Consider the following 57,419-nt stretch of genomic DNA (forward strand, 5'->3'; position numbering starts at 1 on the left):
TGTGGGTGCGGACACGGTCGGCGTTGGAGCCGGAGCGCTGGACGAGGGCGCGGAGCATGGCGGGACTGGCGTCTACGGCGTCGATTTCGATGTAGGGGTTGAGGTCGAGCAGGTCTGCGGTGAAGCGGCCATCGCCGTCTCCGAGTACGAGGGCGCGGCGGGCCTGCATCAGCTCGGGCAGCCAGGCGCAGCGGGCCTGGTGGAGGAACGGGCCGAAGGTGAACAGCTCCATCCAGCGATAGGTTTTTGCGAGGCGGTCGAAATTGGGCGCTGGGCTGAGCATGGGGTTCAGCGCCGGGCTGGTTAGCTTCCGGCCGGAGACGATGGTGGTGGATGGCTGGCTGGTCATAGTTTGAGCATCAGGGCCGGGGTTAGCAGGAGAGGGCTGAGAAGAACCAGGTCGGCGGCCACGCGCAAGGACAGTGGGGAGAGCTTTTCCCGGTATCTATCTAGGATGAGAAATGCAAGCGATGAGATGGCTGCGGCGGTTAGCAGTGCGGACTGACGCGGTGCGGAGAAGATGGCCAGTGCGAGCATGGCGAGAACGAGGATGGCTGCGGGGAACTGGACACGGCGGCGGGAATGCGACTCCCATTCCGAGATGGCATAGAGGTTGAGTGCGGCTAGGGCGGCGTAGGCCAGCAGGGAGAGGAGCGGGAGCTTCAGGAACTGGGTGAGCGAGTGGCCTGCGCCGAGTTGCGAGCTGACGGGCAAGGCGCAGCCGAGGGTGAAGAGGGTTCCGACGATGATTGCGGAGCGGATTTCATGGCGTGTGGCTGACGGGGCCGGCTTGCGGTATGCGTGAACGCTGGTGAGCCAGAGTAGCGTGGCTGCCGCTACTACGGAGTCTGGCCGGATGGAGCGCGGCGGGAGCTGCAGGAAGACCAGCGCGGCTGCCGTGATGGCGGCTAGGGTGGCAAGCGGGAACAGGATGCGGCGGTGACGCCAGTGGAAGTGATGGCGATGGCGCAGGTCATGGTTGCTGCGCTTGCAGAAACTTGCACGGGCATCGAGCAGGCGGTCTGCGATGTAGATGGTCCAGACGATGAGGAAGAGCGCGGCGGCGGCCCAGAGCGGGAAGCGGACGTGGGCGGACCAGGTGAAGGCCCAGGCCCAGGTTACGGCGACCGTTGGCGCGTCGAGGCTGGCGAGGTGCCAGAGATGCAGCGGCGCGGTGAGGCCGCGTGGTGCGGAAGATGTTGCTGGCGGGTTGAGGAAAGTCGCCACGGATACAGGGTACAGCGAGGGAGCAGGGAATAGGGAATAGAAAACAAAAGCAAAAGCTTACGGCTTGTCCTCTTAATTTCCCGATATGGTCATTGCCGGGAAATTGGCGTTAGGCGTTGGACAGGGTTTTGGTGACCATGGAGCGGATTTTTTGGTTGACGTCGGCTACGGAGACGAAGAATGGCGTCCTGAGGCAGTGGAGGGTTAGCTGGCGGGTTTCAGGAGAGTAGTTCCAGGCTACTTCTATGCCCATTTGGGAGGCCGAGCCGGAGTTGCCGGTGATGGTGATGCCGGAGGCGTGCGCTTTTTTCTGGAGCTCGGAGAACTGTTCGGGGGTGACGTTTTCAAATATCTGCGGTGCGGTGGTGGCTGGCATTGGTTTCTCCCATTCCAGAATGACAGGGATCGAGGGAACAGGGAATAGGGAGTAGGGAATAGAAAACAAAGGCAAGGGCAATTGCGGATTCGTCACACCTTTTGATGGATGAAAGAGGATGCAGCTTAATTTTTTGGGGAGGGCTGGTGGTTTGGGTGTTTCCATCCTTGCGGCGGGAGAAGCCGCAAGGATGGGGCACCGGGTTTGTTCTCCCCTCCACCCGGAGGGGAGAACGTGTGTTGGTTAGAAGGAGTAACGCAGGCTGAACTGCATTTCCCGGTCTGACGAGTAGGTCTGGCCCTTGGTGGTGACTTCGCCAAAGGTGCCGCTGCCGGGGGTCTGGCCTGGGGTATCCCAGTTGGGGTGGTTGGTGAAGTTGAAGGCTTCCGCGCGGAAGGTCAACAGGTGGTTGTCGTGGCCGGGCACGATGTGGAAGGGCTTTTGCAGAGCGATGTTCCAGCTCTGGAAGCCGGGGCCGTGGAGTGCGTTACGGGTTCCACGCGGGGCCAGGGTGCCTGCTGCCGGTTCTGCGAAGAGGCTTGGGTCAAACCAACCCGCGGTTCCGAAGTGCTTGGAAAGCGTGGGCTGCTTGGTGAGAACCCAGAGCTGCGAGCCGGTTCCGGGGCCAACGCCGGCGTAGTCGTTGCCGTTGTTGATGGAGCTGAGAGGCTGACCGCTCTGCGCCTGGGTGACACCGGAGACCTGCCAGTCGCCGAGGCCGTTGCGGACAATCCAGTGGCTCGAATGGTTGGCGTAGGGAAGGTTCCAGACGTAATCGACGACGAGCACGTTGCGCATGTCGAAATCGGCTGGGCCGTAGTTGAGGTTCGGCGTGTAGAGGTTGGGCAACTCGTAGCCGCGGCCGGAGCCGAAGTCGAGCAGCTTGGACCAGGTATAGGCCACGTCGAAGAGGAAGTTGTTGGAGAGGCGGCGCTTCAGGTTGACCTGCAGCGCGTGGTAGATGGAGCTTCCCTGATTGGACTGCTCGACGATGGAGGAGAAGCCCTGGTAGGGGCGCAGCGCGTCGGGCTGAACGTCAGGGTTGGCCTGGACGGTGCCGGGCGTTAGCTGGTTGACGTTTTCAAGCTGCTGCAGATGGATTCCCTTGCGGCCTACATACGAGATGGTGAGGGCTGCGAACTTCTGGAACTCCTGCTCAACGCTTGCGCTCCATGCCCATGCTTCCGGGTTGGGGAAGTTGTAGGACTGCGAGGAGAGCTGCAACGGATACAACGCGGCGGTGGTGCCGCCGGGGTTGTCCGCGTGGCCGTTGGTTACGGATTCCGCAGCCTGGAAGGGCGCATTGCCGCCGAGCTGAACGGAATCGTTGATGCCGATGTGCTGCACGTAGCGACCGCCACCGATGCGGACGACCGTGGTGGGCGTGACCTGATCGGTGATGCCGAGACGCGGCTGGATGTTGGTGTAGGTGGTCGGCGAGTAGCTGGGGCTCAGGCCGTGGAAGAGGTTGTTGTAAGCACCGCCGAGGATGGCGTCCGGTACGTGTCCCTTGGCGGAGCTTGGGAAGCCGCTGCCGGGGATGACGACGCCGTCATACTGGTCGCCGCCGGTTTCCGTACCGTTGGTGGGATCAACAAGAGGCGCGGTAGCTGCGTCATAGTACTTCGGGTTAAACATGGACTGGTTGCGCCAGACGGCCCAGTATGGCTGGAAGATGCTGTAGCGTGCGCCGTACTCGATGACGAGGTGCGGCGTTGCGTGCCATGTGTCCTGCGCGAAGAACTCCGCCACGTTGCCGCGGAAGAGGGTGTAGGACTTCTGGCCGATTTCGCCGTAGCTGTCGAAGAGGCCGAGGGCCGCGTTGGCTACGCCCGCGCCGGTTGACGGCGTGCTGTTATGCAGAGCGGTGAAGATGAACTGGCCGTTCTGGTTGTTGGTTGCACCGGGCGTGTTGTTGCTGACGTCGATCTGGTCGAAGTTGTTTTCGCCGGTGTACTCCCAGAGCCCGCCGAAGACGAGGGTGTGGCGACCGATGATCTTGGTGAAGGTGTCGGCGACGGTTTCAACGATGCCGCCGGAGTGCGACGGGTAAGGTCCGCCGTCGAGGGTGGTGAAGTTCTGAATCTCGATGGTGGGAATCTTGTTGGGTGTCAGCTTCTCGTTGGCCGGAAAGAGGTACGGGAAGTTGATGCCGTACTTGGTGCGGTCGTAGAGTCCGCTGGACTGGTCGATGGAGATGGTGACGTGGTCTGTGGAGCCAGAGACCGTGAGGTCGTTGACCGCGGTGGGGCTGATGGTCCACGTGTAATGCAGAACGCCAACTTCATCGGGCCAGTTCCACACTTGCGGCGTGCGGTTGAAGTTACCGGAGAAAGGCGAGTTCTGGTAGAAGTTGTAGTGCAGGAACGAGAAGCGCAACTGGTGATTCTCCGCGGGGAGATAGTTCACCGTTACGGTGTCCTTGCGCTGGTTCTGCGGATAGGGGCCGGTGCCGAGCCAGTTGTAGCCCTGCGCATTCTCATTGGCCGCCGGATAGGCGTTGAGCAGCGCGAGGCCGTTGGGGCTGAGCGGAGCTCCGCAGGCGTTGAGGTCGTTGTTGGGGCAGACCTGACCGGTGTTGGGATTCTTGATGGTGACGGGGTCGCCCGTGAAGAGGTTGTTGGGTACGAGCAGGTCACTGAAGTTGCCCTGGCGCATAAGCGCGGTTGGCACGGTGCCTGTTTGCGTGGGTGACTGGCGATAGCGGACCCATTCCTGCCCGACGAGGAAGAACAGCTTGTTGCGCAGCGGTTCCCACACGTGGGGGATGGCGATGGGGCCGTTCACATTCCATCCGAACTGGTTGTAGCGGAAGGGCGTGGGGTGGCCGGAGACCAACGGGTTGGTGGACTGCTTGTTAATCCAGGTGTTGGCGTCAAAGAACGAGTTACGTACGTACTCGAAGGCTGCACCGTGGAAGTCGCGCGTACCGGTGCGCGGCACCTGCACGAGTACGCCGCCGGATGTTCCGCCGTATTGCGCGGGGTAGGCCGTGGCGAGAATCTGCATCTGCGCAATGCTGTCCACGTCAGCTACGCCGGTGGTGGTGCCGTTGCCGCGGGTACGGATCATGGGCGCGCCGTCGAGGGTGACAGCGATTTCGTCGTTACGGGAGCCGCTGATCTGCGGGCCGCCGAAGTCCGGCGCGAAGTTGAAGGAGGAGAGCGGCGCATTGCGCGTGACGCCGGGCTCGAGCTGTGAGAGATAGATGGGGTTACGTCCGTTGAGCTGGATGGACTGCACCTGCTCCTGCGTGACGACCTGGCCTACGGATGCGGATTCTGTCTGTAGCACGTTGGCGTTGGCTTCGACGGTAACGGTGGTGCTGACGTTGCCGACCTTGAGGGTGAAGCTTACCTGGCGACCGATGCTGGCGTCCACGATGACGCCGTTCTGGGTCTGGCCTTCAAAGCCCTGGGCGGTAACGGTGACGCTGTAGGTGGCTGGCTGGATGTTGGTGACGGTGTAAGCGCCGCCTGCATCCGTGGTGACGGTGAAAGTCTGGCCGGTGGCACGGTTGAGAACCGTGACCTGTGCGTTGGGAACTACGGCTCCGGAGTTGTCTGTGACTGTTCCGGAGATGGACGACGTGATGTTTTGCGCGTATGCAGAACTGGATACAGTGCCCGTGGTTGCCGATGTAAAAGCAAAGGCAGCGAACACGGCAATAGCAAAGTTACGCGGGAGTTTTTTTAGCCTGGTTGCGGAAATTGGCGGTGTGTTTGTGCGATTGAAAATATCAAAACCGCGCATGAGTTTAGCCTCCTCGTGACTACGTTTAATTTTTGGCGCGTGCTTTTTTACCACTGTTTACTTATCTGTGCCGCGCCTGGCTGATGGTAACGATTCCATCTTTGTGGTAACGATTCCATTGTTTGAGCAGAAACAACTACAAGTAGAGGAAAACAAGTGTGTCTATCAAGAAAACGAACCATTATGCGCAGTGAGCACAACGGTTGTCAAAGAAGGATGAACATAAGCGGGAATGGGTTGGTTTTTTAAGCCCCAACTGATCAAAAAAGAAATCGTTTCCGAAATCCGGCGCATTCACCAGCCTTTCATCTTTATGCGTCACCCTGGTTGGTAACTTCGTGCCAAGCATCCATGTGCCGCTTGCCCAACCGCGCCCGGAAAACTCCTTCTCCAGCCATGCCGCCGCGGTTTTGCTTTCGCGTGTGTTTGGGGCTGGTGCTGCTTTTGTGTGCGCGGCTGGGGGTTGCGCAGTTTCCCAGTACGACATCTACTCAGCAGCCGGGGGATGAGGCTCCTACAGAGGGCACGCCTACGGTTTTTCCACATCCCAGCGAAGGGCGGTTCTGGCTTTCCGGGCAGATGAACTTTATCTACCAGGCGAATCCGCCGTTTTCCGCGAAATACTCCGGGGATAACAGCTTCCGGTCGCGTTATGACAAGTCCACGGGGCGGATTTTGACGCTCTATGGCGGCGTGTTGCTGGGGCGCTCGACCGAGGTGCTGGTGGATGGCGAGGAGGCGGGTGGGCTGGGGCTTAGTTCGGCGGTTGGCATTGCCGGGTTTACGGATCTGGATGCGGTGCGCGACCCAACGCTGACGGGGACGCCGTATCTTGCGCGGGTGATGGTCCACCAAGTCTTTAGCCTGGGGCATGAGAAGACGGATTCGGACCGAGGGCCGCTTTCTACTTTTTCCAAGATGCCTAGTCGGCGGCTGGAAGTGCGCGTTGGGAAGTTTGGCATTACGGATTTCTTTGACACGAATGTGGCGGGGAGCGATACGCATTTGCAGTTTCTGAACTGGTCAGTGGACCAGAACGGCGCGTATGACTTTACCGCCGATGCGCGTGGGTATACGTGGGGCGCGATGGCGGAGTATCAAAGTCCAGCGTGGGGGCTGCGATTTGCGGAGGCGCTGGAGTCGGGGCCGAAGAATGGCGGGAAGCTTGTGTGGAATCTGCGGTGGGCGAGCACGTCGAATACGGAGTTTGAGCTGCATCGTGGAGTGATTCCGAAACATGCGGGTACGGTGCGCTTGCTGAGCTGGGTGAATCGCGCCAACATGGGGCTCTACGAGTATGCGATTGGGCAGTATCTTGCGGGGAAGACTTCTGCGCCGGATATCTCGGCGCATCCGCTGCAGGTGACTACGAAGTACGGCTTTGGCGTGAACCTGGAGCAGGGGCTTTCTTCTTCGGTTACGGCGTATGGGCGCTTTGGGTGGAATAACGGCAAGGCGGAGACGTGGTCGTTTACTGAGATTGACCAGACGTTTTCAACGGGCGCGGTGTTTCTGGGCAATTTGTGGAAGCGCAAGAATGACCGTGCGGGGATTGCGTTTTCTTCCAACAGCATCAGCAGTGCGCATGCGCGGTACCTTGCGCTTGGCGGGCTTGGGTCAGTGCTTGGAGACAGCCATTTGAAGTATGGGCGCGAGAATCTTGTTGAGAGTTACTACACGGCGCATCTGTGGCGCGGATTTTATGCGGGGCCGGATGCGCAGTATGTTGTGAATCCCGGATATAACCAGGCGCGCGGGCCGATTTTTGTGGGTTCGTTTCGTGTGCATGTGGAGCTGTGAGGTAACGGTATGAGAATCCGCCTGGTTCGGTACATCTTGGTTCGATACATGCTGATGTGGATGGTGGCGGGATGGTTTTCTTTTGCCGTTCATGGGCAGGGGCGCGCGCTGTATGTGGAGCCGTTTGAGGGCGGCGCGAATGTTGGCGCGCTGCATGACAGCGTTGTTCGCTATTTGAGTAAGAGCCATGGTTTTCGGGTTGTTGATTCCGCGGCTGCGGCGGATGCCATTGTGAAGGGCAAGGGGCAGCTTTGGGTGCGGGGATACATCAGCACGAATACGCGGACGCCTGCCAGTAATCGGCATGCGGTGTATGGCGGATATCTTTCGCTGCAGCTTATGGGGAAGGACGGGCAGCCGCTGTGGTCGTGGCTTGCTACTCCGGGAAGGCTGGCGTGGAAGAACGTTGTGGACGACCTAGCCGATCAGACGGTGAAGAAGCTGGTTGCCGCTGAGGCTGCGGGGGCTACGGCGGCTACGGGGCCGGCGACGGTGAGCTCGCTGGCGCAGACTACGCTGCATGGTGGCGGGGCTACGTTTCCAGCGCCGCTTTATCAGAAATGGTTTGAGGATTTTGAGGCGCTGCATCCGGGGGTGCATGTTCCGTATGCTCCGGTGGGGTCGCAGAATGGCGTGGATACGCTGCTTGCGGGCAAGCTGGATTTTGCGGGGTCGGATATTGCGCCGGAGGCTATCAGTGCGAATCCCGCGGCGGGACAATTGAGGCGCGTGGCCTCTGTGCTGGGAGCGGTGGTGGTTATCTACAACCTGAACGGCGGGCCGGTGGAGGATATTCACTTTACTCCGGAGGCGCTGGCGGATATTTACATGGGGCGCGTGCGGCGGTGGAATGACGCGGAGATTCGGCGGTCAAACCCGGGTGTGGATTTGCCGGATGCGGAGATTGTGGTGATTCACCGTTCGGATGGCAGCGGCACGACGTGGGCGTGGAGCCACTATCTTGCGAAGGTGAGCGCGGCGTGGAGTTCTGCGATGGGGAGCGGTGCGGTGCTGCGTTGGCCTGTAGGGACGGGTGTGGAAGGCAGCGAGGGCGTAGCCGATGCGGTGCAGAAGACGCCGAATTCGATTGGGTACGTGGAGCTGGCGTATGCGATTCAGCACCAGTTGAGTTTTGCGGGGATTCGCAATCGTGCGGGTGAGTATGTTCACGCGGATTTGGACAGCCTGACGGAAGCGGCTACGAGCGCGGGGGCTGCTGGCGGAGTTGCGGAGGATATCAGCGATTCGCCGGGGAAGAATGCTTATCCGATTGCGGCGTATACATGGCTGGTGTTGCCGACGGAGACGGCGGAAGCGGCTCGCAAGGCTGCGTTGATTGAGTTGTTGCGATGGGTGCTTGGGAATGGGCAGAAGGAGTGCTCGTCGCTTGGGTATGCGCCGCTGCCGCGGTCTGTGGTGGATTTGCAGTTGCAGAAGCTGGATGCTTTGCGGTGAGGTGGGAGCTGGCTGTGTGGGTATCCCACCCATGCGGCAGAAAGAAGCCGCATGGATGGGGCACGGTGCTTTTGTGGGATGCGGGCGAAGAACAAAAGCTGGTTCTTCGCTTGTCACTCCCGAACTGCGCCCGGCAAGGACGTCGCTTAGTCTGCGGCGGCTGCGGTTTTGGTGGACTTTTTGGTGGGCTTCTTAGGGGCTTCGGCTGCTGGTTCTGCGGTTGCGGCTTCGGCTTTGTGGTTGTGCGCGCTGGTGCAGGGCGGAGGGATGTCCTTCAGAGTGGCTTTGCCTTCGGCCAATTGCATGAGGAAGTCCTGCGCGGAGAAGCGTGGGGCGTCCTTGTACGCCTTCGAGGCGCGGATGTAGGCGCCGTCAGGCTGCTGGAGGCGCGCTTTGAGCGTGTCGGCTAGCAGGGCGGGCAGGATTTCCTGCTGGATGCGTGCCTTGGTGGCTTCTTCGCGAACGGGGAAGACGACTTCGCAGCGCTCGAAGAGGTTGCGGGGCATCCAGTCGGCAGAGCCGATGTAGATTTCGGCCTGGCTCGAATCGGGGCCGCCGTTGGCGAAGTAGAAGATGCGGGAGTGTTCGAGGAATCGGCCAACGATGGAGCGGACGCGGATATTTTCGCTGAGGCCCTTGACGCCGGGCTTGAGGATGGACATGCCGCGAACGATGAGGTCGATTTCTACGCCTGCCTGCGAGGCTTCATAGAGGGCTTCGATGACGCTTGGTTCAAGGAGCGCGTTCATCTTGGCGATGATGCGTGCGGGCCTGCCAGCCCTGGCGTGGTCGGCTTCGCGGCGGATGAGGCCGAGGAAGCTTTCCGCCATTGTCAGCGGGGCTACGAGCAGCGGGCGGTAGTCGTCGATTTCCGCGTGGGCGGTGAGGTAGTTGAAGACCGTGTGCACGCGCTCGGTGATTTCGGGGTCGCTGGTTAAGAGCGAGAGGTCGGTATAGAAGCGCGCGGTGATGGGGTTGTAGTTGCCGGTGCCGAGATGGCAGTAGCGGCGGGTGACGCCGTCTTCATCGTGGCGGACGAGCATGGCGAGTTTGCAGTGCGTTTTGAGTCCGACTACGCCGTGGAAGACCTGCACGCCTGCATCTTCCATGCTGCGCGACCAGCGGATGTTGGAGGCTTCATCGAAGCGGGCCATCAGCTCGACGACTACGGTTGTTTCCTTGCTCGCGGCGGCTTCAATGAGCGCCTTGAACATGGGCGAATCCTGGCTGGTGCGGTAGAGCGTTTGCTTCATGCTCAGGACGCGGTCGTCATGCGCGCCATGTTCGATGAAGCTGACGACGGGATCGTAAGAGTCATAGGGATGGTGGAGGAGAATGTCGCGGGTGCGCAGCTCTTCAAAGATATTTGCCGATTTGCGATTGAGCGTGAGCGGGCGCGGGGTGAAGGATTTGAACTTGAGGTCGGGCCGCTGCACGTCGCCGAAGAGGAAGAAGAGACGCGAGAGGTTGACGGGGCCGGAGGCGTGGAAGATCTGGTCCGGTTCCAGCTCGAAGTTGACGCGCAGGCGCTCGACGATTTCGGGGTGTGCGTCGGTTTCGATTTCGAGGCGTACGGCGTCGCCTTTGCGGCGGTTGTGCAGCTCGACGCGGATGGTTTCAAGCAGCGAGCGCGCTTCTTCTTCCTCGAAGTAGAGGTTGGAGTTGCGGGTGACGCGGAAGGCGGCGTGGGCCTGTACTTCATAGCCGCGGTACATGCCGGCGAGGTTCTGCACGATGAGGTCCTGCAGGAGAAGGTAATCGAACTTACCGGGTTCGGAGGGCAGGCGGAGGAAGCGCGGAAGGGCGCGGGGAACGGTGACGACTCCGAGAACCTGCGGGCCGGTGGCCTTGCGCTTGAGGCGGAGAAGAAGCGCGAGGCAGAGCGCTTTGTTGAGCACGCGCGGGAAGGGATGCGCGGGGTCGATGGAGATGGGCGTAAGGAGCGGATCGACTTCCTTGAGGAAGTAGTTTTGCGCGTGAGCGCGGGCTTCTTTGCTCAACTCATCCCATTGCAGGAGGCGGATGCCTTCTTTGCGCATTTCGGGGAGCAGGTGGCTGTTCCAGCACTCGTACTGGTCGGCGACGAAGGCGTGAATCTGGCTGGTGAGCGCGCTGAGGGACTCGGCGGGCGTGAGGCCGTCAAAGCCGAAGTCGTAGCCGCCGTCTTCTACGGTCTGCATGAGACCGGCCTGGCGGATTTCCACGTACTCATCAAGATTGGAGCCGGTGATGGCGAGGAACTTGACGCGCTCAAGGAGCGGGTTGGCGGTGTCGGAGGCCTCTTCCAGCACTCGCCGGTTGAACTGCATCCATGATTCGTCGCGTCCGTTGAAAAGCTTTTTCTTGTCCGTCGCTTTTGCCATATATGTGTGCCTCTGCGCCGTGTTGGAAAGTCTAACTCGTTTCGGCGCTTAGCTACTAGCTATCAGGCCGGACGCTGGATAGGTGTTAACAGGCTGAAAAAAGATGGATTGCGGACAGGAGTTTATTTCTGCGAGGGGGCTTACGGCAGGGGTGCGGGTTGAGGGCGGGGAAGGAAGCGGGCGCGGAGCCAGCGGTTGGCGGGTTCGGAGTAGAGGCGGGCGATGAGTTCTCCGAGCAGGGTTGCGGTGAGGACAACCGCGGCGAAGAGCAGCGGGACGAGCGGCAGGGGTTTGCCGAGGGCGAGGAAGGCGTCAAAGAGCGCGAAGACCAGGAACATGTGGGTGAGATAGATTTCGTAGCTGCGGCGGCCGAGGGCCAGAACGGCATGCAGCGGACGCGGGGCTGGCTTTTCGCTGTGGGATGCGACGACGATGAGCATGCAGGCGCCGATGGCGACAATGGTCATGTCGAGTCCCTTGTGTGCGAGGCCGAGCTGGCTGACGTAGGGCCAGAGGGCGAGGACGGAGAGGAGAAGGGCGAGTCCGATACCGAGGAGCCAGCAGCGGGTGGGCTGCGTGAGTTGGCGGTTGGTGATGAGAATCGCGGTGAGGCAGCCAAGGGCGATGGCGTCCATGCCGCCAAGATAGGAGTATTCCGCCCAGACGGGGTTGCCGTGCGTGAGGATGGTGCGGGCGAAGGGGCCGGCGATAACGAAGGCGGAGAGAAGCGCGAGGATGGCTGGCTTGCTGCGGCCAAGCAGGCGGCAGATGAGCGGGAATCCTAAATAGAAGACTTCTTCTACGCCGAGGGACCAGAGGATGTCCCAGTTGGCGGGGAGGTAATCGCGGGTGGCTTCGAGCAGGCCAACGTGGAAGGTGAGCGCGGCGAAGAGAGCGGCGGGCAGGCCTCCGGTTTTTTGCGAGACGACGTAGTGCGGCACTCCGAGGCAGTGGAGGAGGCTGAGGACGGCGAGCAAGGCGAGGAGCAGCGGGGCGATGCGGGCGAAGCGGATGAGGTAGAACTCGCGGAGGCGGACGGCGGCGAGCGAACCCCAGCGGCGGAGCGTCATGGAGGTAATGAGGAAGCCCGAGACGGCGAAGAAGATTTGCACGCCGCGCTGGCCCTGCCATACGAGGGCGGCGGTGAGCTGCCAGGGAAGGGCTTTGGCGTAGGGAATGTGCGCTCCGAAGAGGCGCATGTTGACGTGGTTGAAGAGGACATAAAGGATGGCGAGAGCGCGGAGGGCGTCGATGCCGTCGATTCTGGAGCCAAGTGAGGTGGGGTTCCGCGCTGTGCCGTCTGACATTTCTTCATTTTTGCATTGTGTGGAGTTCGGTTTGTAAAACGCTGTTGGCTAGGTGGATACGGCGTAGAGGGGCGCGAGGCGGACATTTTTTGTTTGAAACTTTGTGTGCGGACAACGATTGACCCGCAAGCCGCCGCGGGTTGAGGATGGAGATTGAAGCGATTGCACCGGAGGTGCGCAAGGCATGGCAGAGAATACTCCGAATACTGATTCCGTTCTGGATTTGACACAGCCGTTTCCGCCGCAGGCCGCAGAGTTTACGCGGACCGTGCGGGGAATGCTGGACGGGAAAGAAAAAGACGAAGCGACCGTTGCCAAGGCTCTCGATGGATTTGATGGGGTTTTCAACCAGATGGCCGCCGGGTTGTACAACATGGCGTCAATGCTGCTGGGTGAAGGGCCGGAGAGCGAAGAGGCCGTGGTAGCGGCGGTGACCGATGCCGAGGTGACCTGCTGCGGAACTCCCGAGGCGACACGAAAGAGCGGAAAGCGGGCGCTGGCGCGTGAGGCGCTGAAACGGCTTGCGGCTCGCGATGCGGATGCGCTGGCTGCTCCGGATGGTGTGGAGCATGTGCAGACGTGCATTGAGAATGACGACCTGGATGCGGCGGGCGCTGCCGGCGAAGAGCTGGAGCGGGTGCTGGCCGGGCCGGACCGTGATCGTGTAAAGGTATGGCTGGCGAGTCTGCCGGCGGCGACGCGGGTGATTTACGTGCTGCGGGCCGTGGGCGGGATTGATTCGCCGGAGACGGCGGCTCTGCTGGTTGCCTATGGCGGGACGAAGGCGGCTGCATGGTCGGCGGATGCGGTGCGGGAGCTGTTTCAGCAGGGGCTCTGCTCGCTGGCTTCGCAACTGTTGCATGAAGGGATTCAAAGCTAGCTATTCTCTATTAGCTTGACCGTGAGGGAACAGGCAGACGGGATTATTTCTGAATTCATTCAACGGATTTGCCAAAAAAGTTAAATTGAAGGCAGTTTGTGGCTAAGAGCTATTTGCTAGGAGTTGGGGGCTGCCTTCTATAAACTATTTTCAGAACCTTCTCGCCGCGGGTGTGCATCTGTAAGAATGCACAGAATTTTTTGCACATTAACCTGCTGTATTTTGACGTAAATCAGGTCGAAAATCATTGATGCCGTTGAATTGTTCGAGGAAGTTTGTGAATAGCCCCGGGACCCGTGTTGCGTTTGCGGCGGCTGCGCTGTTTGTGGCCGTGTTGCCGCTCAGTGTGGCTCCTGCAGCGGCGCAGACCGTGCCTACTGCCGCCGGGCCTACGGCGCAGAGCTTCCAGGGCAGCGTGCCTTCTGGCGTTGCCACGGGGCAGGTAATGGATTTGACGCTGGACGAGGCGATTCAGCGCGGGCTGCGGAACAATCTTGGCGTAATTTTGAGCGGCACGCAGACGGCCGCAGCCAAGGGCGAGCGGCTGAGCCAGTTGCAGAACCTGCTGCCGAGCGTGGATGGCTCCATTAAAGAGAATGTGCAGCAGGTGAGCCTTGCGGCTGAGGGGCTTCGCATTCCGGGCATTCCGACGATTATCGGACCGTTTGGATTTACGGATATTCGCGCGTCGCTGCAGTGGTCGCTGGTGGATGTGAAGTCGCTGCGGAATTACATGGCGGCGAAGCATAACTTTACGGCGGCGCAGTTGTCGGCGGATGACGCACGCGAGATGGTGATTCTGACCGTGGGCAATGCGTATCTGCTGGTGATTGCCGACGAGACGCAGGTGTCGAGCGTGCAGGCGCAGGTGGTTACGGCCAAGATTTCGCTGGACCAGGCGGTGGCGAACCACGAGGCGGGCACTGCTCCCAAGATTGATGAGCTGCGGTCGCGGGTGGATTATCAGACGCTGCAGCAGCAGTTGATTAGTGCGCAGAACTCGCTGGAGAAGGACAGGCTGGCGCTGGCGCGTACGATTGGTTTGCCGCTGGACCAGAAGTTCAATTTGACGGACCGTGAGCCGTATGCGGCGTTTGACCAGTTGGATGTGGAAGCAGCGGTTAAGCAGGCGCAGTTGAGCCGCAGGGATCTGGCCGCGCTGGTGGAGCAGACCAAGGCTGCGGAGCTGCAGCGGAAGGCTGCGACAGCGGAGCGGTATCCGACGGTGACGGTGAATGCGGATTACGGCGACATTGGCGTGAACGTAGGCAATTCGCACGGAACTGTGGATGCGACTGCCGGGCTGAGCGTGCCGCTGTTCAAGGAGTTTGGTCTGCGCGGAGATGCGGAGCAGGCGCAATCGCAGCTGGATACGGCGAAGGCGAAGCAGAGTGACGCGAATGCGCAGGTAGATGCCGATGTGCGCGATGCGCTGCTGGATATCGAGAGCGCGCAGAAGCAGGTTGAAGTGGCGAAGTCGAATGTGGACCTGGCAAACGAAGCATTGAGCGAAGCGCAGCAGCGTTACAAGGCAGGCGTGAGCGATAACCTGCCGGTGAGCCAGGCGGAGCAGTCCGTGGCGCAGGCGAACGACCAATATGTAGGCAGTCTTTACCGGCACAATATTGCCAAGCTGAGCTTGGCGCGTGCCGTGGGTGCTGCCGGTAGCTATCAGAAATATCTGGGAGGAAAGTAAAGTGGCGGATTCAACCACAACCCCCGCAGCAGAGCCCGAAACTGAGGTAGTGGCTGCCAAGCCGCGCCGCAGGGGCATCATCCTTGTTGTACTTGCGATTCTGGCCGTGGCCGCGCTGGGCTTCTGGTGGCACTCCACCTACTTTGAGGACACGGACGACGCGCAGGTAAGCGGTCACTTGATCCAGGTGAGCGCACGTATCCAGGGGCAGGTCGTAAAGGTGTATGTGGACGAGAACCAGTTCGTTCACAAGGGTGACCCGATTGCGGACCTTGACCCTCGCGATTTCCAGGTAGCTGTCGAGAATGCCAAAGCGGCACTGGCTAGCGCGCAGGCTGCTGCTGCGGCGGCCAACGTGAATGTCCCGCTGACCGATATCAATACGGGTTCAAACCTGCGTTCGGCGGGTGCGGATGTTACGGGCGCACAGGCCGGCGTAGCGCAGGCGCAGGGACAGTTGCAGGCGGCACAGGCCCAGGTAGTGCAGGCGCAGGCGAACAGTACGAAGGCGCAGCAGGATTTGGAGCGCTACAAGCCGCTCGTCGAGAAAGACGTAATCAGCAAGCAGCAGTATGACGCGGCTGTGGCTACAGCGGCTGCTACGCAGGCGGCTCTGGTGAGTGCACAGGCACAGGCGCAGGCGGCGCGTGATGCGGTTGCAGTTGCGCAGCAGCGCACGGCAGCGGCGCACGCAGCGTTGAAGTATGCCGAGACAGCTCCGCAGCAGGTTGCGGTGCAGTCGGCACGCGCAAAGCAGGCGTTGGCGCAGGCACAGGCGGCGCAGGCGCAGCTTGACCAGGCGCAGTTGAATCTTAGCTATGCGAAGATTGTGGCTCCTGAGGATGGCATCATCACGCGTAAGAGCGTGGAGATTAACCAGAACGTTTCGGTGGGGCAGAATCTACTGACGCTGGTTTCGCTGAGCGATATCTGGATTACGGCGAACTTCAAGGAAACCCAGCTTAAGGAAATGAAGCCGGGGCAGAAGGTGGAGATTGAAGTGGACGCGACGGGCAAGAAGTACTCGGGCAAGGTGACGCAGATTGGCGGCGCTACGGGCTCGGTGCTCTCGCTCTTCCCGCCGGAGAATGCCACGGGCAACTATGTGAAGGTTGTGCAGCGGCTTCCGGTGCGTATCGACTTCACGGATCTGAAGAACGAAGATCCGAATCATGCGCTGCGGCCTGGGCTTTCGGTGGAGCCGAAGGTGCGTGTGAAAGAGTAAGGCGAGCTTTTAGCCGTTAGCTATTAGCTTTTAGTAAGAGACAAGGCCGGCGAAAGCCGGCCTTATTGTTTTGGAGGCGTTTAGACTAAATCCGATGCTATGAAAGATTCGATTGCGGTTTCTAAAGAGAACTATTTGAAGGCTGTGCTTGAGGCGGAGGCCGAGGGGCGCGAGGTGATTCCTGCGCTGCTGGCGCATTGGCTGGAGGTGTCCGCGCCTGCTGTCACGATGGCGTTGAAGCGGCTGAAGCGCGATGGATATGTGACGGTGGGCGAGGATGGGATTGTCCGGCTCACGGAGAAGGGGCGCGAGACGGCTTACCGGACGGCGCTGCGGCATCATCTTGTGGAGCGGATGCTGAGCGAAATCTTCGGCATGGAGTGGTACGAGATTCATGAAGAGGCCGAGCGGCTGGAGCACGTGGTTTCTCCCGCCTTTGAGGCCAAGCTGAAGGAACGGCTGGGCGAGGGAGCTTGTCCGCATGGGAATGCCGTGCTGCCGGAGAATCCGGTGGAGCGGAAACGGCGCGGCGAGGTGCCGCTTTCCGAGGCGGATCCGGGGCGGAAGTACGTGGTGACCAGCTTGCAGGAGCGGGACCCGCAGTTGCTGCTGTTTTTGCATAAGGCCGGTGTCGGACCGGGACAGGCGTTGCGCGTGGTGAGCCAGAACTACGACCAAACTGTTTCGATTGAGCTGGATAGGGGGAGTTCGATTTTGGGACGTCCTGCGGCGGAGGCTGTTTGGCTGCGTCAATGAATCTGTAAAAACTAAAAATAATCTTAAATGTTAACCATGATTAAGTAGTTTGTGGCATACTCTGAGTATAGGCGGAGGTCGCCCTGTCCCTGCAGATGACTACGAAAACTACGCACAAAATGGAGATTTCGGCTCCCTCGCTGCCAGAGGTGCACGCGAGCGTACGCCTGACCAGCCTGCCGGGGAAGTGGCGGCGGCTGCTGGGGTTCCTGGGACCGGGATTTCTGATTGCTGTGGGGTATATGGACCCCGGCAACTGGGCTACCGATATTGCGGGTGGGTCGAAGTACGGGTACACGTTGCTGAGCGTGATTATGCTGTCGAACCTGATGGCGATTCTGCTGCAGAGCCTGAGCCTGAAGCTGGGGATTGTGACGGACCGCGACCTGGCGCAGGTTTGCCGCGAGGCTACTTCGCGATGGGTGGGGTATGCGCTTTGGATCATGGCGGAGATTGCGATTGCCGCTTGCGATCTGGCCGAGGTGATTGGGTCGGCGATTGCGCTGAACCTGCTGTTTCATATTCCGCTGATGTGGGGCGTGCTGATTACGGGGCTGGATGTGCTGCTGATTCTGCTGCTGCAGAATCTTGGCTTCCGCAAGGTGGAAGCGGTAGTGATTGGGCTGATTGGCACGATTGTGGCGTTGTTTGGCATCCAGATGGTGTTGTCGCGGCCAGAGTATGGATCGGCGATGTGGAATCTGCTGGTGCCCGCGCCGCAGATTGTGACGGACCCGGGAATGCTTTACATCGCGATTGGAATCCTGGGCGCGACGGTGATGCCGCATAACTTGTATCTGCACTCGTCGATTGTGCAGAGCAGGAATTATGAGCGGACGCGTGCGGGGCGGCGCGAGGCTATCTGGTGGGCGAATATCGACTCGGCTTTTGCGCTGACGATTGCGCTGTTTGTGAATGCGGCGATTTTGATTGTGGCTGCGGCGGTGTTTCATCGCAGCGGACACTTTGACGTGGCGGCGATTGAGGATGCTTACAAGCTGCTGAGCCCGCTGATTGGCACGGCGGGAGCGAGTACGCTGTTTGCGGTTGCGCTGCTGGCTTCGGGGCAGAATTCTTCGATTACAGGGACGCTTGCGGGGCAGGTGGTGATGGAAGGGTTCGTGAACCTGACGGTGGCTCCGTGGCTGCGGCGGTTGATTACGCGGTCGATTGCGATTGCGCCGACGATTGTGGTGGTGGCGCTGTGGGGTGAGCATGGCACGGAGAAGCTGCTGCTGCTGAGCCAGGTGATTCTTTCGCTGCAGTTGAGTTTTGCCGTGGTTCCGCTGGTTATTTTTACTGGCAGCCGGAAGTGGATGGGCGAATTTGTGAACCCGGCGTGGATCAAGGTGCTGGCGTGGATGACGGCGATTGCGATTGCGGCAGTGAATGCGTGGTTTTTGCCGCAGTTTATCGGGCAGTTGCTGAGCATCAAATTTTAGCTGCTGCTTGATGTTCGGGAGTGCGGCGAAAAGCGCTTGGCAAGCGGCTAAAAGCATAAGATGGTTTCATGTTGGTTCTTTCTGCGGCTGAGATGCAGGCTTGTGACCGCGTGACGGTCGAGCGGTTCGGGATTTCTTCGATTGAGTTGATGCGCAATGCGGCGCGGGCCGTGGCGGATGTGGCGTTGAGCTGCTTTTCGCGGGCCCGGCGCGTTACCGTGCTGTGCGGCAAGGGCAACAATGGCGGCGATGGCGCAATGGCTGCCCGGCTGCTGGCGGAACGTGGCTTATCTGTGACTGTATTGCTGCTGGGTGCGTCTGCGGAGTTGAAGGGCGATGCCGCGGTTGCGTGGCATGAGTTAGAAGCGGCTGGTACTTGCAAAACGTTTGTGATTAGCGCAGCGGACGAACTGGATTTGCATGGCGATGCGCTGGCTGCGGACCTGATCCTGGATGCGGTGGTGGGGACGGGGTTCAAGCCTCCGCTGAAGGGGCTTGCGGCGGCTGCGTTGAAGTGGGTTCGGCGGAGTGCTGCTCCGGTGCTTGCTGTGGATCTGCCTTCAGGGTGGCCTGCGGATGAGACGCGGGCTTCGATTGAGGACGATGTTTTCGCTGCGGATGCGGTGATGACGTTCACGGCTCCTAAGCCTGCGCATGTTTTTGGGCAACTGACGCGGCGGTGGGATGGGCCTGTTGTGGTTGCGCCGATTGGCTCGCCGGATGAGGCGGTGATTTCTACGCTGGGGCTCCAGTGGGGCGGGGCTTCCCTGGAGCTGGTGCAGAGGCCGCGTGCCGTGGATGCGAACAAGGGAAAGTTTGGGTATGTGCTGGTGGTCGGCGGGGCGTTTGGCTCGGCTGGCGGCAAGAGTGGCGCTCCGACGATGGCGGCGATGGCCGCGATGCGCGTGGGTGCAGGGCTGGTGACGGCGGCTGTGCCGGAGCCTGCGCTGGCGGTGGTGGCGGGCATTGCGCCGGAGCTGATGACGTGGCCGCTGAAGGTGAACAGCGAAGGACAGATTGCGGCGGAGAATTCGATTGAGGCGTTGACGAAGGGCGCGACCGTGGCGGCGATTGGGCCAGGAATGGGACAGAGCGCCGATACGGTGAAGTTTCTGAACGATTTTCTGGCCGGAACGAAGATGCCCGTGGTGATGGATGCCGATGCGTTGAATAACCTGGCGCGGCAGTCGGAGAGCCTGCTGGGCAAGATTGCGAAGGAGCGGACGGTGGTGATTACGCCGCATCCGGGCGAGATGGCGCGGCTGGCGGGCGTGACGACGGCCGAGGTGCAGGCGAAACGGCTGGATGTGGCGCGCAGTTTTGCGATGAAGAACGGCGTGACGGTGGTGCTGAAGGGCGCGCGGACGCTGATTGCGCATCCGGATGGGCGTGTGGCGGTGAATACGAGCGGCAACCCAGGTATGGCGAAGGGCGGGAGCGGCGATGTTCTGGCGGGAATGATTGCGGGGATACTGGCGCAATACCCGGAAGAGGCATCCAAGGCTGTGGAGGCGGCGGTGTACCTGCACGGGCTGGCCGCGGATTTGGCGGTTCGCAAGGGAGACGATCACACACTGCTGGCCACGGATAGCTTTAGACTGTTCTCGCGTGCGTTCCGGGCCAGGAACCGCGACGGCGCGGGGCGGAGCTGGTTGCAGGGCAAGCCGAAAGAGGCACGTAGACATCGTGGAGGTGGGAGATGGCGGGTGGAGTCATGACGGCTGCGGGAAAGGTACACGAGTTCATTACGAATAGCGATGCGGACACGGTTGCAGTGGGGCGCAAGCTGGTGAAGTTGCTGACGCCGCCGCAGTTGCTGCTGTTGACTGGCGACCTGGGAACCGGCAAGACGACGCTGGTGAAGGGGATTGCCGAGGCGCTGGGCGCGGCGGAGCCGGATGAGGTGACGAGCCCTACGTTTACGCTGTTGCATGAGTATGAGGGCGAGCGGGATGGGAAGACCGTCAATCTTTATCATCTCGACGTGTATCGGCTTGAGGGCGAGCGGCAGTTGGAGACGCTGGGGTTGGATGATCTGCTGACCGACGATGCGCTGGTGCTGGTGGAGTGGGGCGAGAAGTTTGAGAGCCTGAAGCAGCGCGCTACGGGTGAGATTGCGATCAAGGCGACGGGCGGCGATGCGCGGAAGATTACGGTGACTTTGTATTAGCTTTTAGCTTGGTCGTGAGGGCATTGACTGTTGCGGGTTTCGTTTGGTCTTTGAAAAAGCGCATACCGTAGAGGTTGAAGTCGCAGTGTTTTGTGAGGACTGATTGCCGGGGAGAAATCCCCGGCTTACCATTTTGATAATGGGAACAACGATTCATTCCGGTGAGATGGCGGCTTGTACTGGCGCGTGCTGTGAAACGCATGTAGCGGAGCCGAAGCTGACGCGCGCGGTGGCGTGGCTGCAGGGCGTTACGCTGGCGTGGATGGTGGTGGAGTGTGCGGGAGCGTTAATTGCTGCGGCGCGGGCGCATAGTGTGGCGCTGCTGGCCTTTGGTTCCGATAGCCTGGTGGAACTGCTTTCGGCGGCGGTGGTGCTGTTGCAGTTCGTGCCGCGAGTTGCGCTGAAGAAGGAAACTGCTACGCGTGCGGCGGCGGTGCTGTTGTATGCGCTGGCGGCTGTGGTGGTGGGGGTTGCGCTGCTTGCCTATGGCGCGCCGAAAGAGACCAGCGTGCTGGGGATGGGGATTACAGCGGCGGCTCTGATTATGATGCCGGTGCTGGCGTGGTTGAAACGCTCCGAGGCTCGCAGGATGAACAACGGTGCGCTGGCGGCGGATGCGGTGCAGTCGGCTACGTGCGCTTATCTTGCTGCGGTTACGCTGGCGGGGCTTGTTGTGTATGCGCTGTGGCACGTGGCCTGGGTGGATTCTGTGGCGGCGCTGGTGGCTGTGCCGATTCTGATTGTGGAAGCGCGGAGAGCGTGGCGCGGCGAGAGCTGCGGATGTTGCGTGTAAGATGGTCCTCATCTGATTGGGCTAATTTCTACTTTATTCGAGGGGGCCGTGGTGCGCAGATTTCGTTCTTGTGCTGTGTCGCGCTTGCTTGTTGCTTTGTTTGTTCTGCTGATGGCGGCTGGAGTGACTGAGGCTGCCGCGAATCCTCACATCTTTCAGCGTCCCGCGTTGAGCAAAGATCGGATTGCCTTTGCGTATGCGGGAGATTTGTGGACGGTGCCTCGCGCGGGTGGAAAGGCTACGAGGCTGACGACGGGCGTGGGCATTGAGACCTCGCCGATTTTTTCGCCGGACGGCTCGACGATTGCATTTACGGGCGAGTATGACGGCAACACGGATGTGTTTACGATCCCGGCCACGGGCGGCGTGCCGTTTCGTGTGACGTATCATCCGGCGGCGGATTTTGCGGTGGCATGGACGCCTGATGGGAAGAGCATTGTGTTTCGCTCGAACCGCACCGCTGCGAGCCGCTACACGCAGTTGTTTACGATTCCGGCGACGGGCGGCATTGCGAAGGTGTTGCCGCTGCCGATGGCGTACCAAGGGCAGTTCTCGCCGGATGGAAAAGCGATTGCGTATTCGCCGCTGCCGCCGGCGTTTGGCTTTGATTACACCTCTTATGTTTCGTGGGGAAATTATCACGGCGGGCGCGCCAGCACCATCTGGATTACGACGCTGCCGGGGCTTGAGTCGGTTGAAATTCCGCATGAGATTTCTTCGGACTTTTTCCCGGTGTTTGCGGGCGGCAAGGTGTACTTCCTCTCCGGGCGCAAGGGGCATACGACGGTGTTTTCTTATGATCCGGCAAGCAAGAGCGTGAAGGAAGCGCTGGCGAATGCCGGGTCTGATGTGCGCACGCTGGCGGGCGAAGGCAACACGCTGGTGTATGACCAGTTGGGTGAGATTTATCTCTTCGATACGGTAACGGGGAAGAAGACGCTGGTGCCGATTGAGGTGGATGCGGACATGCCCGAGGTTCGGCCGCGGATTGAGAGCGTGGCGGACCAGGTGGAGAACGTGACGGTATCGCCAACGGGCGTGCGCGCGGCTGTGGAAGCGCATGGCGAAATTTTTACCGTTGCGGTGAAGCATGGGCCGACGCGGGACATTACGAATACGCCGGGTGTGATGGAGCGTAGTCCGGCGTGGTCTCCGGATGGGCAGTCGATTGCGTACTTCTCCGATGAGAGCGGGTTGTATGCGCTGCATGTGGCGGGGCAGTTGGGCAACAGTGTTGCCGGTGCGGCTGCGGTGAAGAAGTTTGCGCTTGCTGCGGAGCCTGCGTATTACTTTGATCCGCTGTGGTCGCCGGACTCGAAGAAGATTCTCTTCCATGACAACCGGCTGAACATTTATCTGCTGGATACAACGACGGGCAAGCTGACGACGGTTGGCGGAAAGAATGTTTACGGCGGATTTTCCAACACGAATTATGACGTGGCGTGGTCGCCGGACTCGAAGTGGGTTGCGTATCCGGAGTCGATGCCGAATCATCTGCACTCAATTTTTCTTTACAACGTGGAGACAGGCGCATCGACGCAGGTAACGAGCCAGATGGCGGACTCAACCACGCCTGCGTTTGACCGCGATGGGAAGTATCTCTACTTTGTGGCGAGCACGAATGCGGGGCCGACTTCGGACGGGCTCGACATGACGAGCGATTTGTACGAGGTGACGAACAACATTTATGCAGTCGCGCTAGCGAGTGATACGGCTTCGCCGGTGGCGCCGGAGCTGGAGGACGAGAAGGCTTCTGGGGATGCGGCTGAGGGTAAGAAGCCTGAGGCGGATGCGAAGGAAGGCAGCGACGAGAAGGCGCATGGCGCAAAGCCTGCGGTGAAGCCGGTGAAGGTTGACCTCGCAGGGATTGAGTCGCGCATTGTTGCGTTGCCGTTGCCGGCGAGTGTGTATGACGGGCTTGCTGGTGGTGCGAAGGGCAGCTTGTATTTTCTGGAGTCGGCGGCCTCGGGGCGCTTTGCTGCGCGCGGCGCTACGTTGAATAAGTGGTCGCCGGAAGACCGCAAGACGGAGAAGCTTGCGGAGCATGTCAACGCGTTTGAGCTTTCGTCGAATGGCGAAAAGATGCTGCTGGCGTTTGGCGGCGGTGAGCATGCGAACTGGGTGATTGTTCCGTCGGGTGCTCCGGTGAAGCCGGGCGATGGCGCGCTGAGCTTTACCGATTTGAAGACGAAGGTGGACCCGCATGCCGAGTGGGCGCAGATGTACCACGAGGTCTGGCGGATTGAGCGTGCTTACTTCTATGACTCGAACTTCCATGGCACAAACACCGTTGCGGATGAGAAGCGGCTTGAGTCGTATGTTGCTTCCATCGCTTCGCGCGCGGATTTGAACTACATCTTTCAGGAGATGCTGGGCGCGTTTTCCGTTGGACATCTGCGCGGGTTTGGCGGCGAGATTCCAGCTGCGAAGAAGGTGCCGGGTGGCTTGCTGGGTGCGGATTACGAGATTAAGAACAACCGCTACTGCTTTGCGAAGATTTACAACGGTGGATTGTTCAATGCGCGTGAGAAGGCTCCGCTGGCGGAGCCGGGGCTGAATGTTTCTGTTGGCGATTGCGTTCTGGCGATTGATGGGCAGGATGTGACGGCGAATGTGGATATTCAGCAGCCGCTGGAAGGCACGGCGGGCAAGGTTATCAGCCTGCGTGTTGGTGCGGCGGATGGTTCGCATACTCGCGATATCTCGGTAACGCCGGTTGCGAGCGAGGCGAGCTTGCGCAACATTGACTGGATTGAAGGCAACCAGGCCAAGGTGGATAAGCTGTCCGGCGGCAAGCTTGCTTATGTGTATCTGCCGGATACGGGAGCGGGTGGTTTTACGAACTTCAACCGCTACTACTTTGCGCAGACGGAAAAGCAGGGCGCGGTGATTGATGAGCGCTTCAATGGCGGCGGGCAGGTTGCCGATTACTTTATTGAGGTGCTGGGACGGAAGCTGGAAAGCTACTGGGCTCCGCGCTATGGAGCGATTGAGCACACGCCGAACGCCGCTGTGTATGGGCCAAAGGTGATGATTGCGAATGAGTTCTCCGGCTCGGGCGGCGATGCGTTGCCGTGGCTCTTCAAGCAGGCAAAACTTGGTCCGCTGGTGGGCAAGCGCACGTGGGGCGGCCTGGTTGGCATTGGAGGGATTCCGGTGCTGATGGATGGCGGCTCGGTGACTTCGCCGAGCGTGGCGTTCTTCTCACCGAAGGGCGAGTGGGATGTGGAGAATCACGGCGTGGACCCGGATTATGAAGTGGAGCAGGACCCGAAGGCTGTGAGCGAAGGGCATGATCCGCAGCTGGAGAAGGCGGTTTCGCTGGCGCTGGACGAGTTGGCGAAGCATCCGGTGGCGCATCCGGTGAAACCGGCGTATCCGAATTACCACAAGTAAACTGGCACGAGCAATTTGGGAACAGGTTGGCGCGGAGAATTCTTATGGAATTCTCCGCGTTGTTTTTGGAGTAAGATAAGCGCGCAGGTGGCTCCATACTGGGCCATCAGGGCCATTGAGATGGCATCGTCCGGTGTCTGAGCCGGGTGAACCAGAATCATGTTGATAGAAGAGTGCGTACGCACCAATAAGAAAGGCAAGCGGCACACTTTTTGTCCTGGTTTTCGGCAGGCGTCTATGACGCATGGATTTATGTATATGCCGTATCTGATGTATGGATACGCAACGGCCATCATTATGCTGCTGGTGGGCTGCAGGGTCTGAGCATGGAGCGTGCCGGGGCTGCGCGGCGTCAATCTGCTGAACTGGAGCTTTGCGAGCGCCTTGATTGCGGTGCTGCTGATCTCCCTGCGTGAGTATGCTCCGCGGTGGCTCACGATTCTTGTAGCGAATGAAGCGATGTTTTGCTACTGGCTGCTGCTGTATTGCGCAACTGCCGCGATACTTGGCGTGCCGATGCGCTTTCTGAAGATATGCTTGTGCGGGAGCTGAATCGTCAGCCGGCTGGAGATTCTTTCGCCATCATGCTGGCGGATATTGACCATTTCAAGGAAGTGAATGATGTGTGGGGACATCCGGTGGGCGACGAGGTAATTCGCAAAGTTGGATGGGCGATGCGGGACCAATTGCGTGGCCATAATGTGCTGGCGCGGATGGGCGGCGAAGAGTTTGTTGTACTGCTGCGCAATGTGAACGAGGCCGAGGCGGAAGAGATTGGCGAGCGTATTCGCGAGCGAGTTGCGGTGCGGGCCTGTTGAGGCAGAGTTTGTGGGAAAAGGAAAACCCTCCAGGTGGCTGGAGGGGTTTTTGCTGATGGGAGAACTGGAGTTATTCGCGACCAGCGGGAGCATCACGAATGCTGTGTGGCGCCGTAGGCGCAATTGCCTGGATGGCCAGTCCTTAGAAGCCCATGATGTTGAAGCCGCAGTCTACGTAGATGACTTCGCCGGTGATGGCGGAGGCGAGCTCGCTTGCGAGGAAGAGAGCCGTGCCGCCGACTTCGGATTGATCGACGTGACGGTGAAGCGGGGAGCGCTCAATATGCGCGTTGCGCATGGTGCTGAGGTCGCCGACGCCGCGGGCGGCCAGCGTGTTGATGGGGCCGGCGGAGATGGCGTTGACGCGGATGTTTTTTGGGCCCAGCTCGTAAGCGAGATAGCGAACTGCGGCTTCGAGCGAAGCTTTGGCGAGGGCCATTACGTTGTAGTGCGGCACGACGCGCTCGCTGGCAAGGTAGGTGAGCGTCATGATGCTGCCGCCTTCGGTCATGAGCGGGGCAGCGGCGCGGCTGACGGCGATGAGCGAGTAGACGCTGACTTCATGCGCAATGCGGAAGCCTTCGCGGCTGGTGTTGAGGAACTCACCCTTCAACTCGGCCTGCGGGGCGTAGGCGACGGCGTGTACGAGGATGTCGATTTTGCCGTGCTGCTCCTTGAGGGCGGCGAAGACCGATTCGATTTCGGCGTCCGAGGAGACGTCGCACTGGAAGCCGGCGGCTCCGGGGAGTTCCTCGATGAGGCTTTGGGCTTCGAGCTTCATGCGCTCGTTCTGGTAGCCGATGGCGAGCGTGGCTCCGGCGGCGGCGAGCTTCTGGGCGATGCCCCAGGCGATGGAACGCTTGTTGGCAAGGCCGAAGACTACGGCCACTTTGCCTTTGAGATCGATCATTCTTCTTCCTCTATGGTCCGCGGGTTTGCGGGTTTGTCGTGAAACAGGATAGCAGTTGGAGCGGAGTTGGCGGCGTTAGCTCGTTCAGCCGCCGAGGTCTACCAACTCGACTTTGCCGGTGGGGCGGCCTAAGAAGCGGGAGCCGAGGCGCTCGAATTTTTCTACGGAGTCGGTGGCGAAGCAGTGGATTTTTGAGTCGGCTTCCAGTCCTGCGTCAGTGGCTGGCTGAAGGTCGAAAAGTCTCGCGGCTTCGGCGGCGGTGGCTTCGGCGGAGTCTATGACCTTCATGCCTTGTGGAACTATCTGTTCAATGAGTGGGCGGAGCAGCGGGTAGTGCGTGCAGCCGAGCACCAGCGCGTCGGGGTGCAGGTTTGCGGCGGCTGCGTCTTTTTGTAGCTCGTCGAGATAGATGCGGATAATCTCGGCAGTGACGGGGTGGTCGGTCCAGCCTTCTTCGACCAAAGGCACCAGCAGCGGGCAGGCTCGCTCAATGCCGTGCAGGCCGCGGGCTTTGCAGGCTTCGGCGTAGGCGTGGCTCTGTACGGTGGCGTCTGTTGCGATGACGAGGACGTCTCCGGTTTGCGAGGCCGCACGAGCGGCGTAGGCACCGGGTTCAATCACGCCTAAGACGGGAACAGGAACGGCTTCCTGAATGGCGTCGAGAGCCAGGGCGCTGGCGGTGTTGCAGGCGATGACGAGGTATTGCGCGCCTTGCTCGTTGACCAGGAACTGCGCGCTTTCGGCGGCGTACTTGGCGATGGTGCGGCGGGATTTGGAGCCGTAGGGCAGCCGGGCGGTGTCGCCGAGGAATTTGTAGTTGGCTTGCGGAATGTGCCGGAGAAGCTCGCGGAGGACGGTGAGGCCGCCGAAGCCGGAATCGAAGACGCCGATGGTTTTATTGGTTTTGGACATGGGCGGTGGCTTGCGTTGTGTCGGAGACGAGGTAAGTGCGGGTGAGGTCGGCGTGCCCGGCGAGTGAGGCGTGGGGCTCGCCATCGACGAGGAAGCGGACCTGCGTGATGCGCGGCAGGTTCGCGTGAAGGGTGCCGCAGATGGAGAGGATGGTCAGGGATTCGGTTTCGAGGCCCGAGGGGTGCGTGGAGACAAAGCCGCTGGTGAGATTAACGACAGCCTGTTGGGGCCCGGTGAGCAGGCTGGGAGTGGATTTTGTTTCCGAGGTAGAAGACGCAGCGACGGGCAGGAGGAAGACCTGCTGCACGGAGCCGGAACCGCCGGGGACAGGGTGCGTGGAATCGTCAGCGGCGTAGATGTCGAGTAGCTTGTTAAGCACGGCGCGGGCGCGGGCCTCGTCTTCTGACGGAAGCGGCAGGGAATGAACCTGTTCGCGGAGGCCGTTGTCGTCGTCATTGGCGACGATGAGCGTTGCCTGCGCATCGGCGGCGACGTGGGGCGCCTGCGTGGGGGTGGAGTCGTGGCCGAAGACCATTTGCTGGTGGGCCTTGTCGCGCATGTGCCAGAGGACGGCGGCCATGATGATGGAGGCGACGGCAAGCACGGCGAGGAGGATTTTTTGGTAGCGGGGAATCACGGGAGGCGTGCCCCCGTTTCTCCGGTGCCGACTTCTCCGCGAGAGGCTTTCCACTCCAGCAGGGCGGTGGCGAGAGCCTGTGCAAGGCTGGCCTGGTAGCCAGCATCGCCGGGTTCGGCGGTGATTTTGTGGCTGGCGTCGCGCTGAGGGGCAAGCTCAAGGGCAACGGCGGGGCAAGTCATGCTATCGATGCCGGGCAGCGTGGTGCGGCCGAGGGTGACGTTGAATCCGGCCTGTGTGAGTGCGGAGTTGAAGACTCCGGCAAGGGCCAGCGAGCGCGTGACGGTGCCGGATTGGGCGGTTTTCCACGCGGAAAAACGTGCGGCAGCGGACGGCGAGAGCGATGAGGTGAAGAGGTGGACTCCGGAGCCGGTTTCTGCGGCGTGCAGGCTGATGCAGGCCTGCGGAGCGGCCCGGTTGGCCAGCTCAGCGCGGTCGGATGCGGTGAGTGTCTTGTCCTCTTCGCGGGTGGTGACGACCTGGATGCCGCGAGCGGAAAGCAGCGAGCGCAGGCGGACGCTGAAGGCGAGGGTGACGGCTTTTTCTGACTGGCTGCCGTTGAGGGTGCCGCCGCGGTCGTCGCCGCCGTGGGCCGCGTCGAGCAGTACGACGAAGCGAGGCTGCGCTGGCGTGGGCGCTGCGATGGGCGCGGGTGGTTTGGGCGCGGCAGGGGCCTGTGCGAAGGATGAGGACGACAATGCAGCCAGCCCGGCGAAGGCGAGCGTCGCGATGCAAACGGATTGATTCCAGCCGGAAGCCGCCATGCGTAGAAAGACTTACAGGAGCAGGGTGTATTCATGCCTGGCTCAGATGGCCTGGCTTAGCGTCGATTGTATCGCGTGGGGTGGCGGAGCAGGTATGTGGGTGCGGCGGCGGAATGTCACGGAATTTTCAGGGGAATGTAATGTGTTGGACTGAGATTGGATGAAAGGGGTTGACGCAATGCGATGTTGGCGCGTCTCTTAGAGATAGAGCCGGAGCGTATGTTTTGTGCTTCGTGCTACTATCAACGTTCGTTCCCCACGAGTAGTGCATGGGGCGGCGGTATGAGAACGACTCCCAGAGCGCGGATTTTCTTTGGCCAATGCCTTTGTCTTTCCCGGTGCGTTGCGTTGCTGGGGATGGTCGCGCTTAGTGTGTCCTTTCCCGGCTATGCGCAGGATGATCCTCTGAACAAGGTGCATGTGCCTCCTCCGGCTACGGCTGCTCCGGCAACGGGTGCGCCAAAGGGAGCGGAGGCTCCGGCGGCAACGGATATTTCCAAGGCGCGGGCGGGCGGCATTCTCCGCCTGAATGTGGATATGGTGCTGGTTCCGATTACGGTGACCGACCCGATGAACCGCCTGGTTACCGGACTTGAGAGGGAAGATTTCAAGCTCTTTGAGAACAATTCCGAGCAGAGGATTAAAACCTTTGCGAGCGAGGATGCGCCGGTTTCGATTGGGATTGTCTTTGATCTTTCAGGCTCAATGAACTCGAAGCTGGTTCGTGCGCGGGAGTCGATTCTGCAGTTCATCAAGACGGCGAATCCGCTGGATGAGTTTTTCGTGATTGGGTTCAACGACAGGCCGGAGTTGATTGAGGATTTCACCAGTTCGGTGGATGACATCCAGGCGCGGCTGCAGACGGTGCGCAGCGGACACAGGACGGCGCTGCTGGATGCGATTTACTACGGTGTGGCGAAGATGAAGGATGCACGGTGGGACCGCAGGGCGCTGCTGGTGGTGAGCGACGGCGGCGACAACCGCTCACGTTACACGGAGGGCGAAGTCAAATCGCAGGTGCGTGAATCAGACACGGAGATTTATTCGATTGGGATTTTTGATGCGTATGCGGCGACTCCCGAGGAGAGGACGGGGCCGCTGCTGTTGAATGACCTTTGCGAGGAGACGGGCGGGCGCATGTTTCGTGTGGATGACCTCTCCGAAATGGGCGATATTGCCGAGAAGATTTCCACGGAACTGCGGAACCAGTATGTGATTGGGTATACGCCGAAAGACCTGCGCCGCGACGGTAAGTGGCGTAAAGTGAAGGTGAAGCTGAATCCTCCGCAGGGGCTGCCTCCGCTGACGGTTCATGCCCGTACCGGATACTATGCGCCACTACAATAAATATCTAATTCTTCTCACTCTTCTGACAGGTGCGATCTATTCGCGTCAGGCCCTTGCGTCGCAAGTGCAGGCCAAGCCTGCGCAGCAGCCTGCTCCTGCAACTACGCAAGCTCCGCTCACGGTAGATAACGATCCTGTGCGCTCGCCGGATCACAACATTACTTCGCCGAGCATTGGCGCGGGCACGGGTGCATCCGGGCCTGTGGAGAAGGAGAACGGCGGTTATGTTCTGCGCGCGGATGTGGAAGAAGTGGTGTTGAACGCCACGGTGCTGAGCGGTAACAAGCTTGTGCAGGATTTGAAGAAGGATGATTTTCAGGTTCTGGAAGATGGCGTGAAGCAAACGATTGTCAGCTTCCAGCATACGGACCTGCCGGTTTCGATTGCGATGGTGGTGGACAACTCCGGCTCGATGGCGAAGAAGCGTCCAAGCGTGAACAAGAGCGCGCTGGATTTGATTGAGGCTTCCAACCCGGCGGATGAAGCGTTTGTTGTGAACTTCTCGGATGAGGCGTTTATCGATCAGGAGTTCACGAGCGATGTGAACAAGCTGCGCGATGGCTTGAGCCATATTGAGTCGCGTGGCGGCACGGCGCTGTATGACGCGGTAGTGGCTTCGGCAGATAAGCTGGCTGCTGATGCGAAGCGTCCGAAGCAGGTGCTCATCATCATTACCGATGGCGAGGACAATGCTTCCACGCTGGACTTGGAGCAGACGATTCATCGTGTGCAGGAACTGAGCGGCCCGGTGATTTATACGATTGGCCTGCTGTTTGGCGACGAGATGAGCCGTGCGGAGATTCGCCATGCGCGGCGCGCGCTGGAGATGATGGCCACGGAGACGGGTGGGATTGCGTTCTTCCCGAAGTCGATTGAGCAGGTGGATGAGATTGCCGCCGAGGTGGCGCGGGATATTCGCTCGCAGTACACGATTGGGTATCACTCGACGAAGCCCACGACGGAGCCGGGGTTCCGGCGCGTGCAGGTAACGGCGGAAGCCAAAGGCGAAGGCAAGCTGAATGTGCGGACGCGTACGGGGTATTTCCCGGTGGTGCGCGGAGCGAAGAAGGGCGCGAAGACTGCGGGAGAGTAGTTTTTGCGGCCAGGCGGCAGCACAGAAGGCGCAAATCGCCGTTCAGGGCTGCATTTGTGCCGTTCGATGCCCGGAGGGGTGCCGTTGCATGCCAGCACGATAAAATGAAGGAGATAACCTTCAGGAGCCATTCTTTTTCATGTCTGAATACAAGTACTCGACTCTTGCCGTGCATGCGGGGCAACATCCGGACCCGCAGACGGGCGCGGTGAATGTGCCGCTTTATCTTTCTTCCACCTTTGAGCTGACCGGCATTGGCACGGACCGCGGGTGGGACTACTCGCGTGCGGGTAACCCGACGCGCGACCGGCTGGAGTTTGCGCTGGCCAAGCTTGAGGGCGGCTACAGCGGGCATGCGTTTACGAGCGGCATGGCGGCTATCTCCGCGCTGGTGGCGATGTTGCGCGCTGGGGACCACCTCATCTGTTCCAAGGATGTGTACGGCGGAACGGCGCGGTTGTTCAACCAGATTGTGTCGGGATACGGCATTGAGATTGAGTACGTCGATACTTCCGATGTTGCGAATGTCGAGAAGGCAATCAAGGCAAACACCAAGCTGATTCACCTGGAAACGCCGAGCAATCCGCGCATGGTGTTGACGGATATTGCGGCGGTGGCGAAGCTGGCGCATGCAAAGGGTGGGATTGAAGTGAGCGTGGACAACACGTTCATGTCTCCTGCGTTGCAGAGCCCGCTTGCGCTGGGTGCGGATATCGTGATGCACTCGACGACGAAGTACCTGAACGGGCACTCGGATGGTATCGGCGGCGCGCTGATTGGCTCCACGCCAGAGCACAAGGAGCGCTTCCTGCTGGTGCAGAAGGCTTCAGGCGGAATCATGTCGGCGTTTGAGTGCTTCCTGGTGCTGCGCGGAATCAAGACGATGCCGCTGCGCATCAAGCAGCATGAAGAGAACGGCAACGCGATTGCCGAGTACCTGTCGAAGCATCCCAAGGTGCTGAAGCTGAATTATCCGGGACTCAAGACGCATCCGCAGTATGAGCTTGCGGCGCGTCAGCAGAAGGGCTTTGGCTCTATGCTGAGCATGGACCTTGGCTCGCGTGAGAACTGCGCGAAGTTCCTTGCGGCAATCAAGATTTTCCTCAATGCGGAATCGTTGGGCGGCGTGGAGTCTCTGGCTTCGCACTCGGCGACTACGACGCATGCTTCGGTGAGCGCGGAAGAGCGTGCGGTGATGGGCATTACCGAGGGGATGATTCGGTTGTCGATTGGTATCGAGGACAAGGAAGATTTGATTGCGGATCTGGAGCAGGCGCTGGCTAGCTTCTAGTGCTTCTCTGCTGCAAATGATGAAGCCCTGCCATTGCGGCAGGGCTTTGTTGTTTAGTGGCCCATGCTGACGGCGCCGGTTTTCTTTGGGCGCTGCATGAGGAAAGGCAGCGGTACGAGCAGCAGCAGGATTACGACCATAATCCAGACGACATCGACATAAGAGAGCAGTCGGGCCTGCACCTGGGCGATGTTGTAGATTTGCGCGCCAGCGTGCTGCATGGCGTCGGGGCCGTGGAAGCCTCGGTTGGCCCATGTGGCGGCCATGGCGGCGCGGGCGCGCTCGAAGATGGGATCGCCGGGGGCGGTGTGCTGGTTGAGCATAGCGAGATGCCGCTGCGTGCTTCGTGCGAGATACGTGGTGATGAAGCTGATGCCGACGGAGCCGCCTAGATTACGCGAGAGCGCCGAGAGGCCGCTGATTTCGTTGTTTTTGTGCTGCGGGATTCCGGCGTAGTTGAGCGTGTTGATGGGGATGAACAAGAACGGCAGGCCAAGCGCGATGCCGGCGCGCCAGCTTACGGCAAGCATAAAGCTGACGTTGAGCGTGAGTTGCGTCATGCGGAGCATGCCGAGCGCGGTGATGAAGAAGCCGATGGAGACGAGTACACGCGGGTCGAACTTTGGCGCGAATCGGCCAGCGAGCGGGAAGAGCAGCATGAGCACGATGGCTCCGCTGGCGATGGCGGTGCCGGATTGGCGAGCGGTGTAGCCCATGATTTCCTGCAGGAACTGCGGAATGAGCACGGTTGTGGAATAAAGTGCTACGCCCACCATGAAGAGCACGAACTGGCTCATCGCGGTGTTTCTTCGGGCGAATAATCGCAGGTCGAGGATGGGGTGTTCGATCACCAGCTCGCGCCAGATAAAGAGGGTGAGGCCGATGGCGGAGATGACGGCGCAGGTGAGGATGAGGTTGGAGCTGAACCAGTCGTCTTCCTGTCCCTTGTCGAGCAGGATTTGCAGCGCTCCGATGGCGACGACCAGCAGGCCGAGGCCCCAGTAATCGACGCCTTCTTTGCGCTTGCGGCTTTCGGCGAGATACGGCGGGTCTTCCACCAGACGGTTGGAGAGGAACAGTGACAGAATGCCGACGGGGATGTTCAGGAAGAAGATCCAGCGCCAACTGTAATTGTCGATAATCCAGCCGCCGACGGTGGGACCGATAGCAGGAGCCATGACGACGGCGACACCGTACATTGCAAATGCCATGGAGCGTTTTTCCGGTGGGAAGGTGTCGGCGAGAATGGCTTGCTCACTGGGCTGGAGGCCGCCACCAGCGGCGCCCTGCAGAATGCGGCAGAAGACCAGCGCGCCAAGTGTAGGCGCAATACCGCACAGAAAAGAGCAGAGCGTGAAGAAGAAGACGCAGCTCATGTAGAAGCGCTTGCGCCCAATGCGGTTGGCTATCCAGCCGGAGATGGGCAGCACCATGGCGTTGGCGACAAGGTAGCTGGTCAGCACCCAGGTTGCTTCGTCCTGGCTGGCCGAAAGCGTGCCTGCGATGTGCTGCATGGCCACGTTGGCAATGGAGCTGTCGAGGGCTTCCATGAAGGTGGCTAGTGTGACAGTGAGCGCAATGGCCCAAGGATTGGCGCGAGGCCGCCAGATATCGTGAAACGAGGGGGCTGGTGCTGTCGCCGTGGCGGCCAAAACTGCTCCTTTAAGGTGTGAGCTTCTACCAGACTATAAGAAGGGCGAGGCCCTTCGGTGTGTCATTCTGGTGAGTTATGACGGATGCTGAGTACAACTCGTTACTGCTGCTGGGAATTGATACGTGCGGGTCTTCGGGATCGGTGGCGCTGGGGCGGCTTTCGGGCTCCTCGGTGGAGATTCTTGGCCAGACGGAGCTGGATGGCAAAAGCTATTCGGAGCGGCTGGTGGCGGTGGTTGCAGAGCTGCTGGCGGCGCATGGCGTAAAGCTGCGTCAGGTGGGCTGCATGGTCGCGGTCAACGGGCCGGGGAGCTTTACGGGGGTTCGCATCGGGCTTAGTGCGGTGAAGGGGCTGGCTGGCGGGAGTGGTGTGCCTGTGGCGGCGGTTTCGCGGCTGGAAGTGCTGGCGGAGAAAGCCGGTGTGAGTATGGCGGCGCTCGACGCGCATCGCAACGAGGTTTTTCTTCGCGTGGATGGGCGGGAGATGCTGGCTGGTGCGGCGAAACTGGCGGCGATTGGTGAGCCTGCGCCTGTGGCCGTTTGCGATGAGGCTGCGGTGAAGGTGCTTGCGGCGGCGTGGCCGGGGGTGGAACTGGTGCGGGTGGATGCTCCGACGGCGGCCGATGCTTTGACGCTGGCTGTGCCGCGCATTCTGGCGAAGGATTTTGCAGAGCTGGCGCTGCTGGATGGGAATTACCTGCGGCGTTCGGATGCGGAGATTCATCTTGGTGAGGCTGCGCAGAAGGTATGAGCGTGCGGGTTCGGCGGATGCTGGCGGCGGATGTGGAAGCGGCTGCGGAGTTGGCCGCGGGGCTTTCTACGGCCCCGCACTGGAAGGCTGAGGCGTATCTGTCCGTGATTGCGGCGGGTGTTGCTGTGATTGCGGAGGCGGCGGAGGGGATGGCGGGATTTGCGGTAGCTTCCGTGATTGCTCCGCAGGCGGAGCTGGAGTCGATTGCGGTTGCGCCACGGTTTCAGCGGCAGGGAGTGGCACGGCGGTTGTTTGAGGCTCTGACGGGTGAGCTTGCAACGGCTGGCGTTGAGGAAGTGCTGCTGGAGGTGCGGGCCTCGAATGAAGCCGCGCTGGGGCTTTACCGGGCGCTTGGGTTTGAGGAAGCGGGCAGGCGGAAAGCGTATTACTCGAATCCGGTAGAGGATGCGTTGTTGTTGCGTAAGCAGCTTTCGTAAGGACGAAATGGCTTTCAGCAACGGTCCAAAGGCGGCAAAAGTTTCCAACAGGGCGCTTGGCGAGTGATTCGCGTCACTTAGCGGCGTTCACCGGGGCAAAATCCACAGATTTTCTGCTCTTCGCCTATCTTTCCCGCTTGCAGGCGGCTGCGTGGCGGAGCTATATGTAATGGGTCTGTAACGTGAGGAGGACCCCGATGGATGAAGTTCAGGAATCGCTGAGCGAAGAACTGACCCGCCTCAAAGCCGAACACAACCGCTACACGCAGCGGTTGGAAGAACTGATTCAGAAGCCGTACCTCTCGGAAGAAGAGCAACTGGAAGAGGTTCGCCTGAAGAAGTTGAAACTCCACGCAAAAGATTTGATTTACTCGATACAGCAGCGCCAGGCCGTAGTCGCGGCTTAGGCGCTTTTGTTTTGCGACGAATGGCGGTGCGAGGCGGGCGGCGGTCCTATGGACGATGTGTGCGCCTGTCGAGCGCCGAAATCCGTATCCCCGTATAATCGTTGGGATAATGGTTCGCGACGGTTACTTGTACGGGTTAGGGCTGCTGGCGGTTGCCGCGGTGGCTGTGTGGCTTACGGGCGTGTGGGCATGGGGAGTTGTGCCTGTACTGTTGGCCGCGTTTTTTCTGTGGTTTTTCCGTGATCCTGAGCGGACGATTCCCACCACGGATGGCGCGATTGTTTCTCCCGGCGACGGGCTGGTGACAGAGACGATCCGCATCCAGACGCCGGAGGGCGAGAAGCAGCGCATCAGCATCTTTCTCAGCGTGTTTGATGTGCACGTCAACCGCTCGCCGATTGCGGGTGTGCTGAGTGAAGTGCGTTACCAGAAGGGCAAGTACCTGAACGCCATGAACCCGGCCAGCGCGGACCAGAACGAGCAGAATATTGTGACGGTAAGCGGCGGGGGCATTGAGGTTACCTTCAAGCAGATTGCCGGATTGCTGGCGCGGCGCATTGTTTTCGACTACAAGCAGGGTGACCGCGTGGAGCGCGGGCAGCGCGTAGGGCTTATCAAGTTTGGCTCGCGTGTAGATGTGGTGGTGCCCGCTGAAGCTGAGCTGCAGGTGAAAAAGGGCCAGCGGGTGCGCGGCGGCGCAAGCGTGCTGGCGATTATGGCCACGGCCAAGCCTCTGGAGAGTGGGCGCTAATGCCAGGGCGTGAGCGCAATTCCGCATTAGACAGGGCAAGGCTGCGGCGCGGCATGTACCTGCTGCCTTCGTTGTTCACCATGGGCAACATTGGTGCGGGTTACTACGCCATCATGGAGACCATTGCGGCGATTGTTTCGCGCGGCGAAGCGCAGATGCATCTCGATCACGCGGCAATCGCAATTATGCTGGCGATTCCGTTTGACGCGCTGGATGGGCGCATTGCCCGCATGACGAATACGACGAGCGAGTTCGGCAAGGAGCTGGATTCGCTGGCGGACGCAATTACCTTCGGCATGGCGCCGAGCTTGCTGGCTTATATCTGGGGTGTATTCTTCCTGCCGGATTCGATACGGCCGGAGTGGCGGCCCGACTTGCGCCAGGACTTAATCTGGGCAGGCGGATTCATCTGCTTTGTGTACCTGATTGGCGGAGTCTCGCGGCTGGCGCGGTTCAACATCAGCCCAGACGCGCAGCCACGGAATCCGGGCCGTCCGGGGCGCAAGTATTTTGTGGGCATGCCGATTCCGGCAGCGGCCTTCACGCTGGCTGCGACGATTCACGTGTCCAGTGCTTACCCGAATGAGGCGTGGTGGGTTGCGATTCTCTGGCTTGGTCTGGTCGGTGCATGCGGGCTGCTGATGGTGAGCACATGGCGCTTCTGGAGCGGCAAGGAAATCAACTTTTCGCGTAGCCATCCGTTCCAGCTTCTGCTGCTGCTGGCGGTGGCAATTTTTCTGCTGGTACGCTTCTCGGGAGGCGTGCTGTTTGCGTGCGCAATGGCGTACCTGTTCTCAGGGCTGTGGGCGCGTGCGGCGTATTCGTGGCAGCGGCGGCGAAAACAGCGCAATGCGAATGCCGGGTCTGGCTCGCATGATGCGGACTCTCTGACTGGGACGCTGCACTCGTAATATTCACTCAAAATCACACCAATTCAACGGATAATGGAAAATCCGAAATTTACGGATAAGGAATGGCCTGTGTACAAAATTGCGATTGCCGGCGCTTCCACGCTGCTGGGTAAGGAACTGAAGGAAGCTCTTGAAGACTCGCCGCTGGCTGCGGCGCATGTGACGCTGCTGGACGATGGGAAGGGACAGGGGCAGCTTGACCAGATTGGCGATGAGGTGACGTTTGTTCAGGCCGTGGAGCCGGACTCTTTTGAGAAGGCGGACTTCACATTCTTTACCGGCTCGGAAGAACTGACGCACCGCCACTGGCAGAACGCCGTGAGCGCGGGCTCCACGGTTCTGGATCTTTCCGGCGCGCTTGAGGGCGAGGCCGAGGTGCTGGTGCGCGCGCCGTGGGTTGCGGCGGATGCGGGCGGCGCGGATTTGCTGACGAAGGCGGTAATTCCGGCGCATCCGGCGGCGCTGGCTTTGGGGCTGCTGGTCAGCAAGATTACGAAGATTGCGGCGGTGCGCTCGGTGGCGGCAACCATGCTGGCTCCGGCGAGCGAGTTTGGCCGCGGCGCGATGGATGAGTTGCACCAGCAGACGGTGAACCTGCTGAGCTTTCAGAGCTTGCCAAGGGCGATTTATGACGCGCAGGCGGCTTACAACCTGCTGTGCGGGTTTGGCGAGAGTGCACAGGCAAGCCTGACGAAGCTGGAGACGCGGATTCAGCGCGATTATGTGGCCCTGGGCGGAGGACGCTGGCCTGCGCTGGCGTTGCAGGTGATTGCGGCTCCGGTTTTCCATGGGCATACGTTCTCAATTGCCGTGGAGCTGGATAAGCCTGCGGACATCGCGGCGGTGGAAGAGGCTCTGGGCGGTGACCACGTGGACCTGGTGCTGGAAGATACGGATTCGCCGTCAAACCTGGCCGCTACGGGGCAGAATGACGTGCTGGTGCGGCTGCGTCCGGTGATTGAGGGGCGCAACCCGGCACAGGCTTCGCGGTTCCTGCTGTGGACGGCCAGCGACAATTTGCGGCTTTATGCGCAGAATGCCGTCGAGTGCGCGTTGGATTTGCGTAGGATAAGACCGCAGGGGCTGGTGCAGTAGGCTCCCACCCCGAGCCTGTGGAAAACCCATGTCAAGCCCCAACCCGGAAAATATTTTCTAACTCATTGATTTTATTAAGCAAAAATCTTCAACCAGTTTGCGCTCAATTATGCGAAACCTGCCACAATAGAATCAGCAGCAGGAAACGGCCCGGTTCCCAAGGAATCGGGCCGTTCTGTTTTTTCGCTAACTCGCTAAGCGCGAAGCGCTGCTAACTTGCTAACACAAAAGAAAGGAGAATCCTATGCACGTAACGGCAGGCACAATCTCCTGTACCCTAAACCCCATACCCTATCCCCTACCTTGTACACAGTTTCATAGATCAAGAATAAAGATTCTCCACAGCCACTGTGCAATTGCCCGTAACCCACACAAAACAAAGATATGGAAAAGAACCCCCACTGTGCGCATCACACACGGCTGCTCAAAACCTGTGAACCACCCGACTCCATGCGCACCCATACCTGCTCGATGAAGGTGTCGGTCATGCCTGCGATGTAGTCGGTGACGGTGCGGGCTAGGCCTTGCGATTCGATTTGCTCGCGGTGGTCTTCAGGGAGAGAGTCAGGGTTGGTGGCGAATTGTGCGAAGAGTTTTTCTACGACTGTGGCAGAGTGGGCACGGGATGCTTCCAGATTTGGCGAGTTGTAGAGGTTTTCGTAGAGGAAACGCTTGGTGGCGGCGCGCTCGGATTCCATGGATGGGCTGAAGGCGGCGACGCGTTGCGGGGTTTTGCGCACGTCTTGTAGCGTGCTGATTTTGTTGGCATCGACGCGGCGGCGGAGTTCGCCCAGCAGATCCGTCACGAGGGCGTTGAGCATGCGGCGGGTGGCTTCGCCGGCGAGAACGCGGGCGGTTGCAGTGGGGAACTGGTTGCGGGCAGCGGCGTGGAACTCACGGAAGAGCGGGACGTGGAGCAGGACGGATTCGATGCGGAGGATGCCGGAGTCAAGACCGTCTTCAATGTCGGCGGTGAGGTAGGCGATTTCGTCGGCGAGATCGATGAGCTGGGCTTCGAGCGGGGGGAGCTGGTCGAGGAAGTATTCGGATAGCTCGGGATATGCGGCGGCGGAGTAGTCGCGGGAGTGCTTGATGATGCCTTCGCGGACGGCGAGGGTGAGGTTGAGGCCGCGGAAGGCGGGGTAACGCTCTTCGAACCAGGTGACGATGCGCAGGGCGTGCAGGTTGTGGTCGAAGCGGAGACCGTAGGGCTTGAGGGCTTCGTCAAGGGCGCGCTCGCCGACGTGGCCGAACGGCGGGTGGCCGATGTCGTGGACGAGGGCTAGGGTTTCTGCCAGCTCGACGTTGAGGCCGAGCGCGATGGCCATGGTGCGGGAGATTTGTGCGACTTCCAGCGTGTGGGTGAGGCGGCTGCGGAAGTGGTCGCTGGATATGTCTTTCAGGGGGCGCGTGCCGGGGGCCTGCGTGAAGACCTGCGTTTTGCCTGCAAGGCGGCGGAAGGCGCGGGCGTGGAGGACGCGGGCTCCGTCGCGGGTGAAGGCGGAGCGGTAGGGATGCGGCGGCTCGGGGAATGTGCGCTGGGTGAGAGGACCGTCGGTGGGAACAGCGATTGCAGCGGGAAGAGTGATGCCCTGTTCTGTTGCGGCGCTCATACGTACAGGGTACAGGGTGCGGGGTACAGGATGCAGCAAAAGCAATGGCCCGCGTTGATGGGCGCGGGCCATTGTTGGAACGGATGTGCTGATGACTATGGCTTGTCGGTGTTTTCCTGTTTGGCAAGCTTGACGTGGGCGGTTTCCAGCTTCTTCTGGACCTTGGCTACGTCGCCGGGTTCGATATCGACTGCGGTGGACTTGGCGTATTCAGCCAGAGAAATCTCCCACTGCGCGGCTGCAAGGCGGATGCGGCCAGTCTTTTCGTAGAGGTCGCCGAGGTGGTCATGCACGGTGGGGTCGGTCTGCGTGCGGTCCACGGCCTGGCGGAGATTGGATTCTGCAAGCTCGTACTCGCCTTGCTTGAAGTAGGCCCAGCCGAGCGAATCGAGATATGCGCCGTTGGTTGGTTCGAGCTCGACGGCTTTGCGGATGTACTTGATGGCCTCGGGGATGCGGATGCCCTTGTCTGCCAGCATGTAGCCGAGATAGTTGAGTGTGAGCGAGTTGTTGGGGTCGAGGTCGAGCACCTGCTTGAAGTAGCTCTCGGCCTGTTCGGTATGTTTCTGCTTGTCGGCCAGCTCGCCTTTGAGGAAGAGCACGTTGACGCGCTCTTCTTTCTTGGTTGCAAGCGCATCGGCCTTGCTGACGGCATCTTCGGCGTCTTTCCAGCGGCGCAGGCGGCTGTTGATCTGCGTGATTTCGAGCCATACGGCACGGTCGTCGGGCGTGTTGCTTAACGTGCTTTTGGCGGTGGTAACGGCTTCATCGCCTTTGCCTGCATCAACGAGCACGTCGGCCAGCGCAAGCTTGAGGTCGCGGTTCTTGGGATTGGCGGCAACGGCTGCGTGCGCGGCGTCCACGGACTTGTCATACTGCTTGGCTTCGCGGTAGGTGTCGATCTGGCCCTGATAGCCGCGAATGGCGGCGTCGCCGCCCATGTCGATCATCTTCTGGTAAGTGGCGGCGGCCTGGTCGGTTTTGCCCTGTTCGTGGTAGACGGCGGCAAGGCGCTCAAGGAAGATGCCACGGTTGGTCTTCTCGTCCGCGGTGTAGGCGCCGTTGGCGTGCGAGGTCAGGTCCACCATGTGGCTGAAGACGGCTGCGGATTCGTCATAACGGCCGAGCACGTCGAGCAGCAGGCCTTCGTCGTAGCCGGCTTTCAAATCGTCGGGTGCGATTTTGCGGGCCTTGCGGATGTTGATGAGGGCTTCTTCGTATTTACCCTGACGGCGGAGAATTTCCGAGATGTTGACGAGCGCGTCACTGTTTTCAGGATCGGCTGCGGCGAGGTCTTTGTATTGCTTGAGGGCTTCGTCGAACTGGTTGTCGGTGAGAAGCGCCTGGGCCAGCGCGCTGAGCGTCTGCGGGTCACCGGGCTGCATGTCATTGGCGCGCTTGTAGGCGGCAATGGCGTCCTTGGGGCGCTTGAGCTGATCGTAGGTTGCGCCCAGCGTGAACTCCATGCGCGGGGTGCGGTCCTGCTCAGGCACGGATTCGAGAATCTTAACGGTCTGATCGAGGTTGTTGTTCTCGGCGTAGACACGGGCAAGGTTGAGGATGACTTCTTCGGATTCAGGGTCGAGCTTACGCGCGATTTGGAACTGCGCTTCCGCCTTGGCCTGCTGGTGCTTGACGAGGTAAAGCTGGCCGAGAACCATGTGGTTCTCTACGCTGGATTGGTCGAGCGAGACCAGCTTTTCGTATTCGGCGATGGCCTGATCGATGGTGTTGCCGGAGGGCTGCTGGCCGGAGCCGGCGTTCTGCTGCTCACCGAGCTGGCGCAGATAGATGTGGCCGAGAAGCTTGTGTGCGTCGAGGTTGTCGGGCGAGTTTTTGAGTAGCTCGCGGACTGTGGTTTCGGCTTCATGCGCGTGGCCGGTGCGGAAGTAGAGGTCGGCGAGTCCGCTGTAAAGCTGAGGCGAGTTGGGATCGGCGTTGATGGCCGCCTTGTACTCCTCAATGGCGTGCTGCACAAACTCAGGCTTGCCGGTATTCATGGCCTGATCTTCATAGACGCCAGCCATGGCGGCGTGGAAGTAAGCCTGGGAACGCGCGTTTTGCGCGGGCGCGGATTGAGCCGGAGTGGTTGTGGCAGGCTGGGCTGCGGATGGGGCTTGCGCGCCCAAGGCCAGCGGCATGGCTATTGCAGATGCTGCAAAAGCTATGCCAAGAAGTGGCAAACGGTGCTGGGTATTCATCATCACGAAAGGGAATCCATGCCTCTAGCGCGGTGCATTGTGGTGTTCGCCACCGAAGAGCTGGAGGAGGCGGACTCCTATGCTTTCAGACGATTGTACGCGTGATTGGGTGCAGACGGATACACCGTGCGGAAGGATTTCCGCACGGTGTATGAGGGATATGTAAGGAAATGCCGCAGAATCAATGGCGGAAGTGGCGGATGCCGGTGAAGACCATCGCGATGCCGAGACGGTCGGCGGCGGCGATGACGTCCGCGTCTTTGACGGAGCCTCCGGGTTGAATTACGGCTGTGGCTCCGGCTTCCACTACGGTTTCTAGGCCGTCGGGGAAGGGGAAGAAGGCATCGGATGCGGCGACGGTTCCCTTGAGCGGGAGGACAGCTTTCTGCGCGCCGAATTTGGCGGCGTCTACGCGGCTCATCTGGCCTGCTCCAACACCGACGGTTTGGCCGTCACGGGCGTAGACGATGGCGTTGGACTTGACGTGCTTGCAGACGCGCCATGCGAAGAGGAGGCTGCGCAACTCTTCTTCGGTGGGCTGGCGCTTGGTGACGATTTTCAGCTCGGCGGCGGTGATGTTGCCGGTGTCGGCGTCTTGCAGCAAGAGGCCGCCGGAGACGTTTTTGACTACGGGCTTGGGTGTGGCCGCGGTGATTTCCACGATGCGGAGGTTTTTCTTGGCGGCGAAGCGTTCCTTGGCTTCTTCCGTGAAGCCGGGGGCGGCGATCGCTTCTACGAAGAGCTTGGCGATCTCTTCAGCGGCGGGGCCGTCCACGATGCGGTTGATGCCGATGACGCCGCCGAATGCGGAGATGGGGTCGGCGGAGAGGGCCTTCTGGTAGGCCTCAAGGACGGAGGCGCCGGTGGCTGCTCCGCAGGGGTTGGTGTGCTTGATGATGGCTACGCCGATTTCCGAGTTGTCGGAGCCGCCGAGTTCGAGGGCTAGTTCCCAGCAGGCGTCGAGGTCAACGAGGTTGTTGTAGCTCAGCTCTTTGCCCTGAAGCTGCCTGGCTCCGGCTACGCCGAGGCCGGTGCCGTCTGCGTAGAGAGCGGCGCGCTGGTGCGGGTTTTCGCCGTAACGGAGCGACTGCGCGAGCGGATAGTTGATGCGGAGCGTGGCTGGGAAGGCGCTGGCGTCGGGTGCTGCGGGGTTTGTTGGTTCGGGGGCTTCGGGGATGCGGTCGAGCGTGTTGGCTATGGCGGTGTCATAGGCCGCTGTGGTGGCGAAGGCTTGTTTGGCCAGCTTCCAGCGGGTTTCGCGGCTGAGTGCGCCGTTGTTGGACTTCAGTTCCTCGGTGAGGGTGGGGTAATCCGCGACGCTGGTGACGATGGCTACGTCTTCAAAGTTTTTGGCGGCGGAACGGACCATGGAGGGGCCGCCGATGTCGATGTTTTCGATGAGGTGGCCGAAGGCTACGCCGGGTTGGGCTGCGGTCTTCTCGAAGGCGTAGAGATTGACTACGACCATGTCGATGGGCGCGATGGCGTGCTGGGCGACGGCGGCTTCGTGTTCGGCGTTGCCGCGGATGTAGAGCAGGCCGCCGTGCACTTTGGGGTGCAGCGTTTTGACGCGGCCATCGAGCATTTCAGGGAAGCCGGTGAGGTCGCTGATGTCCTTGACGGTGAGGCCGGCTTCGCGCAGGGTGCGCGCGGTGCCTCCGGTGGAGATTAGCTCCACTCCGTAGCTGGCTAGTGCCTGGGCGAACTCTACAAGGCCGGTTTTATCCGTAACACTCAACAAGGCCCGCTGAATCTTCTTTTCCGCGCTCAAAACTTTCTCCTTCATGACGGCTTGCGTGGGTGCAAGCGTACATTCCAGAGTACCGCAGGACAGGGATCAGATTTCAGGTGTCAGGATGATTGCTGCAAGGCCCAGTGAAGCATATGCAGCGAAAATACAACTGCCGCCTGAAACCTGAATCCTGATTCCCTGATTTACATTGGTGCTATGGGTAGTACTCCCCCACCTCCTTTTGCAGAAGACCCGCAGGCACGGGCGGAGTATCTGCCTCCGCAGGCGGGTTATGGGCATGGCTATGTACCTTCTCCGCCGCCGCGCAGGGCTCGGCGTGGATGGGCTTCGGCTCCGGCTACTTATTTTCTGATTGGGTTGAATGTTGCCGTCTTTGTGCTGATGACGCTGCGCGGGGTTAGTCCTGTCAATCCGGAGCCGGAGCAGCTATTGCACTGGGGGGCGGACCATGCGGGGCTGGTTTTGCTGGGCGGGGAGTGGTGGCGGATTGTTACGGCCATGTTTGTGCATGTGGGGATTCTGCACCTCGCCACAAATATGTGGTGCTTGTGGAATCTTGGGTTGCTGGCAGAGCCGCTGATGGGGTCGTTTGGCGTGATTGCGGTGTACCTGCTGACGGGTGCGGCGGGGAACTTGCTTTCGATTGCGCATAACTTTATCTGGCCGATCCAGGACAATGTTTTTCCTGTGGGAGCAGGGGCTTCGGGTGCGGTCTTTGGGATTGCCGGCGCGTTGATTGTGCTGTTGAAGAGTCAGCGGTTGCCTGTTCCACCGGATGAGCTGAAGAAGCTGCGGCGCTCTGTGATTACTTTTGCCGCTATCAATCTTGTGATTCCTTTTGCTGTGAATTATGGGGCTGAGGCGATGCACGCAGGGCTGCAGATTGATTACATGGCGCATGTGGGTGGTGTGACTTGCGGGCTGCTGTTTGCTGCGCCTATGGTTCCGAGGCTTGGTTCTCCGCGGAGCTTGTTTACGGTGAGGCTGCGTGCGGCGATTGGCGTTGTTACGGGGCTGCTGGTGCTGTTTGGGTTCTTTCTGGCGCAGTTGCCGCGCTAAGGTGACAGCTGGCCTCCTGTTCCTCGTAACCTGTGGCATAATTCGCGTGTAAGCGCAGGGCACAATGCAAGTCCACTCCAACCCCAGCTATGGAGGCGCAGATGGAACGCCGAGATTTTTTGAAGCAGGCTGCTATTACGGCAGCTACTGTTGCTACGACTTCCCAATTACATGCGAATGCCAAGACGCCGGCCAACCCGATTGGGCGGCGCACGCTGGGTAAGACGGGCGAGCAGCTTTCGATCATCGGCTTTGGCGGCATTGTGGTGATGAACGAAGAGACTGGCGAGGCCTCGAATATTGTGGCCGAGGCCGTGGATCGCGGAGTGAATTACTTTGATGTGGCTCCGAGCTATGGCAATGCGCAGGAGCGGCTGGGACCGGCGCTGGCTCCTTATCGCAAGGACTGCTTTTTGGCCTGCAAGACTGAAGGGCGCTTGAAGGACGACTCGCGGAAGCAGTTGGAGGAGTCGCTGCGGCTGCTGAAGACGGACCATCTGGATCTCTATCAGTTTCATGGGCTGGTGAAGATGAAGGAGCTGGACCAGGTGTTGGGGCCAGGTGGCGCGATGGAGACGATGGAGGCGGCGAAGAAGGAAGGCAAGATTCGCTACATCGGGTTTTCGGTGCACTCGGCGGAGACGGCTGTGGCGGCGATGGAGCGCTACAACTTTGACACGATTCTGTTTCCGGTGAACTGGGTTCTGTTTACGCAGGCGGGTTTTGGTCCGCAGATTTTGAAGAAGGCGCAGGAGAAGAAGATGGGTATCCTGGCGCTGAAGGGCATGGCCAAGACGGTTTGGGCAGCGGACCAGGAGAAGAATCATCCGCAGCCGAAGTGCTGGTATCAGCCGGCAGCGTTTCCGGATGAGGCTGCGCTGGGACTACGCTGGACGCTGGGGCATCCAGTGACGGCGGCGATTCCGCCGGGGGATGAGCGGTATTTCCGGCTGGCGATGGATGTGGCTCAGAACTACAAGCCGCTATCCGCGCAGGAAGAGCAGGCGCTGTTGAGCGGTGGGCATGGCGTGGAACCCATCTTCCACTTAGGCAATGACGTTTAGCGCGAGGATGAGGCGAACTTGCGGACCATGGTCAACAGGATTTCGCGGTCGCTCTTGTTGAGATTGGTGGAGTAGCGGCGCACCTGCATGAGGAAGCGGAGCTCCTCGTCGGAGAGCTTGGGCGCGGCCATCTTCTTTTCGATGGATTCGTCGCTGAAGAACTGCGCGATGGGCAGGTCGAGCGCGGTGGCGATTTTGGAGAGCGTGTCGAGCGAGGGGACGGTGTGGCCGTTTTCCACGCGGGAGAGGTAGCAGCGGAGGAGGCCAGTCTTCTTTTCGATGTCTCCCTGCGAGAGCCCTTTTTGCAGGCGATGTGCGCGAATCGTGGTGCCAATCTGCATATGCTTTTTAATTCCTCCGCCGTGGCCGGCATGGTGTGTCTGCCAGCTCCCGGATTGTTTACTTAACAGTTAACACGTGGATGCGCCGCTGGCAAGGTAACCAAGGCGTCGGGAGGTGTATTTTTCGATACCCCAACCGGATGGGGCCGGGTGCTGCGGTCTGTCTTTTACGGTTCCCTTACGCGTCCGTGTGTATGCGCACAGCGGGATGCTTTTGCACTTTGTTTATTTTGTTTGGGTTACGGACGGCTGCACAGGGACTGTGCAGAATCTTTATTTGTGAACTGTGGAACTGTGCAGAGGGCAGTTTACAGGTTTCATGTGTCAGGTTACAGACGGTTGTGCCTGCCGATGCGTACATTGGGGACTCCTTTCTTTGGGATTCGCGAGTTAGCAGCGCTTCGCGCTTAGTAAGTCAGCAAGTTAGCGGAAAACAGAACGGCCCGATTCCTGTGGAATCGGGCCGTTCTGTTTTCTACTGATTCTATTGTGGCAGATTTCGCATAATTGAGCGCAAAATCGGCTAGGAATTTTGGCTAATGGAATCAATGAGTTAGGAAATATTTTCGGGTTTGGGGCTTGACAGGATTTTTCCACAGGCAACGGGAGAGCTTGATGCGGGGAGAACTGGCGGTATGGGTATATCCCACCCTTGCGACAGAGAGAAGTCGCAAGGATGGGGCACGGGGCTTTGTAGGGGGACGGAGAAAAGGCAACGGCAAGAACAACTGCAGATCCTTCGGCTTCGCTCAGGATGACATTGCTATTGATAGCTATTTTTGTGCGAGGGCGGGGATTGGGAGGGCCATTGGTTACGGGAGTCGTGCGGTTTAGAGGTTCTTTACCAGGTACTCAATGTTTTGGACGGGGTTGTCGTTGTAGGGAGGGCAGGGGACGAAGCCCATGGAGAGGTAGAGGCGGTGGGCGTCGCTCATGGCTGATGGGACTGTGTCCAGGTAGAGGGCTTTGCAGCCTGCGGCTGCGGCGCGGTTGAGGACGGCTTGCGTCAGGGTACGGCCGAGGCTGAGGCCGCGGGCTTCGGGGGTGACCCAGATGCGCTTCATTTCCCAGGTTTGCGGGGCGATTTCTCGCCAGGCTACGAGGCCTGCGGCTGTGCCGTCTACGCGGGCCAGCAGGCAGCCGCCGTTGCGCTCGGTGTAGGGGAGCGGGAGGCGTGCGGCTTCTTTTTCGAGCGTGCCGAAGCAGAAGCCTGCCACGTTTTCGTGGCTCACGATAAATTGTCCATAGGAGAGCAGCAGCGCACGCGCTTCGGCGAGGATGGCGGGCGGTGCGGTGGCAGGAATTTCCTCGATGCGGATAATGCGGCCTGCCTTTTCAGCTTGCATGGATTGAGTTTAACGCTTGCGCGAGTTGTGGAGGGTAAACCTCTGCGACCTTTGGAGCGTCTCTTTGTGTACTGACGAAGAAAGCTTAGGTGATGGAATGCGGCAGTTGGCCAAGGAGTGGTGTCTCGGGATTTGTGTGGTTGCCGCATGTGTGTTTTCCGCTTCGGCGCAGGAGCCTGCTGCGCCCAATGCCGCGCCTGTTGCGCCGCAGGCTCCGGTGCAGGCCGCGGATGCGACGGTGGTTGGCGGCAAGCTGCATGGCGTGGTCAAGAGCGGGAATGTTCCGCTGCCGGGTGTGACGGTGACGGCGCAGAATACGCTGACCGGAAAGAAGTATGCGACGACTACGGATGTGACCGGCGCGTGGTCGATGACGATTCCGCAGAATGGGCGCTATGTAATTCGTACGCAGTTTGCGGCTTTTGCGCAGGGGTCGCAGGAGGCATTGTTTAATGCGACGAGCAGCCATGACCAGGCAGTGAATTTTGATTTGACGCTGGCGAGCCGTGCGGCACGGCAAGAGCAGCAGGCGGAGGCGGGGCAGCAGCAGATTCAGCAGGCGATTCGGCAGCTTGCAGGGAATGGCGCGCAGAGCCTTAGCCTGATTAGCTCGCTGAGCGGGGATACCGAGAGCGGCGCGGGGGGAATGGCTACGAATGGCGGGGCGGCGCTGCCTTCGATTGCGGGGAATACGGATTTCAGCAGCGACTCGGTTTCGATTACGGGGCAGAGCGGGCAGGTGAGTCCGATTGCGGGCGTGGATATGGACCGCATTCGCGATGCGATTGAGACGATTCGCGCACAGGGTGGAATCAACCTGGGGCAAGGCGGCGGCGTGGTGCTCAGTGGCGGGCCGGGGCTCTTTGATGGCGGTGGTGGTGGCTTTGGCGGCGCGTTTGGCGGGGGATTTGGTGGGCCCGGCGGTGGCGGGTTTGGAGGCCGCGGCGGACCGGGTGGCGAGCGTGGTGGTCGTGGCGGGTTTGGCGGGAATTTTCGCGGGTTTAATCCAGCACAGCCGCATGGGTCGATTTTCTGGACTGGGACCAACTCGGCTCTGAATGCGATTCCGTACAACCAGGCGGGTAACGGTGAGGGGCAGCCGGCGAGTGGATCGAATCGTTTTTTGCTTACGTTTATGTCCGCGCCGTATTTGCCGGGGCTGACGAAGCCTAGCGGCAAGGACACGTTTTTCCTTACGCTGTCGGGTTCACGCGCTTCTACTCCGACGGACCAGCTTACGAATGTGCCTACGCTGGCGGAGCGTGCAGGCAATCTTAGCGACGGTACGAAGGTGATGCCGGTTCCGCAGGCTACGGCGCTGTTGCAGTATGTGCCGCTGCCGAATATTCCGCTGAATGCGTACGGGGATAACTTTCACTACCTGACGACGCAGCAGTCGAACGCGACGCAACTGGGTGCGCGTTACATGAGAAGCATTGGGGCGAATGCTACTCCGTTTGGGATGGGTGGACGTGGTGGCGGCGGTGGTGGGAGAAGGTCACAGCAGAACCAGGGGCTGCGGCAGAGCGTGAACGCGAACTACAACTGGTCTCACTCGGCGAGCGATAACGTGAACATTGTGCCGATTCTTGGTGGCAAGACGGCTACGGATTCGCAGTCGCTGCAGGTGGGTTACACGCTGGGATATCACAGGTTCACGAATATTTTTAACGCTAGCTGGAACAGGTCGAACAGCAGCAGTACGAACTACTTTACGGATGAGACGGATATTGCTTCGCAGTTGGGAATTCTTGGGCCGGGTGGGGCGGCGATTAATTCCAGCCCACTGAATTATGGATTGCCGAATGTGACGGTCTCCAGCTTTGATGGGTTTATTTCGCAGGCGCAGCCGCAGTTTTCTATTGCGCAGACGATTTCGTTGACGGAGACGTTCTCTTGGATTCACGGCAAGCATAATCTGCGTTTTGGTGGGGATTACCGGCGGGTGCATCGGGATTTTCTGGGGCAGGGAAATGCTACGGGGGCGTTTACTTTTGATGGCTCGTTTTCTAATGGCGATGCGCTGGCGGATTTTCTGAAGGGTGAGCCTGCGCAGACTTCTATCTCTGCAGCGATTAGTAAGAGTTATTTGCGCGACAACGTGTTTGATGTGTATGCGACGGATGACTGGCGCATGCGGCCGGGGCTGACGGTGAATTACGGCATTCGCTATGACTTTTATGCGCCGTATACGGAGAAGTACAACCACCTGGCGATGGTGGATACGAATCCGGATGGGAACTTTACGAATGTGGGGCAGGTGACGGCGGGGAAGGCGAGCGCGAATTTTGGTTCGCTGCCTGACTCGCTGGTTTCGCCTTATCGCGTGGCGTTTTCTCCGCGGCTGGGTGTGGCGTGGCGCGTGCCGAAGGTGAAGCAGATGGTGGTGCGCGCAGGGTATGGCGTGAATTACACGGTTGGCGAGTATGCGAACTTTGCGCAGAGCTTTGCTTATCAGCCGCCGTTTGTGAATGAGCAGACGAACAACTGCTTGACGGCTACACCCTGCTACTCGCTGGCGAATGGGTTTCCTGCTCCGAATGCGCTGGGTACGTATGCGGTGAATCCGCATTACAGGCTGCCGCATGCGCAGGCTTACAACGTGGATATCCAGAAGACGCTGCCGTTGGGGATTGTGCTGAATGTTGGGTACAACGGCGTGACGGGCGGGAACATGGATATTCGGATTGCTCCGCGTGCTACGGCGTCGAGTCCTGATACTGACCCGAATAACGTGCCGTTTTATTACCTGGAGGATGGGGCTTTTTATCACATGAATGCGGGGACGGTGCGCGCTTATAAGCGGCTGTCGAAGGGCGTTTCGCTGGGTGCGAATTACCAGTGGATGCACGCGATTGATAATGCGGGTGGCGTGGGGGGCGTTGCTTCGTCGCTGACGGCGCAGAACTGGCAGGATGTGGGGGCGGAGGTCAGCAACTCCACTGCGGACCAGAGGCATAAGGTTTCGGGGACGTATTTGTTTGAGCTGCCGTTTGGCAAGGATAAGTGGTGGCTGACGAGTGGGACGGCTTCGCATATTTTTGAGGGGTTTTCGGTTTCGGGCGATTTTACGTTCGCTTCGGGAGCGCCGCTGAACCTGACGTACATTGCGCATGGGAACTCGCTGGCTTGCGGCACGGCGGGGACGCTGAGGCCGGATTATGTGCCGGGTGTTTCGCCTACGTCGGGTGGGCAGACGAGCTTGCACTGGTTTAATTCGGACGCATTTACCGCGCCGCAGCAGAATGGCGATTACTGCGCGTATGGCAATGTGCCGCGCAATCCGCTGGTGGGGCCGGGAACGGTGACGAATGATATGTCGCTGTCAAAGACGGTGCAACTGGGCGATACGCGTAGCTGGGAGTTTCGTGCAACGGCGAAGAATGCGTTTAACACGGTGCAGTATTCGGGTGTAGGCAGCAGCTTTGGCACGGCTACGTTTGGGACTGTGCGGTCGTATGGGCAGATGCGCGAGTTTCAATTTCAGTCGCGGTTCCGGTTCTGAGAATGGTTGCGATGCGGGTGAAGAAAGAGAGCTTCATGACGGGCTGGATGGAAAAGTCGATTGCAGCACTGGCGGCGGTTGCGTTGTTGGTGCCTTCTCCGGTTGCGATATATGCGCAGAATCAGCAGCAGGGCAGCGGGCAGGCGGCGCAGGACCAGCAGGATACGGGGTTTGTGCTGCGGGTGAATGCGGAGCTGGTGCTGACGAATGTTGTGGCTCGCGATGCGAAGACGGGCGAGGTGGTGAAGGGGCTTACGCAGAAGGATTTTACGATCCTGGAGAATGGCAAGGCGCAGCAGATTTCGGCGTTTGATTTTCAGAGCGTGGATATGGCGACTCCGCTGAGCGAGGCGACGGTGAGCGGGCTTGCGATGGGGAATACGGCGAATGGGAAGACTGCTGTTGTGGCGAAGCCAGAGGAACTGCGTAATCACAGGCTGATTGTGATGTTTTTCGATTTGACTTCGATGCAGCCGGAGGATTTGGAACGGTGCGTGGAGGCGGCGCGGGATTTTTTAAAGAACAAGATGCAGGCGGCGGATCTTGTGGCGCTGGTTTCGCTGGGCGATACGTTGAAGGTTGACCAGGATTTTACGGCGAATAAAGAAGCGCTCATTAAGGAAGTGGGTTTTTACAACGGCACCGAGGGGCAGGGGTTTGCGCAGGGAGCGAATGCGGACTCGAACCAAGTGGAAGACACTACGGGATACACACCAGATGAGAGTGAGTACAACGATCTAAATACGGATCGCGAGTTGTTTGCGCTGCGGGCGATTTCCAAGTCGCTGGAGAAGATTACGGAGAAGAAATCGCTGCTGTACTTTTCCGGCGGCATTTCGCGGGACGGGATTGAGAACCAGGCGTCGCTGCGTTCGGCTATCAATGCGGCGGTGCGGGCGAACCTTGCGGTTTACAGCGTGGATACGCGTGGATTGCAGGCGGTTACACCGATGGGGGATGCTTCGCAGGGCAACATGCGCGGCGGCGGGGCTTTTACCGGCGGCGGGCTGGGCAACAACATGAAGGCTAACTTTGATACGCAGGAAGTGATGGCTACGCTTAGCTCGGATACGGGCGGTAAGGCGTTCTTTGATTCCAATGATTTTGCGCCGGCGTTTGCGCAGGTGCAGAAGGATAGTTCGGCGTATTACGCGATCGGTTTTCATTCGACGAATCCGGCGCGGGATGGGAAGTTTCGCAAGCTAACGATCAAGATCAACAGGCCGGGCATCAAGCTGGAGTACAGGCCGGGGTATTATGCTCCGGCGGACTTTAAGCACTCGGGGAATGAAGATCGCGAGCGGCAGTTGCAGGATCAGCTTGCGAGTGATTTGCCTGCGACTGACATGGCGCTTTACCTGGATGCGATGTACTTCCGGATGGATGACAACCGCTTCTATGTGCCGGTTTCATTGATTGTTCCGGGGTCGCAGATTCCGTTTGTGAAGGGCGGCGATAAGGACAAGGCTACGCTCGACATTATTGGGGCGGTGCTGGATGAGTTCAAGCGGCCTGTGGGACGTGCGCGGGAGACGGTGACGCTGAATCTCGACGCTACGCAGCAGGCGCGGCAGAAGAATATCCAGTACAACACGAGCTTTAACCTGCCGCCGGGCAAGTACGACATGAAGTTTGTGGTGCGCGAGAACCAGACGGGGCGCATGGGGTCGTTTGAAGCGGAGATTACGCTGCCGGATATGAAGAAGGCACCGTTGAAGATGAGCTCGATTGTGCTGGCTTCGACGCGACAGCCGAGCAAGGCGCAGAATCCGCTGGTGCGCGGCGGCGAGGAGTATGTGCCGAATATCAGCCATGTTTTTCGGCAGGATCAGCACTTGTATCTGCTGTATGAGGTGTACTCACCTGCGCAGGAGAAGGCGGCGGAGAATGCTCCGAAGGGGACGAAGGCTGGAATCAACCTGTTGAGCAGTTTGGAGCTGATCCAGGGCGCGACGAAGGTTTATGAGACGCCGATTGTACAGGCGAAGCAGGTGAACGTGGAGGGGCGCAATGCGGTTGCGGTTGAACTGGACGTGCCGCTTGCGGGGCTCAAGCCGGGCTCCTACATTTGCCAGTTGAATGTGATTGATGATGCAGGGGGGAGCTTTGCGTTTCCGCGATTTGCGGTGCTGGTGCGTGAGCCCGTGCCTGTGGCGGTTCCGGCTACTACAGGTGCGGGCTCAGGGAATTAGGTGATTTGTTTTAGGCAGTGTCTGACGAATCGGATTCAAGGGTAGCGAGAGGTAAACCGTCCCTCAGGGGCTAAAGCCCGATCAATTTGCTGCTCTTATGTACGGGCTGAAGACCGTACCCTTCAAAACGATTCATCAGACACTGCTTAGCCTCTATTGCCAGAGATAAGGCGGAAGATGAAGGTGACGATGATTGCGCCGATGAGCGCGATCACCAGTGAGTAGATGAATCCGCCGCTGGCAGGAAGGTGAATGAGCGTGGCAAGGAAGCCGCCGACGAGCGAGCCGACGATGCCGAGAATGATATCCCAGAAGAACCCGAAGCCGCTCCCCTTCATGATTTTTCCGGTGAGCCATCCAGCGATCAGACCAATCACGATTACAAACAACCAGTGCATGTTGTCCTCCATTCGGTATTGCAGGATGCTCGGGCTTGGGAACGACTGCCCGGCTGCGCCGCAGTGTACATAGATGCCTGATTGGTTGCAAAGGGTTTTCTTCGTCAGGATTCTGGGGATGATTTGCGTTGCGCGGCGGGGACGGGTTGGGTGCTGCCTGTGATGCCTCCGTAGGGGCAGTGGCGGCAGCCTGAGCCGCAGCAGGTGCCGCGCTTGAGATGGTAGGCAGCGGTGAAGACCATCAGGCCGTTTTCAAAGTAGTAGTCTCCGGGGGCGGGCTTGATGGTTGGCGCGTTCTCTTTGCTGCTGGTCACGGGAGTATTGTCGCCTGAGCGGAGTGGCCGTGGCGAATAAAATGAAAGGCATGACACTGACTGCAACGGAACGCGCTCGCCGCATCAAGATTATTCTTTTCGACGTGGATGGGGTTTTGACGGATGGCACTATCTGGCTGGTGCCTAGCAGCTCCTCGGGGAATGCCGCGGTTCAGCAGCATTTGAAAGAGAAGGAAGGCCAGGTTGGTTTTGCGGTGCAGTCGGCTACGCTGACGGAGGCGAAGGGGTACAGCGCGCATGATGGCGCGGGGATTTCGCTGGCGCGGCTGGGCGGGCTGAAGTGCGGGGTGATTACGAAGCGCATCAGTGAGACGGTTGCGACGCGCATGCGCGACCTGAAGCTGGAGTATGTCTACATGGGGCAGTCGTTCAAGATGCAGGCCGTTCGCGAGATTATGGCGAAGGAAGGCGTGACGCTGGAAGAGATTGCTTATGTGGGCGATGACGTGATTGACCTTCCGGTGCTGCGCCAGTGCGGGCTTGCGATTGCCGTTGCGAATGCGCGGGAACAGGTGAAGGCTGCAGCGCATTACATTACTCCGAATCGCGGCGGGTATGGCGCGGGGCGCGATGCTGTCGAGTTCATTCTTGATGCGAAGGGCGTGCTGAACGATTGCATCGAGGCTTATATCGATGAGGAGAATCCGATTTCTCCTTCGATGGATATTGGGAATAGCGTGGGGAATTAGGCGACAGAGAGATTCGTTAGTACGGCGCTATTGAGGGATGCAGCGGAAGTCGCCGGAGTAGACTACGAAGCGTTTGCCGCGCAGGAAGCCTATCAGCGTGAGGCCGAGTTCGCGGGCGAGCCGGACGCCGAGGCTGGACGGTGCGGAGACGGACGCGATGACGGGGATGCCGCCTGCGAGGGCTTTCTGGATGATTTCAAAGCCACCGCGTCCGCTGACCATCAGGACTGATTCGCGGAGGGGGACGAGGTTTTCCATGAGCGCCCAGCCGATGAGCTTGTCTACGGCGTTGTGGCGGCCTATGTCTTCACGGAGGGCGAGGAGTTCGCCGCTTGCGTTGAAGAGCGCGGCGGCGTGCAGGCCTCCGGTGCGCTCGAAGACGGCTTGTTCGGCGCGGAGACGCTCGGGCATTTGGGTCAGCACTTCTGGGGATACGCGGAAGTCCAGGTTGGGTGCGATTAGGTTGCGGTTGCGGATGGCTTCAATGGTGGCCTTGCCGCAGATGCCGCAGCTTGATGCGGCGAAGAAGTTGCGCTGCATGGTTTCAGAGTTGAACTCTGCGCCTTTTAATTCCACGTCTACGCGGTTGCTTTTTACGGTGCCTTCGGGGACGGTGAGGCGCATGGAGGCGATCTGGTCGCGCTCTTCGATGATGCCTTCGGTGAGCAGGAAGCCGGCGGCCAGCTCGAGGTCGTTGCCGGGGGTGCGCATGGTTACGGTGAGCGGGGTGCCGTTGAGGCGGATTTCAAGGGGCTCCTCGGCTGCGAGCGCGTCCTGAACGTGCCGCGCTACTCCGTCGTTCCACTCTGTTACCTGGGTCAGCTCCAGGCTGCGTGCCGCTGATTGCATCCCTGTCCTCTCGCAGTCTTTAGTTCAATTGGTGCGGCTGGTTGTGTCAATTCTCGGGCTGGTTGATGTTACCCTCTGGCTTGGTTTGCATCGAATCAGCGAGAGGGAAGCGAAGATGAAACTGCGCATTAAAGCGGATTCGTTGCGGCTGCGGGTGGGGCCGTCCGAGGTGGAGAGGCTGCTGCAGGCAGGGCGCGTGGAGGAGACGATTCACTTTGCTCCGCAGGAGGGAGCCCGGCTGACTTATGCGCTGGAAAGCTCGGCGGATGCGGCGTCGATTTCTCTGCGTTATGCGGCGCAGGAGGTGGTGGTTATGGTTCCGGCGAGTGTTGCGCGGAGCTGGGCGGATGGGGCGGAGGTTGGCATTTATGGGAAGTCGCCGATTTCCGGAGGCGAGTTGGAGATTGTTGTCGAGAAGGATTGGGGGTGCCTCGATAAGAGCGATGCTGAGAACGAGGACACCTTTCCGAATCCTAAGAAGGGCGCTGTTTGCTAGGCGCGTTATTGCGGGGACTTGCTTAATTCTGGCTGCGGGGTGGGGGAGGGCAGCTTTTGTGCGGCGATGCGGGTTGCCGGTTTTGCTTGCTCGACTGGCGGAAGCCACGGGGGGAGGGCTGTAAGCGCTACGGTGTTCCACTGGCGGAAGATGCTGCGGGTAATCAAGGCGAGGTCGGAGAGGAATGTTGCCTGTTCCATGTAGTCCATGTCCAGGCGCTGCTTGAATGGTTTGACGACGGCGCTGTAATAGGCTTCCAGCTCTGCGTTGGGGACTTGAGCCATGGCGTGCTCTTCCTGCGCGAAGACCATGGTGGCGAATCCTGTCAGGCCGGGGCGGCATTCGAGCAGGGCGGCTTGATAGCAGGGGAGTTTGGGGCGCGGGCCTACGAGACTCATTTCGCCGCGCAGAATGTTGAAGAGCTGGGGAAGTTCGTCGAGCTTCCAGCGCCGCAAGAAGGGGCCGATCGGGGTAAAACTCTGATTTCTGGTTGTGGTCAGTCCCGTTCGCGGCGTTTCGGCGAACTGTTGCGGCATGGTGCGGAATTTGAGCACGGTGAAGATGCGTCCGTGCTGGCCCATTCTCTGCTGGCAGAAAAGCACCGGGCCGGGCGAGGTTATACGCACCGCCAAGGCGACCAGTAGTGAGAGCGGCAGAGCTATGGGCAGTGACGCGAGTACGCATAGCGCGTCAAAGACGCGTTTTGCTACCGAGCGCGACCATGCACTTAACCGCGAACTCTGCGCTTCCGCGTCCTGTTTTGAGGACACGGCTTTCCCGGAGCGCGTTTGAGACGCACTCCAATCAGGCGCAAGAGCGGCATGCAGACCGGAAAAATCCGATCGAGCACCCATCGTCCCTCCAAGGCAAGGAATGACAGCAACCCAGGGAAACCCCTATTCCGCGTGGCAGGTCAAGTGAAACTGTTTTTCGCCTGCACTGCGGAATTCCCTTTGAACGAACCGCAATTCTGTCTGACTTTCAGTCAGTTCTATGATTTTGGTAATCAGATAATACCCCGGTTACGGTTACCTTAGTGCACGGAATTATAAATTTTTAATTACCTTCCCGTTTTGGGATTATGGGGGGAGCAAAAAGGGCTGATGGGGGTGTGGGGAGAGGAAAGACTGGGAGAGCAGTGCCTAGTGAATCGTTTGCGGCC

At 59.9% G+C, this 57,419-nt stretch carries 47 protein-coding genes and 1 pseudogene (1 of these 48 only partly in view); 28 read left to right on the forward strand and 20 right to left on the reverse strand.

The window, feature by feature from the left end:
* From AC5S3R_RS06430 to AC5S3R_RS06445, 4 genes are all read right to left on the reverse strand, one after another.
* A protein-coding gene (locus tag AC5S3R_RS06430) for a class I SAM-dependent methyltransferase (RefSeq protein WP_494266189.1) crosses the window boundary here: on the reverse strand, window positions 1-349 show its 5' end (the start). 422 nt of this gene lie to the left of the window's left edge; the window shows 349 of its 771 coding nt (coding positions 1-349); it begins with the start codon at window positions 347-349; its stop codon lies beyond the left edge, outside the window.
* Window positions 346-1,227 (reverse strand): hypothetical protein, encoded by an 882-nt coding sequence (locus AC5S3R_RS06435; RefSeq protein WP_494266190.1) that lies wholly within the window; start codon window positions 1,225-1,227, stop codon window positions 346-348. Before AC5S3R_RS06435 ends, AC5S3R_RS06430 begins: the two co-directional genes overlap by 4 nt.
* A gap of 109 nt (window positions 1,228-1,336) precedes the next feature.
* The gene (locus AC5S3R_RS06440; RefSeq protein WP_494266191.1) at window positions 1,337-1,603 is read right to left on the reverse strand and encodes a hypothetical protein; all 267 of its coding nucleotides are present in this window, start codon (window positions 1,601-1,603) and stop codon (window positions 1,337-1,339) included.
* Between the two features lie 243 nt (window positions 1,604-1,846).
* On the reverse strand, window positions 1,847-5,356 hold the full coding sequence (locus AC5S3R_RS06445; protein WP_494266192.1) for a carboxypeptidase-like regulatory domain-containing protein: 3,510 nt from the start codon (window positions 5,354-5,356) through the stop codon (window positions 1,847-1,849).
* Window positions 5,357-5,752: 396 nt separating this feature from the next.
* On the opposite strand from AC5S3R_RS06445, the gene AC5S3R_RS06450 reads away from it, so the two are divergent.
* Both AC5S3R_RS06450 and pstS read left to right on the forward strand, forming a co-directional pair.
* Window positions 5,753-7,156 carry a carbohydrate porin gene (locus tag AC5S3R_RS06450; protein WP_494266193.1) on the forward strand — a complete coding sequence of 468 codons (1,404 nt, stop codon included), beginning with the start codon at window positions 5,753-5,755 and terminating at the stop codon, window positions 7,154-7,156.
* Between the two features lie 9 nt (window positions 7,157-7,165).
* Complete coding sequence (gene pstS / locus AC5S3R_RS06455) at window positions 7,166-8,611, forward strand: phosphate ABC transporter substrate-binding protein PstS (protein WP_494266194.1); 1,446 nt, start codon at window positions 7,166-7,168, stop codon at window positions 8,609-8,611.
* Window positions 8,612-8,757: 146 nt separating this feature from the next.
* Here pstS and ppk1 read toward each other — a convergent pair.
* Window positions 8,758-10,980, reverse strand: a pseudogene (ppk1, locus tag AC5S3R_RS06460) (polyphosphate kinase 1); the annotation flags it as partial.
* 134 nt (window positions 10,981-11,114) lie between these two features.
* Window positions 11,115-12,281, reverse strand: a complete 1,167-nt coding sequence (locus AC5S3R_RS06465) for an acyltransferase family protein (RefSeq protein ID WP_494266195.1) — start codon at window positions 12,279-12,281, stop codon at window positions 11,115-11,117.
* Window positions 12,282-12,465: 184 nt separating this feature from the next.
* Between AC5S3R_RS06465 and AC5S3R_RS06470 the strand changes: the two genes are divergently transcribed.
* From AC5S3R_RS06470 to AC5S3R_RS06520, 11 genes are all read left to right on the forward strand, one after another.
* The gene (locus AC5S3R_RS06470; protein WP_494266196.1) at window positions 12,466-13,161 is read left to right on the forward strand and encodes a hypothetical protein; all 696 of its coding nucleotides are present in this window, start codon (window positions 12,466-12,468) and stop codon (window positions 13,159-13,161) included.
* 277 nt (window positions 13,162-13,438) lie between these two features.
* Window positions 13,439-14,857 carry a TolC family protein gene (locus AC5S3R_RS06475; RefSeq protein ID WP_494266197.1) on the forward strand — a complete coding sequence of 473 codons (1,419 nt, stop codon included), beginning with the start codon at window positions 13,439-13,441 and terminating at the stop codon, window positions 14,855-14,857.
* 1 nt (window position 14,858) lies between these two features.
* On the forward strand, window positions 14,859-16,082 hold the full coding sequence (locus AC5S3R_RS06480; RefSeq protein WP_494266198.1) for an HlyD family secretion protein: 1,224 nt from the start codon (window positions 14,859-14,861) through the stop codon (window positions 16,080-16,082).
* A 99-nt stretch (window positions 16,083-16,181) separates the two neighbouring features.
* The gene (locus AC5S3R_RS06485; RefSeq protein ID WP_494266199.1) at window positions 16,182-16,838 is read left to right on the forward strand and encodes a metal-dependent transcriptional regulator; all 657 of its coding nucleotides are present in this window, start codon (window positions 16,182-16,184) and stop codon (window positions 16,836-16,838) included.
* Window positions 16,839-16,933: 95 nt separating this feature from the next.
* Window positions 16,934-18,280 (forward strand): Nramp family divalent metal transporter, encoded by a 1,347-nt coding sequence (locus AC5S3R_RS06490; RefSeq protein ID WP_494266200.1) that lies wholly within the window; start codon window positions 16,934-16,936, stop codon window positions 18,278-18,280.
* Between the two features lie 68 nt (window positions 18,281-18,348).
* The gene (locus tag AC5S3R_RS06495; RefSeq protein WP_494266201.1) at window positions 18,349-19,998 is read left to right on the forward strand and encodes an NAD(P)H-hydrate dehydratase; all 1,650 of its coding nucleotides are present in this window, start codon (window positions 18,349-18,351) and stop codon (window positions 19,996-19,998) included.
* Entirely contained in the window at window positions 19,980-20,450 is a 471-nt protein-coding gene (gene tsaE, locus AC5S3R_RS06500; protein ID WP_494266202.1) for a tRNA (adenosine(37)-N6)-threonylcarbamoyltransferase complex ATPase subunit type 1 TsaE, read from the forward strand. Before AC5S3R_RS06495 ends, tsaE begins: the two co-directional genes overlap by 19 nt.
* Before the next feature lie 139 nt (window positions 20,451-20,589).
* Complete coding sequence (locus AC5S3R_RS06505; protein WP_494266203.1) at window positions 20,590-21,243, forward strand: cation transporter; 654 nt, start codon at window positions 20,590-20,592, stop codon at window positions 21,241-21,243.
* A 51-nt stretch (window positions 21,244-21,294) separates the two neighbouring features.
* Window positions 21,295-24,639, forward strand: a complete 3,345-nt coding sequence (locus AC5S3R_RS06510) for a S41 family peptidase (protein WP_494266204.1) — start codon at window positions 21,295-21,297, stop codon at window positions 24,637-24,639.
* A 333-nt stretch (window positions 24,640-24,972) separates the two neighbouring features.
* On the forward strand, window positions 24,973-25,191 hold the full coding sequence (locus tag AC5S3R_RS06515) for a hypothetical protein (protein WP_494266205.1): 219 nt from the start codon (window positions 24,973-24,975) through the stop codon (window positions 25,189-25,191).
* On the forward strand, window positions 25,179-25,457 hold the full coding sequence (locus AC5S3R_RS06520) for a GGDEF domain-containing protein (protein WP_494266206.1): 279 nt from the start codon (window positions 25,179-25,181) through the stop codon (window positions 25,455-25,457). The genes AC5S3R_RS06515 and AC5S3R_RS06520 overlap by 13 nt, the downstream gene beginning before the upstream one ends.
* 142 nt (window positions 25,458-25,599) lie before the next feature.
* Here the strand turns inward: AC5S3R_RS06520 and AC5S3R_RS06525 are convergent, their stop codons facing one another.
* From AC5S3R_RS06525 to AC5S3R_RS06540, 4 genes are all read right to left on the reverse strand, one after another.
* Window positions 25,600-26,367 carry an enoyl-ACP reductase FabI gene (locus AC5S3R_RS06525; RefSeq protein WP_494266207.1) on the reverse strand — a complete coding sequence of 256 codons (768 nt, stop codon included), beginning with the start codon at window positions 26,365-26,367 and terminating at the stop codon, window positions 25,600-25,602.
* Between the two features lie 84 nt (window positions 26,368-26,451).
* Window positions 26,452-27,279 (reverse strand): glutamate racemase, encoded by an 828-nt coding sequence (gene murI, locus AC5S3R_RS06530; RefSeq protein ID WP_494266208.1) that lies wholly within the window; start codon window positions 27,277-27,279, stop codon window positions 26,452-26,454.
* Window positions 27,263-27,916: a GerMN domain-containing protein gene (locus AC5S3R_RS06535; RefSeq protein ID WP_494266209.1), complete on the reverse strand. Its 654-nt coding sequence runs from the start codon at window positions 27,914-27,916 to the stop codon at window positions 27,263-27,265. The genes murI and AC5S3R_RS06535 overlap by 17 nt, the downstream gene beginning before the upstream one ends.
* Window positions 27,913-28,680, reverse strand: a complete 768-nt coding sequence (locus AC5S3R_RS06540; RefSeq protein WP_494266210.1) for an N-acetylmuramoyl-L-alanine amidase family protein — start codon at window positions 28,678-28,680, stop codon at window positions 27,913-27,915. Before AC5S3R_RS06540 ends, AC5S3R_RS06535 begins: the two co-directional genes overlap by 4 nt.
* A 372-nt stretch (window positions 28,681-29,052) precedes the next feature.
* Between AC5S3R_RS06540 and AC5S3R_RS06545 the strand changes: the two genes are divergently transcribed.
* The 3 genes from AC5S3R_RS06545 to AC5S3R_RS06555 all read left to right on the forward strand — a co-directional run bounded on the left by AC5S3R_RS06545 (window position 29,053) and on the right by AC5S3R_RS06555 (window position 32,411).
* A complete protein-coding gene (locus tag AC5S3R_RS06545; protein WP_494266211.1) occupies window positions 29,053-30,027 on the forward strand; it encodes a VWA domain-containing protein in 975 nt (324 codons plus the stop codon).
* Window positions 30,011-31,120, forward strand: a complete 1,110-nt coding sequence (locus AC5S3R_RS06550) for a VWA domain-containing protein (RefSeq protein ID WP_494266212.1) — start codon at window positions 30,011-30,013, stop codon at window positions 31,118-31,120. The genes AC5S3R_RS06545 and AC5S3R_RS06550 overlap by 17 nt, the downstream gene beginning before the upstream one ends.
* Window positions 31,121-31,259: 139 nt before the next feature.
* Window positions 31,260-32,411, forward strand: coding sequence for a trans-sulfuration enzyme family protein (locus AC5S3R_RS06555; RefSeq protein ID WP_494266213.1), 1,152 nt, complete (start codon window positions 31,260-31,262; stop codon window positions 32,409-32,411).
* 53 nt (window positions 32,412-32,464) lie between these two features.
* Here the strand turns inward: AC5S3R_RS06555 and AC5S3R_RS06560 are convergent, their stop codons facing one another.
* Window positions 32,465-34,063: a DHA2 family efflux MFS transporter permease subunit gene (locus tag AC5S3R_RS06560; RefSeq protein ID WP_494266214.1), complete on the reverse strand. Its 1,599-nt coding sequence runs from the start codon at window positions 34,061-34,063 to the stop codon at window positions 32,465-32,467.
* A 77-nt stretch (window positions 34,064-34,140) separates the two neighbouring features.
* Between AC5S3R_RS06560 and tsaB the strand changes: the two genes are divergently transcribed.
* From tsaB to AC5S3R_RS06590, 6 genes are all read left to right on the forward strand, one after another.
* Complete coding sequence (tsaB, locus tag AC5S3R_RS06565; protein WP_494266215.1) at window positions 34,141-34,815, forward strand: tRNA (adenosine(37)-N6)-threonylcarbamoyltransferase complex dimerization subunit type 1 TsaB; 675 nt, start codon at window positions 34,141-34,143, stop codon at window positions 34,813-34,815.
* Complete coding sequence (gene rimI / locus AC5S3R_RS06570; protein WP_494266216.1) at window positions 34,812-35,252, forward strand: ribosomal protein S18-alanine N-acetyltransferase; 441 nt, start codon at window positions 34,812-34,814, stop codon at window positions 35,250-35,252. Before tsaB ends, rimI begins: the two co-directional genes overlap by 4 nt.
* 197 nt (window positions 35,253-35,449) lie before the next feature.
* Complete coding sequence (locus AC5S3R_RS06575) at window positions 35,450-35,659, forward strand: DUF465 domain-containing protein (protein WP_494266217.1); 210 nt, start codon at window positions 35,450-35,452, stop codon at window positions 35,657-35,659.
* A 109-nt stretch (window positions 35,660-35,768) separates the two neighbouring features.
* Window positions 35,769-36,410 (forward strand): phosphatidylserine decarboxylase, encoded by a 642-nt coding sequence (locus AC5S3R_RS06580; RefSeq protein ID WP_494266218.1) that lies wholly within the window; start codon window positions 35,769-35,771, stop codon window positions 36,408-36,410.
* On the forward strand, window positions 36,410-37,321 hold the full coding sequence (locus AC5S3R_RS06585; RefSeq protein WP_494266219.1) for a CDP-alcohol phosphatidyltransferase family protein: 912 nt from the start codon (window positions 36,410-36,412) through the stop codon (window positions 37,319-37,321). Before AC5S3R_RS06580 ends, AC5S3R_RS06585 begins: the two co-directional genes overlap by 1 nt.
* Window positions 37,322-37,354: 33 nt before the next feature.
* Entirely contained in the window at window positions 37,355-38,416 is a 1,062-nt protein-coding gene (locus AC5S3R_RS06590) for an Asd/ArgC dimerization domain-containing protein (protein WP_494266220.1), read from the forward strand.
* Between the two features lie 410 nt (window positions 38,417-38,826).
* On the opposite strand, the gene dgt is transcribed toward AC5S3R_RS06590, so the two are convergent.
* The 3 genes from dgt to purH all read right to left on the reverse strand — a co-directional run bounded on the left by dgt (window position 38,827) and on the right by purH (window position 44,016).
* Window positions 38,827-40,029, reverse strand: coding sequence for a dGTP triphosphohydrolase (gene dgt / locus AC5S3R_RS06595; protein WP_494266221.1), 1,203 nt, complete (start codon window positions 40,027-40,029; stop codon window positions 38,827-38,829).
* A 95-nt stretch (window positions 40,030-40,124) separates the two neighbouring features.
* Window positions 40,125-42,170, reverse strand: a complete 2,046-nt coding sequence (locus tag AC5S3R_RS06600; protein ID WP_494266222.1) for a tetratricopeptide repeat protein — start codon at window positions 42,168-42,170, stop codon at window positions 40,125-40,127.
* Between the two features lie 241 nt (window positions 42,171-42,411).
* Entirely contained in the window at window positions 42,412-44,016 is a 1,605-nt protein-coding gene (gene purH, locus AC5S3R_RS06605; RefSeq protein ID WP_494266223.1) for a bifunctional phosphoribosylaminoimidazolecarboxamide formyltransferase/IMP cyclohydrolase, read from the reverse strand.
* Between the two features lie 162 nt (window positions 44,017-44,178).
* Between purH and AC5S3R_RS06610 the strand changes: the two genes are divergently transcribed.
* Both AC5S3R_RS06610 and AC5S3R_RS06615 read left to right on the forward strand, forming a co-directional pair.
* Entirely contained in the window at window positions 44,179-45,042 is an 864-nt protein-coding gene (locus AC5S3R_RS06610) for a rhomboid family intramembrane serine protease (RefSeq protein ID WP_494266224.1), read from the forward strand.
* Between the two features lie 101 nt (window positions 45,043-45,143).
* The gene (locus tag AC5S3R_RS06615) at window positions 45,144-46,106 is read left to right on the forward strand and encodes an aldo/keto reductase (protein WP_494266225.1); all 963 of its coding nucleotides are present in this window, start codon (window positions 45,144-45,146) and stop codon (window positions 46,104-46,106) included.
* Here the strand turns inward: AC5S3R_RS06615 and AC5S3R_RS06620 are convergent.
* Both AC5S3R_RS06620 and AC5S3R_RS06625 read right to left on the reverse strand, forming a co-directional pair.
* The gene (locus tag AC5S3R_RS06620; protein ID WP_494266226.1) at window positions 46,103-46,447 is read right to left on the reverse strand and encodes a helix-turn-helix domain-containing protein; all 345 of its coding nucleotides are present in this window, start codon (window positions 46,445-46,447) and stop codon (window positions 46,103-46,105) included. The genes AC5S3R_RS06615 and AC5S3R_RS06620 overlap by 4 nt on opposite strands.
* Window positions 46,448-47,277: 830 nt before the next feature.
* Window positions 47,278-47,793, reverse strand: coding sequence for a GNAT family N-acetyltransferase (locus AC5S3R_RS06625; protein WP_494266227.1), 516 nt, complete (start codon window positions 47,791-47,793; stop codon window positions 47,278-47,280).
* Between the two features lie 97 nt (window positions 47,794-47,890).
* Here AC5S3R_RS06625 and AC5S3R_RS06630 point away from each other — a divergent pair, with 97 nt between their 5' ends.
* Complete coding sequence (locus AC5S3R_RS06630) at window positions 47,891-51,298, forward strand: outer membrane beta-barrel protein (RefSeq protein ID WP_494266228.1); 3,408 nt, start codon at window positions 47,891-47,893, stop codon at window positions 51,296-51,298.
* Window positions 51,299-51,309: 11 nt separating this feature from the next.
* Window positions 51,310-53,490, forward strand: a complete 2,181-nt coding sequence (locus AC5S3R_RS06635; RefSeq protein WP_494266229.1) for a VWA domain-containing protein — start codon at window positions 51,310-51,312, stop codon at window positions 53,488-53,490.
* 146 nt (window positions 53,491-53,636) lie between these two features.
* On the opposite strand, the gene AC5S3R_RS06640 is transcribed toward AC5S3R_RS06635, so the two are convergent.
* Together AC5S3R_RS06640 and AC5S3R_RS06645 are read right to left on the reverse strand one after the other, a co-directional pair.
* Entirely contained in the window at window positions 53,637-53,888 is a 252-nt protein-coding gene (locus AC5S3R_RS06640; protein WP_494266230.1) for a GlsB/YeaQ/YmgE family stress response membrane protein, read from the reverse strand.
* Window positions 53,889-53,992: 104 nt separating this feature from the next.
* Window positions 53,993-54,202, reverse strand: a complete 210-nt coding sequence (locus AC5S3R_RS06645) for a C1orf53 family protein (RefSeq protein WP_494266231.1) — start codon at window positions 54,200-54,202, stop codon at window positions 53,993-53,995.
* Window positions 54,203-54,252: 50 nt separating this feature from the next.
* On the opposite strand from AC5S3R_RS06645, the gene AC5S3R_RS06650 reads away from it, so the two are divergent.
* Window positions 54,253-54,912, forward strand: coding sequence for a KdsC family phosphatase (locus AC5S3R_RS06650; RefSeq protein WP_494266232.1), 660 nt, complete (start codon window positions 54,253-54,255; stop codon window positions 54,910-54,912).
* A 27-nt stretch (window positions 54,913-54,939) separates the two neighbouring features.
* On the opposite strand, the gene fdhD is transcribed toward AC5S3R_RS06650, so the two are convergent.
* Window positions 54,940-55,761: a formate dehydrogenase accessory sulfurtransferase FdhD gene (gene fdhD, locus AC5S3R_RS06655; RefSeq protein WP_494266233.1), complete on the reverse strand. Its 822-nt coding sequence runs from the start codon at window positions 55,759-55,761 to the stop codon at window positions 54,940-54,942.
* A gap of 115 nt (window positions 55,762-55,876) precedes the next feature.
* On the opposite strand from fdhD, the gene AC5S3R_RS06660 reads away from it, so the two are divergent.
* Window positions 55,877-56,257, forward strand: a complete 381-nt coding sequence (locus tag AC5S3R_RS06660; RefSeq protein ID WP_494266234.1) for a DUF7009 family protein — start codon at window positions 55,877-55,879, stop codon at window positions 56,255-56,257.
* A 5-nt stretch (window positions 56,258-56,262) separates the two neighbouring features.
* On the opposite strand, the gene AC5S3R_RS06665 is transcribed toward AC5S3R_RS06660, so the two are convergent.
* Window positions 56,263-57,027: a sugar transferase gene (locus AC5S3R_RS06665; RefSeq protein WP_494266235.1), complete on the reverse strand. Its 765-nt coding sequence runs from the start codon at window positions 57,025-57,027 to the stop codon at window positions 56,263-56,265.
* Window positions 57,028-57,419: the final 392 nt, after the last annotated feature.

It is taken from the genome of Occallatibacter sp. FHG110214_02 (assembly GCF_059115385.1).

Bases quoted from the DNA above. Each gene is read 5' to 3' on its own strand.
- pstS (WP_494266194.1), top strand. From the start codon at position 7,166: ATGAGAATCCGCCTGGTTCGGTACATCTTGGTTCGATACATGCTGATG.
- AC5S3R_RS06615 (WP_494266225.1), top strand. From the start codon at position 45,144: ATGGAACGCCGAGATTTTTTGAAGCAGGCTGCTATTACGGCAGCTACT.
- AC5S3R_RS06575 (WP_494266217.1), top strand. From the start codon at position 35,450: ATGGATGAAGTTCAGGAATCGCTGAGCGAAGAACTGACCCGCCTCAAA.
- AC5S3R_RS06635 (WP_494266229.1), top strand. From the start codon at position 51,310: ATGCGGGTGAAGAAAGAGAGCTTCATGACGGGCTGGATGGAAAAGTCG.
- dgt (WP_494266221.1), bottom strand. From the start codon at position 40,029: ATGAGCGCCGCAACAGAACAGGGCATCACTCTTCCCGCTGCAATCGCT.
- AC5S3R_RS06525 (WP_494266207.1), bottom strand. From the start codon at position 26,367: ATGATCGATCTCAAAGGCAAAGTGGCCGTAGTCTTCGGCCTTGCCAAC.
- AC5S3R_RS06585 (WP_494266219.1), top strand. From the start codon at position 36,410: ATGCCAGGGCGTGAGCGCAATTCCGCATTAGACAGGGCAAGGCTGCGG.
- AC5S3R_RS06495 (WP_494266201.1), top strand. From the start codon at position 18,349: ATGTTGGTTCTTTCTGCGGCTGAGATGCAGGCTTGTGACCGCGTGACG.
- fdhD (WP_494266233.1), bottom strand. From the start codon at position 55,761: ATGCAATCAGCGGCACGCAGCCTGGAGCTGACCCAGGTAACAGAGTGG.
- AC5S3R_RS06630 (WP_494266228.1), top strand. From the start codon at position 47,891: ATGCGGCAGTTGGCCAAGGAGTGGTGTCTCGGGATTTGTGTGGTTGCC.
- AC5S3R_RS06550 (WP_494266212.1), top strand. From the start codon at position 30,011: ATGCGCCACTACAATAAATATCTAATTCTTCTCACTCTTCTGACAGGT.
- AC5S3R_RS06465 (WP_494266195.1), bottom strand. From the start codon at position 12,281: ATGTCAGACGGCACAGCGCGGAACCCCACCTCACTTGGCTCCAGAATC.
- murI (WP_494266208.1), bottom strand. From the start codon at position 27,279: ATGTCCAAAACCAATAAAACCATCGGCGTCTTCGATTCCGGCTTCGGC.
- AC5S3R_RS06640 (WP_494266230.1), bottom strand. From the start codon at position 53,888: ATGCACTGGTTGTTTGTAATCGTGATTGGTCTGATCGCTGGATGGCTC.
- AC5S3R_RS06580 (WP_494266218.1), top strand. From the start codon at position 35,769: ATGGTTCGCGACGGTTACTTGTACGGGTTAGGGCTGCTGGCGGTTGCC.
- AC5S3R_RS06625 (WP_494266227.1), bottom strand. From the start codon at position 47,793: ATGCAAGCTGAAAAGGCAGGCCGCATTATCCGCATCGAGGAAATTCCT.
- AC5S3R_RS06445 (WP_494266192.1), bottom strand. From the start codon at position 5,356: ATGCGCGGTTTTGATATTTTCAATCGCACAAACACACCGCCAATTTCC.
- tsaB (WP_494266215.1), top strand. From the start codon at position 34,141: ATGACGGATGCTGAGTACAACTCGTTACTGCTGCTGGGAATTGATACG.
- AC5S3R_RS06490 (WP_494266200.1), top strand. From the start codon at position 16,934: ATGACTACGAAAACTACGCACAAAATGGAGATTTCGGCTCCCTCGCTG.
- AC5S3R_RS06470 (WP_494266196.1), top strand. From the start codon at position 12,466: ATGGCAGAGAATACTCCGAATACTGATTCCGTTCTGGATTTGACACAG.
- AC5S3R_RS06540 (WP_494266210.1), bottom strand. From the start codon at position 28,680: ATGGCGGCTTCCGGCTGGAATCAATCCGTTTGCATCGCGACGCTCGCC.
- AC5S3R_RS06450 (WP_494266193.1), top strand. From the start codon at position 5,753: ATGCCGCCGCGGTTTTGCTTTCGCGTGTGTTTGGGGCTGGTGCTGCTT.
- AC5S3R_RS06660 (WP_494266234.1), top strand. From the start codon at position 55,877: ATGAAACTGCGCATTAAAGCGGATTCGTTGCGGCTGCGGGTGGGGCCG.
- AC5S3R_RS06440 (WP_494266191.1), bottom strand. From the start codon at position 1,603: ATGCCAGCCACCACCGCACCGCAGATATTTGAAAACGTCACCCCCGAA.
- purH (WP_494266223.1), bottom strand. From the start codon at position 44,016: ATGAAGGAGAAAGTTTTGAGCGCGGAAAAGAAGATTCAGCGGGCCTTG.
- AC5S3R_RS06650 (WP_494266232.1), top strand. From the start codon at position 54,253: ATGACACTGACTGCAACGGAACGCGCTCGCCGCATCAAGATTATTCTT.
- AC5S3R_RS06600 (WP_494266222.1), bottom strand. From the start codon at position 42,170: ATGCCGCTGGCCTTGGGCGCGCAAGCCCCATCCGCAGCCCAGCCTGCC.
- AC5S3R_RS06485 (WP_494266199.1), top strand. From the start codon at position 16,182: ATGAAAGATTCGATTGCGGTTTCTAAAGAGAACTATTTGAAGGCTGTG.
- AC5S3R_RS06505 (WP_494266203.1), top strand. From the start codon at position 20,590: ATGGGAACAACGATTCATTCCGGTGAGATGGCGGCTTGTACTGGCGCG.
- rimI (WP_494266216.1), top strand. From the start codon at position 34,812: ATGAGCGTGCGGGTTCGGCGGATGCTGGCGGCGGATGTGGAAGCGGCT.
- tsaE (WP_494266202.1), top strand. From the start codon at position 19,980: ATGGCGGGTGGAGTCATGACGGCTGCGGGAAAGGTACACGAGTTCATT.
- AC5S3R_RS06590 (WP_494266220.1), top strand. From the start codon at position 37,355: ATGGAAAATCCGAAATTTACGGATAAGGAATGGCCTGTGTACAAAATT.
- AC5S3R_RS06610 (WP_494266224.1), top strand. From the start codon at position 44,179: ATGGGTAGTACTCCCCCACCTCCTTTTGCAGAAGACCCGCAGGCACGG.
- AC5S3R_RS06620 (WP_494266226.1), bottom strand. From the start codon at position 46,447: ATGCAGATTGGCACCACGATTCGCGCACATCGCCTGCAAAAAGGGCTC.
- AC5S3R_RS06555 (WP_494266213.1), top strand. From the start codon at position 31,260: ATGTCTGAATACAAGTACTCGACTCTTGCCGTGCATGCGGGGCAACAT.